The organism is Streptomyces sp. NPDC047525, from assembly GCF_040643025.1.
Taxonomy (GTDB): domain Bacteria; phylum Actinomycetota; class Actinomycetes; order Streptomycetales; family Streptomycetaceae; genus Streptomyces; species Streptomyces durmitorensis.
The window spans coordinates 114973-169638 of the sequence record NZ_JBEYTL010000001.1 but is presented as its reverse complement, the minus strand read 5'-3'; the positions used below and the strand labels follow the sequence as shown (position 1 = coordinate 169638).

The window sequence follows — 54666 nt, the reverse complement described above, 5'->3', positions numbered from 1 at the left end:
CGAGGTGCAGGTCGGACGCGGCATAGGAGGTGCCGGGCGGGCCCGTGGCGTACAGCGACTTGGCCAGGATGCCGTGGGCGGCCGCCGCGGCCAGCAGGGCTCCGCCCCGCAGTGCGAACCCTGCCCGGTGGCGCAGCGGGTCCAGGGCCAGGACGGCGAAGGCGAACAGCACGCCGGAGGCCAGCAGATGAGCGCTGACGAGTGCGTGCAGCCAGGGCCGGTGGTGGCCGGCGGCCAGGAGCGGCGTGCGGTACACCGCCCACAGCCCCGCGCTGTGCAGGAGCGCGGCCAGTGGCGGCCACACGAGCAGGGCCGCGGGCCGGGACCGAACGCAGGACAGAAGCCGCCGCCGAGGCCCCACCGGCAGGACACGCAGCGCCAGCGTCACGGGCCGGCCGAGCAGGAGGAGCAGCGGCGCGATCATGCCGATGCCCAGGTGGGTGGCCATGTGCCCGGTGAGCGGCGGCCACCCGTCCCACGGAGCGACCAGCGAGACGACGAGCACCGTGCCGCCCGCGCAGAACGCCGCGTCACGCCGGTGGGGCCAGCGGTCGCCGCGTCGGCGCAGGCGCCGGGCCGCCGCCACATGGCCGAGGCAGCCCAGGGCCACGACCAGCACCATGGCTGTCATCGGCGGGCCCGGACCAGCAGCAGTGCGCCGACGAGCAGGAACAGCACGGCGATCACGTTCCAGGTCCAGTCGTACGGTGCCAGGTCCACGCCGTAGCGGATCTGGTGCAGCTCAAGTGCCTTGTGCTGGAACGTGCCGTCGTACAGCTGAAAGCCGCCGAGGCCCAGGCACAGGCCCGACCACCAGGCGGTGAGATGCCGGGCACTCCGGCGCCACAGATCCGCGTACAGGAACAGGCCCGCCACCATCGCCAGCCAGCCGAAGGCATGGAAGATCCCGTCGGACACCAGACCGGCCTCGCTCGATGCCTTGTCGTAGAAGTGGTGCCAGTGCAGCAGCTGGTGGAACACCATCTCGTCGACGAACGCCGCGATCCCGACGCCGACCAGCGCCCCGGAGAGCAGGGACCGCCCCCTCACCGGTCCGCGCCCCAGTGCACGGCGCGCTTGATGAGGTGCTGCTCACGGGGAGGGAACGTCATGCGGGTCTCCTCGGCGTCCGGCGGGAAGGCGAGGCGCCGAGTACCCGGAAGCGGAAGGAGAGACCGTCGCATTCGCGCCGATGTGTCGCTCAGTGACGCCGGTGGGCGTTGAGCCGGGCGGCCTGACGCGTGAGGTGGTCGCGTTCGGCGAGGTTGGGCGCCTTCTGGGCCGCCTCGGCGTACAGCCGTGCCGCCGTCGCGAGGTCGCCGTCACGCTCGTGGAGGTACGCGGCCACCGCGGCGTACCGGGGCAGTGAGTCGTCCAGCGTCGCGAGCGCCGACAGACCGGCGCGTGCTCCGTCCGCCTCGCCGACGGCCACCGCGCGGTTGAGCCGGACCACCGGGCTGTCGGTGAGGCGCGCGAGCTCGTCGTACCACTCGACGATCTGCACCCAGTCGGTCTCCTCGGCGGTGGGCGCGTCGGCGTGGAGTGCCGCGATGGCGGCCTGGGCCTGGAACTCGGCAAGGCGGTCGCGCGCGAGGGCGGCCTGGAGGATGCCGATGCCCTCGGCGATCGACTCCGTGTCCCACCGGCCGCGGTCCTGCTCGGCGAGCGGCACCAGGCTGCCGTCGGGCGCGGTCCGGGCGGCGCGCCGTGCGTGGTGGAGCAGCATCAGGGCGAGCAGCCCCGCCACCTCGGGGTGGTCGATCGAGGCCGCGAGCTGCCGGGTGAGCCGGATGGCCTCGGCGGCGAGGTCGACGTCGCCGGAGTAGCCCTCGTTGAAGACCAGGTAGAGGACGCGCAGCACGGTGGCGACGTCGCCGGTCCGGCCGAACCGCACGCCGGAGACGGTGCGCTTGGCCCGGCTGATGCGCTGCGCCATCGTCGCCTCGGGCACGAGGTAGGCCTGGGCGATCTGGCGGGTGGTGAGCCCGCCGACGGCGCGCAGCGTGAGCGCGACTGCGGACGACGGGGTCAACGACGGGTGGGCGCACAGGAAGTAGAGCTGGAGCGTGTCGTCCACCGTGGGCGCGGGCCCCGGCGCCGGTTCCTCCTCCACGAGGTCCTCACGCCGACGGCGGGCGGTGTCCGCCCGCGTCGCGTCGAGGAACTTGCGCCAGGCCACGGTGACCAGCCAGCCCTTGGGGTCGCGCGGCGGGTCGGCCGGCCAGACGCGGACGGCCTCGACCAGCGCGTCCTGCACGGCGTCCTCGGCCGCCGCGAAATCGGCTCCGCGGCGGCCGAGGATTCCGAGCACGCTCGGTGTGAGACTCCGGAGCAAGGCCTCGTCCACGTCGGAGGTCACTCCGTGACGGTGGGATGCGCGCCCATGAACGGACGCAGCTCCAGCCATTCGTGGATCGGCTTCCCGCCCGCGCCGGGGGCGGCCGACAACTCCCCGGCCAGCTCGACGGCGCGCTCGTAACTGTCGACGTCGATCACCATCCACCCGGCGATGACGTCCTTGGTCTCGGCGAACGGCCCGTCGGTGACCGGCGGGCGCCCTTCACCGTCGAACCGGACGAACGTCCCTCCGGGTGCGAGCGCCTGACTGTCGACGAACTCACCGGTCCCCTCGAGCCGGGCCGCGAAGTCCCTCATGTACTGCACGTGGGCCGAGATCTCCTCAGGCGTCCACTGATCCATGGGCACGTCGTTGACCGAAGCCGGAGCGCCGCGGTAGTGCTTGAGCAGCAGGTACTTGGGCATCGTGTTTCTCCTCGGTACTGGTGCGACCCATTGTGGCCACATTCACCACGGGGACGGAGCCGACCTTGGATTCTCGACATCGGCGGCCGAACCTTTTTGGCTCACGCGGCGTGCGGCACCTCGCCGGACTCTCGTCAGACCTTCCAGGACCTGATCTGATCGGCGACCGCGTAGACGCTGATGCGGCTCTCGCGGATCTTTCGTACGAGGTCGGACAGTGCCCCGTAGGGCGGGTCTATGCCCTCGCCGGACTGGTCCATGTACTGGGCCGCGACGAACGCCGCGTACAGGCTGTTGCGGTACGGCAGTGGTTCCAGGCGCACGATGGTGTGCAGCAGGGCGGCGGCGCGCCAGGCGGCGTCCGGGTCGGCGGACTCCAGGGTCGGCAGTTTCGTCTTGTGGCGGGCGACCGCGGCGACCAGCGCGGAGTAGTCCGACACGGACATGTCCTCGGGGGAGACGGCGAACTCCTGGACGTCCAAGAGCCAGGCGACGTCTACGAACAGAACCATCAGGCGGCCGCGGACCCCTCGTGACGCGCGGAGGGTGGAATCTCCTCGGGGTTGGCCGCGTCGAACTCGGCACGCAGCCTGTCGGCCCACAGGGAGGCGCCCGCGACGAACTTCTGGCGCTCCATTTCACGGATTCCGAGGTCGTGCAGGTACTGCTTGAGGCTCTTGCCCTCGGCCGCCGCGGCCGCGCGGACACCCTTGAGCTCCTCGTCGGTGAAAGTCACGTTCAGAGACGGCATGTCTCCAAGGTACCAACTAGGTACCTGTCCGGGGAGTGTCTCCCCCGTCCGCACCCGAATCGGGCTGCGACAGCAGGGGGAAGAGCCTGGTGATGAGGGCCACCGGGCGGGCGCCGTCCGGCCGGGCCAGGGGGCGCTGTTCGCGGGCCTGGTAGGGGGCCAGTGCCCGGCGGACGGTGTCCGCGACTCGGCTCATCTCCTCGGGCGTCAGGTAGGCGATGGCGCTGAAGGCCTCGTCGCGGCGCCATTCGGCCGGCGCCTGGTCGCGCTGGGCGAGCCACCGCTGCCAGCTCTCGTCCTCGAGGCCACGCGCCAAGTCACCGAACTGCTCCTCGGCGGGTGCGCCGGCGTCGGGGTGGTGCTGCCTCAGGCGCCAGGGCCGTGCGCGTCCCCCGTGGTGAGGAGCTTCCTCGATGTGTCCGTGCCGCGCGAGCTGCCGCAGGTGAAACGAGCAGAGCCCCGAGCTGTGGCCGAGCCGGGCGGCGGCTTCGGTCGCCGTGACGGTGCCGACTTCGGCCAGCAGGCCCATCAGGGCCGTACGCACCTCGTGCTCGCGCAGTTCGTCGCCGGTGTCCCGCGTCCGGCCGGGGGTGGGGTTGAGGTCATCTTCAGTCACTTTGCAAAGTCTGGTACTTTGCAAAGCCCTTGGCAAGGGGGTCAGGCCGCGGTGCCGTCCGTCGTCCGCGGCGTGTGGCGTACGCAGAAGGGGAGGCAGCCATGTCTGTTCGTCACCATCCGTCCCGCCCCGCGGACCGGCGGGTCCGTGTGCAAGGCCGGCCGGTCGACGCGTATCCCGCCCTGGCGCCGGAGGCGGCACGGGGTTCGGTGCGCCGGGTCACGGTGGTGGGGGAGGAGGTCCTGAGCCGTCCGTGCCTGGAGGTGACCGAGTTCGGAACCGCGGAACTGTCGGCGCTCATCGACGACATGTTCCTGACGATGTACGTGGCCGACGGTGCAGGCCTCGCCGCCAACCAGGTGGGCGTCGCCCTGCGGCTGTTCGTCTACGACTGCCCGGACGACGACGGGATCCGGCACGTCGGTCACATCGTCAACCCCGTCCTTGACCTGCCCGATCCGGGCAGCCGCCGGCTCGTCGACGAGTTCGAGGGCTGTCTGTCGGTGCCCGGTGCCACCATGGCGGTTCCCCGCCCCGACCGGTCCGTTGTTCGCGGGTCGGACAAGGACGGCAACCCTCTCGTCATCGAGGGGATGGGCTACTTCGCCCGGTGCCTGCAGCACGAGGCCGACCACCTCGTCGGCCACACGTACCTTGACCGGCTCTCCAAGCGGGACCGCAAGGACGCCCTTCGGCAGATGGAGGACCGCCGCGATGACGTCTTCGCGCAACGGGCCGTCAAGGCAGGCACCTTGGGGACGTGAGGGCGTCCACCGCCCTCTCGCGTTCGGCGTCTCAGAGCCCGGCGCAGGCTTCGCCGATGGCCTGGTCCAGCATCGTCAGGCCGAGCGAAAGCTCGTCCTCGGTGGCCGTCAGCGGCGGCGCCATCCGCAAGACACCGCCCATGCCCGCGAGTTGGACGATGTTCATGTGCAGGCCCAGTTCGAGGCAGCGCCGCGTGACCCGCGCCCCCAGCTCGTTCGAGTGCTGCTTCGTCTCGCGGTCGACGACGAGCTCCAGTCCGGCCAGCAGGCCCCTGCCGCGGATGTCGCCGACGACCGCGTGCCGCTCGGCGATGTCCGTCAGGCCCTGGTGGAGGAACGCGCCCAGCGACCGGGCACGTTCGTCGAGATTCTCGCCGATCAGCACGTCTAGGACGGTGTTGCCGACCGCCGCGACCAGCGGGTCGGCGACGTGCGTGGTGAAGAACAGGTACCCGCGGTCGTACGCCTCCTGCTCGATCTCGGCGCTGGTCACCACGGCCGCCAGGGGCAGGCCCGCACCCAGCGTCTTGGAGAGCGTGAGGATGTCGGGGACGACGCCGTCGCGCTGGAACGCGTACCAGGTCCCGGTGCGGCACAGGCCGGTCTGGGCCTCGTCGAGGATCAGGAGCATGCCGCGTTCCCTGCACTTGGCGTGCAGGGCCGCGAAGTATCCGGCCGGGGGCTCGATGATTCCGCCCGAGCTGAGAATCGGTTCGACGAGGCACGCGGCCAGGCTGCCGGTCGACTGGGCGTCGATCAGGTCGAAGGCGAAGTCCAGCTGGCGGCGCCAGTCCAGCGAGCCGTCGTCCGTCGTGAAGTCGGGCCGGTACGCGTTCGGCACGGGGATGGCGAAGTTGCCCGGTGCGCCCGGTCCGTAGCCCTTGCGCCCCGCGCTGTACGTGGCGGACGCGGCTGCCTGCGTCATGCCGTGCCAGGACCGCGCGAAGGAGACGATCTCGTGCTTGCCCGTGACGAGTTTGGCCATCCGGATCGCGGCCTCGTTGGACTCGGCGCCGGTCGTCAGGAGCAGCGCCTTCTCCAGGGGCGCGGGCAACGTGTCGGCAAGGCGCCGGGCGAGGTCGACGACGGGGCGGCTGAGCATGCCGCTGAAGAGGTGGTCGAGGGATGCGACCTGCCGCTGGACGGTCGCGACGATCTCCGGGTGCGAGTGGCCGAGGATCGCGCTCATCTGGCCGGAGGTGAAGTCGAGGATCTTCCGGCCGTCCGCGGTGAACAGGAAGCTCCCGGCGGCACGTTCGATGATCTCGTGGGTGAACTCGCCGCCGTAGCGGACGAGATGCCTCTCGGCATCGGCCCAGAAGGTGTCGGTGGACGCGGGAGCGGTGGTCGAAGCGGTCATGTCGCCGACGGTAGGCGGCAGCCGAGCGACACGTCCATCTCACGATTCCGGCTTTCCTGTTCGGCAGAACCGCACAACAATGGGGGCGTGATGAACCCCTGGAGGCTGCGGCTGCTGAGCCAGCTCGACATGCTCGGAACCGTCCGAGCGGTCGCCCAAGCCGCCAACCTGAGCCCGTCGAGCGTGTCTCAGCAGCTCGCCGTGCTCGAGGCCGAGACGCGCACGCAGCTCCTCGAACGCACAGGGCGCAGGGTCCGGCTGACCCCGGCCGGACTGATCCTGGCGCGGCGGGCACGGGCGATCCTCGATCACATGGGCAGCGTGGAGGCGGAGCTGCGTGGGTTCGGCGAGGAACCGGCCGGTCTGGTGCGGCTCGGGGCGTTCCAGAGCGCGATTCACACCATGGCCGTGCCGGCGGTGAGCCGGCTGGCGCGCGAGCATCCGCACCTCGACGTCGAGCTGCTCGAGCTGGAGCCGCACGCGAGCATGCCCGCGCTGCGGGGCGGCGACGCGGACATCATCATCACGACCACGGACTTCGACGAGCTGCCCCTGGGGCCGGACCTGGACATCGTGCCGCTGGCCACGGACCCGGTCCTGCTTGTGGTGCCGCCCGAGCACCCCGCGGCAGGGCGCGGCGCCGTGGACCTCGCGGCCTACGCGGACGAGCCGTGGGCGTTCGACATCCCGCAGTCGTACATGGCCAATCTCGCGCTGCGCCTGTGCCGTCAAGCGAGCTTCGAGCCGCGCGTGGTCTGCCGGTTCAGCAACTACATGATGACCCTGCAGCACGTCGAGGCCGGCCTTTCGATCGCCCTGCTGCCCGGCCTGGCGGTCGACCGCCGCTACGACGTCGCCACCAGGGAACTCGCCACTCCGGTGACCCGCACGATCACGGCGGCGATCCGCCGGGGCTCACCGCCCCGCGCGGCGGTCAGCGCCGTGCTGGAGGCGCTGCGCCACCATCCGGAGCTGCCGTTGCCGGTGCGTCAAGCGGTGGCTGATGGAGCCGGATGAGGTGGTGACACGTAGGCCGCCTCGGGGTTCGTGCGCGTGTAGGGCAGGGAGACCCGCTCGTCCGTCCGGCGCGGCGACAAGACCCCTCAGGGCAGGCCACTTCGACGCTGCTGGGCCCCAGCTCACGCAGCAGCGCCCACACCGGCCGGGATTCCTGCATGGCGACCCAGGGGGCGGAGAACGTCTCCTCAGCAGAGCAGGACGGCCGAGCCGGAGTCGGCCAGTTCTCTGGCCGGACGAGCCTGGGCAGGGTGGATTGTCAGTGGTGGCTGGGAGTGTGGGACGTATGGACAGGGATGAGGAGCTGCTGCGCGGCCGGATCTACGGTCAGGACCACGACGACCCCCGGCAGGGCCCACAGCCGGGACGGGACTATGCCGAGCTCGTCGGCGGGCCGCTGGACGGACTGCTGCTCGACATCACCGGCTGGACGAAGGGCGAGATCGACACCGGCGTCGCCCTGCCCACGGAGCTCGGGCAGTTCGGCGCCGGTGGGCGGGCGATGTACGACCCGCGTCCGGGCGATCCGCGTCCCTGCGACCGACGCCGCTGGGACTGGTCCGGCGACACCCCCTGACGACTGCCGGGATGCGGAGTCGGTGGGCAGCGGGTGCGGGTGCGGGTGCATGCGGGCGGTTGTGGCCTCTCACCGCTTCTTACCGCTCCTGGCCGGGGGAGACGTCGATCTCGTGGTCCACCGCCCACTTCCAGTACTCCCTGACCGTTCGGCCGTCGGACGCGGCGACCGCGGTGATCGTCCGGGCCGGAGCGTTGAGGTCGGCGACAGGGGTCGGGGTGGTCTCCAGGAGGACGGCGTGGCTCTGTCCGTCCGGTACACGCCCGGTCGCGAAGACGTAGGAGGCGCCGTCCGTCAACGGCTCTTCTCCCTGGTAGTAGCTGACCGTGGTCGTGTCACGAAGGGTCCCTTTGAAGACCTGGGCGACGCGGACGGCGTACAGGTCGGAGAAGACGCCGTAGATGTCGCGCTCGCCTGTCCGGCTCACCACCGTGCCGAGGAACACGTCGTCGGCGGTGCCCGCCACCTGCCGGGCATCCTGAGGGTCGTAGAGAGCGACTGCCTCCGTGGGGCCGCTGTTCTCCCTGGGCCCGGTGAGGCTGTACAGGCTCCAGAGGGCGCCTCCCAGAACCGTCAGTGCTGCCGCGGCGACGGCCAGACGTCGGCGAACCTCGCTCATTGCTCTGCCTTTCAGCCCCACAGCGCGTGGTAGTTCCGCCGGTCTCGTGACGTCGGCGTTCCGTCGGAGGACATGTCGTAGATGTGTGGAGCCATCAACGAGCTGTAGGACGAGGGGTTCTTGTGACAGAACCCCAGGGCGTGGCCGAGCTCGTGTGCGGCGATCGTCTGCCGGGACCTGGTGTCCCCGTACTGCTTGCCGGGCCCCAGGTACGCCTTGTTCAGCCGCAGACGGTCGGTGCCCTGAAGCCCTTTCCAGAGCCCGAGGATGTTCTTCCACGGAGGCCTGGAGGTGTTGACGTCCGACCATTCCAGATCGGCGTAGCGCGTCGCGTCGTCGGCGGGGAACTTCACCCGATCGAGCCCGCTTCTCGTCCAGGCCTTCTGGGCATGCCGTCGTGCGCCGTCGAACCGCGTCGCGTCCTCCCAGGCGATCTCCCCGCCGTCTACGGACGACCGCCCCCGCGAGTCCTTCAGGCCGTTCATGCACGTGGCAGGGGCCGCGGCATGGGCGGAGGAGGGCTGCGCGGTGACCATGACCAGAGCCAGTGCTGTGGCGGACAGCAGGGCGCTTCGAGGCCCCGGGCACACGGCCGGCGGGTGCGGGTGCGGGTGCGGGTGCGGGTGCGGGTGCGGGGGTGGGTGCGGAACGCGCCTGGTGCCAGGGCTGATTGCAGGCGTACGGGCGGAGACTTGGGCGAGGTGGGCAGGCAGCAGACGGCGTGAGGGCACAGGACTCCGTTCGAAGGGCACGCTGTGGATCTTCGTAGGCGAACGGCGAAGCCGGGCGGGGACAGGCTGCACCTCACCCATATGAGAGCTGCTCCACAGCCAGTAGCCCGCCCGGGCCCGGCCGTCCGAGTGGGACGCAGCTTGATCGCGCGGGGGACCGCGCCCGCACCCGCACCCTCACCCGCCCCCGACATCAGCCCCGTACGCACACAGCTCGTAGAGTCGCAACGGTGAACGGACACAACACCTTTGACACGTCGGGCGCTCCCGACCGCGACCTGCCGATGCTGACCGCCGCCCAGGCCGTACGTCTGCGCGCACTCACCGCCCCGTACGCGCAGGACGGCCGCAGCTACCCCCTGCACAACCTGGCGCACAAGTGCCGCCAGGCGCCGGAGGAGCGCTGGCCCGAGGTCGTCGCCGCCCACTTCGCCGCTCTGCAGGCGGGCAGCCAAGGCGGCGAGAGCGCCGCGGAGCTCCTTCGTGGCGTGCACGCGCGGCTGTTGCCCACGGATTCGCTCACCCCGGAGATCGCAGGTGCCATGCGCTACGCGCGCGTGGTGGCCGAGGGGCTCGTCTTCGCCTACGCCCTGGACCTGCCCACCAGCGTGCGGATGCTCACCGACCCCGACGTGGAGCGTGCCGGGATCGAGGAGTTGGGGCAGGCGGCCTACGCGAACCTGATGCGCGTGCCCGTCGAGCACGAGGAAGTGCCCGTCCAGGGAGGGGCGTTGCTGCACTCCGTGTACGGCGACTCCCCGTTCGTCGCGAGCAAGGCGCTGTTCCTGTCCGAGGTGGCCCGTCAGGTCACCGGCGAGCCGCTCCCGGACGCCGGGGCTCTCGTCGTGGTGCCCACCCGGCATCTGCTGGCGTACCACCCGATCGTCGACGGCTCCGTGGTCGACGCCGTCAACAGCCTTGCCGCGTATGCCCTCGGTGCCCACGAGGACGGTCCGGGCGAGCTGTCTCCGCGGGTCTACTGGTGGCACCGGGGCGGCCTGACCTCGCTCACGGCCATCGACCACGACACGCGTTCCTTCTCCTTGCGGCCGCCGCCGGAACTCCTCGCCCTGATGAAGGGCCTGGTCGGTCTCGACCGTGCCGGGCGCATCGACACTCCCACGGCTGCCAAGGCGCCCGACGCTGCCGCGCTCACCCACACCGCGGCCGAGGCGACAGCCCGTCTCGCCGAGGCCCCGTCCGCACTTGACGACGCCTTCGCCTCGGCTCTCACGCTCAGCCACGCCCACTGCGCCACCGACCCCGAAGCTGCTCACGTCGACACCTGGGATGCCTGGGCCACCGCCGTGCAGCTCGGCTCGGCGCTGTTCACCGGTGCGCAGGCGCAGGAGTGCCGTCTGGGTGAGGATCGCGTGCGGCAGTTGCCCGCCACCCCCGCAGCGCCGCCCGCGGACGCGCGGGCCTGGCTCGACGCCTTCTACGTTGCCGTCACGTGCCGTCAGAAGGACCGGGCCGACCGGTTGTGCGAGGTGCCGCTGGAGGTCCTGCGGCAGGACGACTCCGTCGACGCGTACGTACTGCACTGGATCGACACGCTGCAGACCTATTGGGCCGAGCGCTCGATGGACGACGTCGTGGGCAAGCTGATCACCACCATGGAGACGTCCCAGCCCGCGTCCCTGACCCACACACCCAAGGACTTCGCGGACCTGATCGACTACCAGCCGGTCGCCCTCTTCCACCGCCTGGTCACCCGCGACCACGACGCCTTCGCCGAGGCCCTGGCCGAAGCCCTCGCGCACCACGACACCTACTGGGGCGGCTCGGCGGCGCCGCGCGCCCGGGTGGCACTGGGGCCGCTGGCCATGGCGAGCCTGGCGTACGACCACGGATTCCCCGTCGCCCTGAGGCAGCCCTACCTGCCCACGTATCTGCTCAACGGCGAACGGATCGAGGAGATGCCGGGCTGCTGAGTCCCTGCCCGGCGGCCGAGTCACCCCCGGTTCCAGGGCGCTGAAACCGTCGTGAAACCCCGCTGAATGCGCCCTGCCGCAAGCTCAGCGGCATGACCACAACGACATCGCCCTCCCTCGCCATCGCGGCCACGGGGCTGCGCAAGGCGTACGGGGACAAGACGGTCCTCGACGGCATCGACCTGGAGGTGCCGGCCGGTACCGTCTTCTCCCTGCTCGGCCCGAACGGCGCGGGCAAGACCACCGCCGTCAAGGTCCTCTCCACCCTCATCGGTGCCGATGCCGGGGAACTGCACGTCGGCGGCCACGACCTGGCCGCCGACCCGCAGGCGGTGCGGGCCGCGATCGGTGTCACCGGGCAGTTCTCGGCGGTCGACGGGCTGATCACCGGCGAGGAGAACATGCTCCTCATGGCGGACCTGCACCACCTCTCCCAGCGCGAAAGGCGGCTGGTCGCAGCCGAGTTGCTGGAACGCTTCGATCTCACCGAAGCCGCGAAGAAGCCCGCATCCACCTACTCCGGAGGTATGAGGCGGCGCCTCGACCTCGCCATGACGCTGGTCGGCAACCCGCGGATCATCTTCCTCGACGAGCCCACCACCGGACTCGACCCGCGCTCCCGCCACAACATGTGGGCCATCATCCGCGAGCTGGTCGCCGGGGGCGTCACCGCCTTTCTGACCACGCAGTACCTGGAGGAGGCCGACGAACTCGCCGACCGCATCGCGGTGTTGAACGACGGCAAGATCGCAGCCGAAGGCACGGCCGAGGAGCTCAAGCGACTCATCCCGGGCGGACATGTCCGGCTCCGCTTCACCGGCCCGGCCGCCTACAAATCCGCCGCCTCCGCGCTGCGCGAAGTCACCACGGACGACGACTCCCTCACGCTGCGGATCCCCAGCGACGGCAGCCAGCGCGAGCTGCGCGCCATCCTCGACTGGCTGGACTCCGCCGGTATCGAGGCGGACGAGCTGACCGTGCACACCCCCGACCTCGACGACGTCTTCTTCGCCCTGACCGGCGGCACCACCGTGCCGAGCCTGCCCGGCATGACCAAGGAGACCGTCCGATGAGCACCCTCTCCCTGGCCGCACAGGACTCGTCCACGATGCTGCGCCGCAACCTCCTGCACGCCCGGCGCTACCCCTCCCTCACCCTGAACATCCTGCTGACGCCGATCGTCCTCCTTCTGCTCTTCGTCTACGTCTTCGGCGACGTGATGAGCGCGGGTATCGGGGGCGGCGGCGCCGACCGCTCCGACTACGTCGCCTATCTCGTCCCGGGCATCCTGCTGATGACCATCGGCGCCACCCCGGCGGGCACCGCGGTGTCCGTCTCCATGGACATGACCGAGGGGATCATCGCCCGCTTCCGCACGATGGCCGTCCACCGCGGCTCGGTGCTCATCGGGCATGTCGTCGGCAGCGTGCTGCAGGGGATCATCAGCGTGGTCCTCGTCGGGGCCGTCGCCGTGGCCATCGGATTCCGCTCCACCGGCGCCACGGCTCTGGAGTGGCTCGCGGCGTTCGGGCTGCTGGTGCTGGTCGCCACGGCGTTCACCTGGATCGCGGTCGGGATGGGAATGGCCAGCCCGAACGCCGAGGCGGCCAGCAACAACGCGCTGCCGCTCATGATCCTGCCGCTCATCTCCAGCGCCTTCGTCCCCGTCGACGCGATGCCGGGCTGGTTCCGGCCGATCGCCGAGTACCAGCCGTTCACACCCGCCATCGAGACGCTGCGCGGCCTGCTGCTGGGCAGCGAGATCGGCAACAGCGGCTGGATCACGATCGTCTGGTGCCTGGGCCTTGCCGCACTCGGCTACCGCTGGTCGACGTCATTGTTCAACCGCGACCCGAACTAAGCGCGCGGGCCGCCTCCCACAGCTCGTCCCGCTCCAGGGCGGCGTACTCCGACACCGCGTCGGCGTACGCCGCCCGGTCCGCGTCCTCGGCCGCCCGTCGGGCACGCGCCGCCGACATCGTCGGCTGGAACTCGCGCTGCACGCGCAGCCGTTCGGCCAGCGCGATCATCCGTACGGCGGACACATCACCGGACGCGAGCCCGGCCATGCCGAGCGCGTGCAGCACCGTCCCGAACACAGGTAGCTCCATGGGCGAACGGAGCGGGCCGTCAAGGAGGGTCCGCAGCCGCTGTCGCAGCCGGTCGACCGGCTGCGCGACGAGGTGGAGACGACCGGCGTGCGCGTGCGCCGTCACCGCCGCCGCCTGGATCTGCAGCGCCCACGGGTCGAGCCAGGGGTCGCCGGCGTACATCGACCCGGCCTCGGGCATCCGCTCCACGGCGCCGCGCCACAGGCCGAGCCCGGTCTCCGTCAGCCCGCGGGCCAGCGCGATCTCGGCGCGGCCGCCGAGGTCGGGGCTGTAGAAGGTGTCCTCCTGCGGGGTGCCGTCTCCCTCCGCCTGCCGCAGCCAGTACTCGGCCTCGTCGGGGTCGCCGCGCTGCAGGCAGGCGAGGACCAGGGCCGAGCGGATGCCGATGTAGTCGTGCTCGCCGCCGAGCCGCGGCAGCACCTTCAGTGCCGCCCTGAGGTGCTCGTAGGCGGTCTCGCCCTGTCCCGTCCGCAGGCTCAGCTCGCTCAGCCGGGAATGGCCCATGAGCTGCAGGGACGGGTTGCCGGCCGGCTCCAGCGCGGCGACCATCCGGCGGGCCGAGGCCAGCGCGCGGTCGATGTCGTGCTCGTACTCCCAGACGTAGGTGGCCACGCACTCGGCGATGGCGGCGACAAGCGGCTGCTCGCTGCCGTCGTCGCCGTGGCTGTCGCAGAGCCGGTGCAGCACGGCGTAGTCGGGAGGCCGCATCTCGGGCACCGCGCGGAGCACTGCCGCGGTGGCGCGCGGCAGCGTGTCCGGCGGGGCCGCGGGCAGCCGCCGGAGGGTGACGAGCTGGCGTACGGCATGCGGGCCGTAGTTCATGAACAGGCCCGCCGTGCACAACACCGCGGCGGCACGGGCGACTTCGACGTACTCGGGCGTGGGGTGGTAGTGCGAAAGCGGCGGCCCGGTGTCCGCGGCGAGGGTGGCGAGGCGCGGGTAGTTGGAGTCGGTGGACCACAGAGCGGCCAGGACGGCGGTAAGGGCGGCGATCGTGGGGCCGTCCGCGCGGGCCAGGGCGTGCCGCAGGGCCGGTACGAGGTTGTCCTGCTCGGCCCGGATCCGCTCCCGGGCGGCGATGGAGTCCTCCGTGCTCGGATCAAGCCGAGAGTTCGGGGAGGGTTCCGGGCCGAAGAGCACGTCGTGGTACGCGACCCCGAAGTCCCGCGCCCAGGCGAGGAACCGGCCGACGGCCTCGTCCCCCTCGCCCGCCTCGGCGCGGCGCGCCGCGCTGAACTCCCGTACGGTCTCCAGCATCCGAAACCGCACGCCGACCGGCGTCTCGGCGACGGTGAGCAGCGACTGACCGGTCAACTGCTCCAGCAGGAACAGCGCATCCCCGCCCAGCACCTGCTCCGCCGCGTCGCCGCAGAAGCCGCCGGGGAAGACGGAGAGCGTGCGCAGCGCGGCCCTGGCGTCCTGCGCGAGGAGGTTCCAGCTCCACTCCACGACCGCGTGCAGCGTGCGGTGGCGCTCCGGCACGTCCCGTGCCCCGCCGCGCAGCAGCGCGAACCGGTCGCCGAGACGGCGGGCGATCTCCGGCACCGAAAGCACCCGAACCCGCGCCGCTGCCAACTCCACGGCCAGCGGCAGTCCTTCAAGGTGGCGGCACAGCTCGGCCATCGCGTCCGGCGGCAGTTCCACGCCGCTCCTGGCAGCTCGGGCCCGCTGCGTGAACAGCTCGACGGAGGTGTCGAGACCGAGCTCCGGGAGCGCGTACACCGCCTCCGACGTGAGGTCCAGCGGCGCCCGGCTCGTGGCGAGCACCCGCAGTTCCTTCGAGGAAGCGACCAGTGTCTGTACGAGACCGGCGGCGCCCCGGACGACCTGCTCGCAGTTGTCGAGCACCAGCAGCGCGGGCCCCGGTCCCAGCACGCCCAGGATGCCGGACACCGGGTCGGCGGCAGCGTGGCCGCTCACGACGCCGTGCCGCCCCTCGCCCGCGCCGAGCGCGGCGGCCACCTCCCGAGCCACCTCCAGCGTCACGTCCTGGTCCGCGGTCAGCCCGGCGAGCGGCACGAAATGCACCACGCGCTGCTCGGCCCTGCGGCTGACCGCGTGAGCGAGCCGGGTCTTGCCGAGGCCGCCGGGTCCGACGACGGTGACGGCACGCGCGTCGCGCAACAGCCCCTGCACCGCGGCGATGTCCTCGTCACGGCCGAGCAGCGGGTTCGGCTCGTGCGGCACACCGTGCCTGACCACAGGTGCCTCGCCGCGCAGCAACTCCCGCTGCACGGCCTTGAGTTTGGCGCCCGGATCCGTGCCGAGCGCCTCGCGCAGCTCACGGCGGTAGGCCTCGTAGCGCGTCAGCGCGGCGGACGGACCCGCCGTCGCCGCCTGACCGCGCAACAACTCGGCGAGCACCTCCTCGTCGCGCGGATGCTCCGAGGCGGCCACGGCCAGCGGCCCGGCCGCCTCCGCGTGCCTGCCGAGGCGGGCGAGCGCGAGCGCCTGCGCGCGTACGAGGGTGCCGCGGACGGGGGCGCGTTCGGCACGCAACGCGGCCACGGGGTCATCGGTGTCGCCCGCCCCCTCAGGGGCGCCGCCCCACAACGTGAGCCCGGCCTCGGCCGCGGCCAGCGCCCCCGCGTGATCCCCGGCCCTGGCCCGCTCCGCGCTCAGGGCGGCGTGCAGCAGCAGGGCGGAGCTGTCGACCTGATCCTCGGCGAGGGCGAGCCGGTATCCGGTAGGCGTGCTCGCGATGACATCGGCGCCCAGCTGAGCCCGCGCCCTGGACACGAGGACCTGCAGCGCCTTCCCCGGCCGCTCCGGCAACGCGTCCGGCCACAGCCCCGCCACCAGCCGCTCGGCGCTGCAACCGGTGCGCACGTCGCCCGCGAGCAGCGCGAGCAGGCCGCGGAGCCGGGGCGCGGTGACCTCCTGCCCGCGATGGGCGACACGCGGCAGCAGGGTCAGGTCGGTGGTCACCCGTGCAGGTTAGCCAAGGCGTCGACAGGACCGACCCTGCGAGGGCTCACGCGGCCAGAGGCAGCGCGGAATTCCGCGACATCCGCGGGAACGTATCCCGCGTTCGCCTCCTCTGTCGGGTGTCGATTCCCAACGCAGGAGGCATCATGTCCGACCGAACGGCACAGCGAGCCGCCGCAGCCATCGCCTCGGTGCTCACCGTGGACGCCCTGTTCCACCTCTCCTGGGCCACCGGGTCCACCTGGCCGGCCGACGACGCGGAGAGCCTGTCGTACGCGGTCCTGGGCACCGACGCCCCCTTCACCCCGCCCGTCGTCCTGCCGTTGGCCGTGCTCCTGTTGACGGCCGGTGGCATCGTCGTCGCTCAGTCCAGGCGCCCGCACCGACTGCTCCGGCTCGGGACCCTCGCGGTGGCGGGCGGGTTGTGCCTGCGCACGCTGGCGGGTATCTACTGGCTCTTCGCGCAGGACACCGGGTCCGCCTTCTACTGGCTCAACCTCGGGCTCTACACCCCGTTGTGCGCTCTGCTGTGTGCGGCCGCGCTGCGGGTCGCCCGTCACGCGGCACCCAACGTCCGCGAGGACGCTGCCCGTTGGGAAGATGCCGTACGTGTCCGATGACGAAACGGCGCGCCGGGTGCGCGCGGCGCAGCGCGGCGACACGCTGGCCATGGCCGAGCTGCTGGACGAACTCGCCCCCTACGTAGGCCGAATCTGCGGCCCCATCGCCCTGGACCAGGGGCCTGACGCCGCGCAGGAGGCCCTGGTGGCGGTGTTCCGCTCGCTGCGCACGCTCAAGGACCCGGCCGCACTGCGCGGCTGGGCCCGTGCCATCGCGGTGCGCGAGGCGGTCCGCCTGGCCCGGCGCGCCGCCCGCGCGGTGCCCGCCGACCTGAGCACCCTGCCCGCGCGCGGCGATCCCCAACTCGCCGCCGACATCAGGGACGTACTGGAGCGGCTGTCCCCCGAGCACCGGGCGGTGCTCGTCCTGCGTGACGTGGAGGGCCTGGACGAGCGGACCGCGGCCGAACTGCTCGACATCCGCGTCGGCACCGTCAAGTCCCGGCTGCACCGGGCGCGCGACACCTTCCGGAAGGCGTGGACCTCATGAGCGCACATGACACGGCCGGCGAGTGGCCCGCCGCCGACCTGGACCCGGTGCGGCGATTGCATGTGCTAGCCGCCGCCATTCCCGGCGCACATGTCACCGAGGGCTTCGTGGCGGCCCCATGCGATCGCGTCACGGCCCTGCTGGGCGACCTGGAGGGCGCGTTCGGGCAGATCGCGCCCGACATGCGAGGCCTCAGGGTCGTACGGCGGGATGGTGCGCGGGTGGAAGCGCTGGCCCGCAGCAAGTACGGGATGCGGGCCCGGCTGCGCGGAGAGCAGCGGCCCGGCTGGTGCTGGCTGCAGAGCCGGTTCCTGCTGATCGGCGCCGCCGCGGCGCCGGACGGCGACGGCACCCGGGTGGCGTTCACCGGCGGTGTGCGCGTGCCGGGGCGTGCGGCGTTGGTGCCGTTGGGCGTACGACGGGAGGGGGAGCGGAGCCTGCAGCGGCTGAAGGGCCTGCTGTGAATTGGCGGCGACGGCTGGGACGCGCCCCTTGGCATGTGGCGGTTTCTACGGAGTAGCGCTCGATGGGGGAAGTGGAAAGATGGCACGTGTCGATGAGAGGAGACGGTGTGACGTCGGGCGACAAGGACGGGGAAGGCTTGCTGGACGGCTTGTCGGTGGACGAGGCCCGGCCCGAGCGTCCGGTGCTTCTCGACGGGCAGGGGGAGCCGCTGCGGACCTGGCGGGAGAACTATCCCTACGCGGAGAAGCTGAAGCGGAAGGCCTATGAGCGCCAGAAGCGGATCCTGCAGATCGAGCTCCTGAAACTGCAGAGGTCGGTGCGCGAGCAGGGCCAGCGGGTCGTGGTCGTGTGCGAGGGGCGGGACGCCGCGGGCAAGGGCGGCACGATCAAACGCTTCACCGAGCGGCTCAACCCCCGAGGGGCCCGTGTCGTGGCGCTGGACAAGCCCACCGAACGGGAAGCGGGGGAGTGGTACTTCCAGCGCTACGTCGCACAACTGCCGGCCGCGGGGGAGATCGTCTTCTTCGACCGTTCCTGGTACAACCGTGCGGGCGTCGAGCCCGTCATGGGTTTCTGCACCCCGCGGCAGCACGAGGACTTTCTCCGGCAGGTCCCCCTGTTCGAGAAAATGATCACCGATGACGGCATCGTGCTGGTCAAGTTCTGGTTCTCCGTCTCCCGCGCGGAGCAGCGCACCCGCTTCGCGATCCGCCAGGTGGACCCCGTACGTCAGTGGAAGCTCTCGCCCACGGACCTCGCGTCGCTGGATCTGTGGGACGCCTACACCCACGCCAAGGTGGAGATGTTCCGTGCCACGGACACCGTCCACGCACCGTGGTCGGTCATCAAGTTCAACGACAAGCGCCGCGGACGCCTGGAGGCCATCCGGCACCTGCTGCTGCGTGTCGACTACGCGTCCATGGACAAGGACGCGGTGGGGGAGGCGGACCCGCTCATCATCGGCCCGGCCGACACGCTCCTGGAGGCGGACGAGGATCCGACGGACCTCTCACCCAGCAGACTCGCCGGGCATCACCTGGGGCCCGGTCAGCATCCGTGACGACGGCAGGCCAGCCATGTTCCGCCAGCCCGTACCGAGCCTGCTCGCCGTCTTCGCCCACCCGGACGACGAGTCGCTTTCGGCTGGCGGAGTGCTCGCCCGTCACGCAACTGCCGGAGCGCGCACCGCGGTTGTCACGGCGACCTGGGCCACAGGCACCACTCGCGCCACCGAGCTGGCCCGGGCGCTCCAGATCCTTGGCGCCGGCGAACCGAGGATGCTCGGTCATGCCGACGCGCGCGTACCGCATTCGGCTCCGGGCAAGGCGAGGTTCTGCGATGCGCCGATCGACGAGACGGTCCGCGAACTGGTGGGGCACCTAAGGGAGTTCCGACCGGAGGCCGTGATCACCCATGACGCCTACGGCGGGCTGACCGGTCACCCGGACCACGTCCACACACACCGGGTGACCCTGCTCGCGTTCCACGCGGCGGGACTTGAGCGCCTCTACCCGGATGCCGGTCCGCCCTGGCAGCCGAGTGCCTTGTATCTGGCCACGCACCCGCACTCGGCCGTGCGCGTGTGGGGCGCCTACCTGGCCGCGACAGGCAAAGCGATGCACAGCGTTCCGGACGAGTGGATCGCGGCGGCCGTCGATGTCAGGCCCTGGCTGGGCCAGAAGGTCGCCGCGGTGCTGGCCCACCGCACCGAGGTGGAGCGGGGAGCTGTCCCGGCGCTGATTGCCCGCCTCCCGGCAGCCGATCGGGAACGGCTGCTCGGCACCGAGTGGTACATCCGTCACGACCCCGTCTCCAGCGGGACGGCGGGGGATGAGCTGACGGCCTGAGGAACAAGGAAGAACGAGAGAGGGAGATCGCACGATGACCGCGATACACGTGACGATGTGGGACGAGACCGGTGGCGACGGACAAGCTCCCGCAGTCTTCGCCCACAATATTTTCACGTGGGGCAGCGACGAGGCGTACGGGTTCGCGGCCCAGCGGCCCCTGGCCGACCGCCACCGGCTGCTCCTGGTGGACCGCCGTGGCTACGGCCGCAGCCCCGACACCGACCGCAGTGACTTCGACACCGACGCCGACGACATGGTGGAACTCCTTGAACGGCAGGACACCGGCGCGCACTTGGTCGGTCACGGCAACGGTGGCCTGGCAGCCATGCTCGCTGCCGGGCGCCGCCCCGACCTCGTACGGTCCCTGACGCTGATTCAGCCCGCGGCGTTCTCCGCCGCCGCCGGTCACCCGGTGGTCGAGGCCATGCTGGAACGGGTGCGGGGCAGCGCCGGGCTGCCGGATTCGGTGACACCGGAGCAGTACTTGCGCGCCTCCACGGAAGGCCTGGGCATGGCCATGCCCGACCCCACCCCGCAGCGCCTGCGTGCCGTGGCCACCTCGATGCGCGAACGTCCGGTATGGGAAGCGACCGTGCCCCTGAAGCCGTTGCAGGCCGCGCCGTGGCCCACGCTGGTGATCTGCGGGACCTGGCAGGACGCCCCGGAGATGTACCGCACGTATGCCGGTGAACCGCTGATCGCCTGCGCCGAAGCCGTGGCCGACGCCGTCGGGGCGCGGCTGCTGCGCGTGGACGGCTACTACCCGCACACCCAGCAACCCGCCGCCGTCAACGCCGCCTTGCGCGAACTGTGGGGTCAGGGGATGCGATGCGGCCCGGCACAGTGACTGTGCCGGGCCGCATCGCATCACGTACCGCGACAGCCAGATGCCCAGAAGTGAACCGTCAGCGCGCCGCGAGGTCCGCGAGCAGCTTGGCCGCCGGCTTGGGGTGGACGAGCCAGCTCAGGTGGCTCGACTCGACGGTCCCGACATCGAAGGGGTTGTCGGGGGTGAGCGCGTCGGCCTCGCGGATCATGCGGTCCTGCATGGCGAGCGGGATGCTGGCGTCGTCGCTCAGGCGTACGTACGACTTGGGAATGCGACCCCACGTCGCGCCCTGCGCCCGGTCGGCCGACGTGCCGACATCGAGGTTCTCATCGGGCTGGAAGGTGTTCAGGAACGTACGGAACTCGTCATCGGTGAGGTCGGCGGCGAAGGCCTGCTTCATCGCGGCGAGCGGCTCCGGCGCCGCGGTGCGGAAGTTGACCCTCAGCACACCGAGCTCGGCCGGGTTCCCGACGAGGGCGGATGCGAAGGCACCCGGGTCGACGTCGGCCATCTCCGGCTCGGCGTAGTAGTCGCCGACGGTCAGGTCGACGGGGCACCAGGCAGCGACGTAGACGATCCGGTCGATCAGATCGGGCCGGGCGTTGCCGACCGCGGTGATCGTGGCGCCGCCCCTGCTGTGGCCGACGAGGATGGTCGGCCCGTTCTGCTTCGCCCGCTCGAGGACCTCGATCACGCGGGCGACATTGTCGGCAAGCGTGACCCCCTTGATTCTCCCTGGTTCCGCTGCGAGCGCGTCCAGATCCTGGGGAGCTTGGTAGGACGAGGCGAAGGTCGCGTCGAAGCCGTGCCCCGGAAGGTCGAGCGCAACGGACCGGTGCCCGAGCAGGCCGAGTTCGGCCTGCAGCGGCGCGAACGAGAAGGAGTTGGCGAAGGCACCATGGACAAGTACGAATGTCGGCTGATTTTGCATCCCCGTAGCCTCTAACGAAGCGATCTTCGGAACAAGTCCAAAGGCATGGCCCGGCCGGAGAGCGGCGGAAGCCGGTCATTAATCTGTGCCCATGAGTGACGACACCTGGGAAGCCCTGAAGGCGACCCCGATCGCGGAGATGCGGCGACGTGCCGCGATCATCCACACCATTGTTGATGTCTCGCCGACGGCGGTCGAGGGCGCGGAGAGGTTCGCCTGGAACGACAGCGGTGGGCAGTCGGCCGTGTGGTACTTCGCGCCGGACGGCCGCGCGATGCTGCTCACCTTCGATCACGAGTCGGACCTGAACCTCTACGCCGAAGGCACCTACGCCCTCCAGGAGTCGCTCTACGGCGGAGTCCCCGCGGACCTCGTCCAGCTGGTGCGCAACCGTCCGGAGAACTACGAATCCCTGAACCTCACGGAGCCGGGGACGGACGAGACGATCCACTACGCCGGCGGCGTGTTCTGGTTCGACGGCAAGCAGTGGCGGGCCGCCGAGGGATTCCTGGACCACTGCGAGCAGGAGGGTCTGGACGCCATGGCCGAGTCTGGATTCGGCTACTGCCTCGACGACTACCTGCTCGGCCAGGAGTTCACTCCCGAGGCGTTCGTGGCGTACCGGGACGCCGACAACTGGTACGACAGCGCCGAGGAGAAGGACCAGGCACTGGCCGAGGCCCGGGAGATCTTCATCCGGCACGGATGACGTGGGGATCCCCTCCCCAGGCACACGGCGTGCTTAGCATGGCCGCATGACCGTAGACCTGTTCGCGGGAATTCCTGTCAGCGACTACACCGTGGCGGTGGCCTGGTACGAGCGACTCCTCGGCAAGCCACCGTCCTTCCTGCCCAACGACACCGAGGCGGTGTGGGAGCTCGCCGAGCACCGGTACGTGTTCATCGAGGTGCGGCCCGAGCACGCGGGGCACGCCCTGCACACCGTCTTCGTCGAGGATTTCGACACCCGCATCTCGCACATCGCCGAGCGCGGTCTGAAGCCGGACACGCGCGAGACGTACGCCAACGGCGTCCGCAAGGCCACCTTCCGCGATCCGGACGGCAACGAGATCGGATTCGGCGGCGGCGCGGAGGACTGAGCGGAGGACTGAAGGGACTTACGGACGGTGGACGCGGATCGATCGGAGAAGCCTGCCGCGCGGATGCGGGAGGCGGTGCGTGCGTTGCTGTCCGTCCTCGAGCCGGAGCAGGTGCGCGAGCTGCGCGCGGGGCCCGCCCGGCTGGACGCGCCCGAGCTGCGGGAGTGGACGTATCTGCCGGGCTCGCGCCCTGGGTTGTCCACCGAGGGTCTGGGCGGCGAGCAGCGCGAGGCCGTCGACGCGCTGCTGGCGGCGGCGCACAGCGCGGCGGGCGCGGAGCTGGCGCGCGGGGCGATCGAGGTGGAGCGGCACCGCCGCGCCATGGTCGGCGCCACGGGGGCCGACCGCTACTGGGTGCGGCTGCTGGGCGACCCGGACGGCGACGGCCCCTGGGGCTGGCGGATGAACGGACACCATCTCGCCGTACACGTACTGATCACGGCGGCCGGGATGCGGGTGACGCCGCACTTCATCGGTGCGGAGCCGGCGCGCATCGCGGACGGCCCGCAGGCCGGCCGCCGGTTGCTGGGCCCGGAGGAGGACCTGGCCCGGGAGCTGGTCACGGACCTGGACGTGGGTCGGCGGGCGGCGGCCGTCTTCTCCGCCGCGCCGCCGGACGACATCCTGACCCGCGCCGACCCGTTCGCCGATCCGGACCTGCTGCCGGCCGGTCTGCCTTACGGCGAGATGACCCCCGGTCAGCAGCGGCTGCTCGAACGCCTGGTGCGCCGCTACCTCGACCGCGCGCCCGCGGCGTACGCGCAGGAGTGCTGGGCCGAGACCGTGGCACGTGGGCTGGACGCCCTCTCCTTCGCCTGGGCCGGTGGCCGCGCACCCGGGGACCGGCACTATTACTGCGTTCGGGCCCCGGACTCGCTCATCGAGTACGACAACACCCAGGACGGCGGCAATCACGCCCACTCGGTCTGGCGGCACGTGCGCCACGACTGGGGCGCCGACTTGCTGCGCGCGCACTACACGGAGCAGCACCGGTAGACGAGCGCCTTGGCCTGGGCCGACGTTGACCTGTCAGCTCTCGGTGAGCGTGACTTCCTGCTGCTGCGCGGCGTGGAAGCGCGGCAGCGGGAGGCCGCCTTGGGCGGTCAGCTCCATCACGGTGGCCTCGACGTGGGCGGTGCCGGGCTTGAGGCCGGCGGGAGAGGGGCGCCCCGAGTTGGTCCAGGCGTGCTCCATGCCGTCACAGACCGCGCGGGTACCGCCGATGCCGTGACGGACACGGCGGTCGTTCTGTGCGAGGGACGAGGACACGAAGACGCCGCCGGTCCCGCCGGTGCATCGATAGGTGCCCGAGAGGGTGACGGTGCCGTCCGGGGCGAGGCGGCCGGTGGGGTTGACGGTCACCGTCTCGCCCGGTGCGGCGAACGCGTCGGCAGTCGCGGCAGCAGGTGCGGTGAGCAGGAACAGCGAGGCGGCGATGGCCGTGGTGGCCTGGCGCAGTGACATGGGGCCTCTTGGGGCAGGAGGAACACGGAGTTCCATCTATAGCGGGCCTCGTGCACGGGGCCGGGCCGACACGGCGCGAGGCCCCTCATCTTGATCCTGCCGGTGCCTTGGCGCGGAGGTGAGGGGGCGGACGCGGCCGTGGTCGAGGGTGAGGATCTGGTCGGCGCTGGTGAGGCCGGAGGTGTCGTGGGTGATCAGGAGGGTCGTGCGGCCGTCGGTGGCTCGGAGGACGTCGGCGAGTACGGCAGTGGAGGTCTCGGGGTCCAGGCCCTCCGTCGGTTCGTCCAGGACCAGGACCGGCGGGTCGGCGAGCAGGGCTCGGGCCAGGAGCAGGCGCGTGCGCTGACCGCCGGACATGGTGGAGCCGTTCTCGCCGATGAGGGTGTTCCAGCGGTCGGGAAGGGATTCGATCCAGTCCAGGAGCTGGGCTCTGCGGGCTGCTTCGTGCAGGTCGCTGTCCGTGGCATCGGGGCGCGCCAGGAGGAGGTTGGCCCGGATGGTCGTGTGGAAGACATGGGCGTCCTGGGTCATGCCGGTGATCGCGCGGCGTGCGTCGGTGCCCGCACAGTCGCGCAGCTCGCGTCCGCCGATACGGATGCTTCCGGCCTCGTAGGGGACGAATCGCATGAGCGCGGCGATCAGCGTCGACTTGCCGGAGCCGCTGGCGCCCAGGAGCACGGTCAGGCGGCCGGGTGGCAGGCGCAGGCTCACTCTGTCCAGGGCCGGGGGGCCGTCGGGGCGGTGGCGTACGCGCAGGTCGGTGATGTCCACGCCGAGTGGTCCGTGGGTGGGGAGCGGGTTTGGTGCGGGCGGGTCGGTGACGGGGGGTGGGGTGTCGAGCAGATCAGCCAACCTGCGTGCGCTGACCCGTACTTGGGCGAGGTGGCGGGCGGCAGCGGGCAGCGGTGTCAGGGCCTCGAAGGAGACCAGCGCGAGGACCGCGAGGACGGTGAGGTGCACGGCGGGCAGCTCCCCCGCCGCGTGGGAGCGCAGCGCGAACCAGGTGACGCCGACCGTCGCCGCGGCCTGGAGGAGCAGGACCGAGGTCGAGGCGAGCGAGGTGGTCCAGGCCGCCCGGCGCTCCAGCGCGGCGATCTGGGCCGAGGCGCGGCTGGTGCGTTCGTGAGCGCGGCCCCGGGCGCCACAGGCGGCGAGGTCCGCTGCGCCCTGCGTCAAGTCAAGGGTGAGCGCGGCGAGTTCGGCACGCGCTGTGCTTTCCGCGCGGCTTGTGCGGCGGGACAGCGTCAGCACCAGTGCGGGTACGAGGAGTCCCGCCACGGCCAGAAGCAGCCCCAGCAGTACGCCCGCCTGCGGCAGCAGCGCCGCGGTCAAGGTGGTGGCCGAGGCGGCGACCGTGCAGGCTGCCGCGGCCGGGATCAGGACCCGCAGCAGGAGGTTCTGCGCGGCGTCGACGTCGTCGACCAGACGGGTGAGCAGGTCGCCGCTGCGGAAGGCGGTGGTGCCCGCGGGGGCGAGGGGCACGAGCGCCTCGTACACCTGGGTGCGGAAGCCCGCGACGGCCCGCAGCACGCCGTCGTGGCCAAGGAGCCGGTCGGCGTAGCGCAGTGCTCCGCGCCCCAGCGCAAGAGCGCGGACGGCGACGATGGCCAGGCTCACCGAGGCGAGCGGGGGCTGTTCGGCGGCACGGGTGATCAGCCAGGCGGCGGTGGCCATCAGTGCGGCGGCGGCCAGCTCGCTGCCTGCCGAGGCGAGCGCGCCGGGCAGCAGTCGGCGCCAGTACGGCAGGAGATGGCGCAGGAGGCGGAGGGTGGGACGTGGAGTCCGCGCCGGAGCGGAGGCGGTGACGTCGGCGTCGGCGTGGCGGGTCATGGGGTCATCAGCCCTTCTACGAGGGCCGGTTGGGCCGGATGGGCAGGGTGGTGGCCCGGTTGGGCCGGTCGGGCCTGGGCGATGCTGCCCGCCTCCACCGTGACGATCCGGTCCACGTGCGGCAGCAGGCTCGTGCGGTGGGCGACCACGATCGAGGTCTTGCCGCGCATGAGGCGGACCGTGGCGCGCGTGACGGTGGCCTCGCTCTGCGGGTCGAGATGGGCGGTCGGTTCGTCCAGGAGCAGTACGGGGGCGTCCTTGAGGAAGGCGCGGGCCAGGGCGATCCGTTGGCGTTGCCCCGCGGAGAGTCCGGCGCCGTGCTCGCCGAGCACCGTGTCGTACGCCTGGGGCAGTTCCTCGATGAAGAGGTCGGCGAAGGCGGCGCGGGCCGCCCTGCGGACCTCGGTGTCGCTCGCGTCGGGGCGTGCGAGGCGGATGTTGTCCGCGACGCTGGTGGCGAACAGGTGCGGGCGCTGGGGCACCCACGCCACTTGGGTGCGCCATGGGTCGGGGGCGAGGTCGGCGAGGTCCGTGCCGTCGACCGTGACCCGGCCCGAGGCGGGGGCCGTGAAGCCGAGGAGCAGTGCAAGGAGCGTGGACTTGCCCGCGCCGCTCGGGCCGACGAGGGCCACGTGTTCGCCAGGGCGCAGCGAGAGGGAGACGTCGCGCAGAGCGGGCACGGAGCGGCCCGGGTAGTGGACCGTGACCTCCTCCAGGCGCAGGTGCGCCGCACCGGCATCGGGCACCGGGGAGCGGTTGTCGGCGGCGCGCTCAGCGGGTGAGTCCTGGTCGTCCCGGTCGTCGAGGATGGTGAAGACACGTTCGGCCACGGCGATGCCCTCGGCGCTGTCGTGGAAGGCCGCGCCCGCAGCTCGCAGCGGCAGATAGGCCTCGGGGGCCAGGAACAGGACGATCAAGGCCGTACGAAGGTCCAACTCGCCGTCGAGCAGCCTTAGTCCGACCGGCACGGCGACCAGTGCCACGGAGAGAGTGGCGACCGTCTCCAGGACGAAGGAGGAGAGGAACGCCACGCGCAGCGTGCGCATGGTGGCTCGCCGGTGAGCGTCGGCCATCTCGTGCACCACCCGGGCCTGGTGCCGCTCGCGGCCGAACGCGCGCAGCGTCGGCAGCCCGGCCACCACGTCGAGGAAGTGACCGCCGAGCCGGGACAGGAGCTGCCATTGCCGGGCGGTGCGCCTGGCGGTGTGGGCGCCGACCAGCGCACCGAACACGGGGATCAGCGGCAGTGTCACGACGATGATCAGTGCCGATGTCCAGTCCGTCCACGCCAGCCACGCGACGACCGTGAGGGGCACCACCGCGGTGGCCGTCATCGTGGGGAGGTAGCCGACGACGTACGCGTCCAGGGCATCGAGGCCCCGGGTGAGCAGGGTGGCCGTCTCGCCGTGGCGCCGGGCGGCCAACTGCAGAGGGTTGGTGTGCCGCAGCCGGCCGGTGACGCTCTCGCGCAGGGTGCGTTTGGCTTCGGCCGCGGTGCGCTGCGCGAGCACTCCGCGGGCCCAGGTCAGCAGGGCGCGCAGCACCATGACGGCGGCCAGTGTGGCCAGCGGCATGATCCGGAACGGCTGTCCGTCAAAGCCGTCCGCGAGGACCGTGGCCAGCAGGACCGCCTGGGCGACGATGAGCCCGGCGCCAAGGAGCGCCAGCGCCGATGAGTACGTCATGTGGCGCCGCAGCAAAGGGAGTTCCCGCATCAGGCGGCGTTCGACGGGCTTCATCCGGGGGTCCCTCTCTCGTCGCGTTCCGGGGCTCAGAAGTAGCTGGGGTGACGGAGGCCGGTCCGTCCTCGGAAGGCCCACCAGCTCCATGTCTGGTACGCGAGGATCACCGGGATCACCAGGACCCCGAACGCGCTGAGGATCTTCAACGTGGCGCCGTCGGTGACGGCGTGGCCGACGGTCAGCCCCGCGCCCGCCGAGCTGATCAGGAGGTAGGGGTAGTGCCCGGCTCCCACGAGCAGTACGGGCAGTGCCGTGGCGCAGCAAGTGGCCGCGAACGCACGGGTGTTGTGTCCCTGGGAGAAGTGCCACCAGGCGCTGGCGAGTGCCGCCGCGAACAGGGCGGCGATGACGGCCGATGTGGCGCGGTTCGTCATCGAGGCGCCCACTCCGAAGAGCGTGAGGAGCAGCGCGAGGGAGCCCACGGCGGCGGCCCCACGGAGCAGCGAGGCGCCCAAGGTCCTTGCTTTGGCGGCGAGTTCCGGAACTGAGCGCAGTGCCACGAAGGCCGCTCCGTGCGCCGCGAAGAGCAGCGCGGTCGTGACACCGCAGGCCAACGCGAACGGCGAGAACACGTCGCCGAATCCGACGTGGAAGCTCCCGTCGGCCCGGCGGGGCACGCCGTGGAGCAACAGGCCCACGACGATTCCCCAGCACACGGCGGGCAGTGCCCCTCCGAACACGATCAGGACGTCCCACCGCCGGCGCCCGCGAGGACTGTGGGCGCGGCGGCGCAGTTGGATCGCGGCGTTGCCGAGGACCAGGCCGACGAGAATCGCCACGATCAGGGGGTACAGGCCGGACAGGAGGGTGCCTTCCAGGTGCGGGAAGGCACCGAACAGGACACCTGCGAAGGCGACCAGCCAGACCTCGTTGCCCAGGAAGAAGGGTGCGATGGCATCGAGGGCGGCGCTCCGGGAGGCACGAGTGTCCTCCTGGCCATGTCCGTCGCCCCGGTCACCTCGGTCACCTCGGTCACCGAGGAAGGGGTGCAGCATCTGTACGCCGTAGTCGTAGCCGCCGAGCACAAAGTACCCGGCGAGGAGCAGGCCGAGGAGGGCCAGCCAGGCGGTCTCCAGACTCATCTCGCTCAACTTTCCGTTGTGGCAGGGGAGGTCATGCCGGTGCCGGTGCCGGTCGTCGTCGGCCTGCATCAGTAGGCCGGAAGCGGCTGTTTCTCCTCGGCATCGCCCCCTGGCCCGTCGGGCAGGTCGTCGGGGAGCGGTTCGGTGGAGCCGAGCTGGGTGGCGTCCGGGCCGCGGAGGGCGAAGCGCGTGATCAGCGTCCAGTTCGTCACCGCCAAGGCGAGGAAGATGGCGACGAACACGGTGCAGGACACGGCCAGCGCGGCCGTACTGACGTGGGAGAGCGCGTCCTCGACCGTCAACTCGCCGTAGACGAGCCAGGGTTGGCGCCCGACCTCACGCACGACCCAGCCGCCCACGGAGGCGATGAAGGGGAACGGCACTGTCACCACCAGCACCCACAGCACCGGGCGCCAGCGCATCAGCCGGTTCTTCCACAGCAGGATGACGGCGATGAACGTGATGGTGGAGACGGTGTTGCCGATGATCGTCATCACGTCCATGGAGATCCGCATCGTGTCCTGCCAGGGCACGTAGTCGCCCGGCCCGTGCTCCTTGACGAGCTGTGCCTGCACTTCGGCGACGCCGCTGTTCTCCAGGACCGCGTCCTTCATGGGCTGGGTCCGCTCGATCACGGGCCGCTGCATCTCGCCGACGATGACGACGAAGAAGGAGGTGACCATGGCGACCCACAGCCCAAGGCGCATGGAGCCGCGGAAGAGTTCGGTCTCCGTGGTGCGCCGGAGGAAGTGATAGGCGCTGACCCCGGCGACGAAGACGCCGCCCGTCGTCAGCGCCGCCAGCGCGATGTGGAGGAGCGCCACCAGCGCGCTGGAGTTGGTGAGCAGCGCCCCGAAGTCGGTCAAGTAGGCGGCGCCGTCGCGCACTTCGTAACCCACGGGGTGCTGCATGAAGCCGTTGGCGATCATGATCCAGTACCCGGAGGCGTACGCGGTCAGGGCGACCAGCCAGATGAGCGTGACGTGCACGCCCCTGCGCATACGCCCCCAGCCGAAGATCCACATGCCGAGGAAGGTGGATTCGGCGAAGAAGGCGATGAGGGTCTCGAGCGCCAGCGGGGCGCCGAAGACATTGCCCGCGAACTTGCTCAGGCCGCTCCAACTGAGCCCGAACTGGAACTCCATGACGAGGCCGGTGACGATGCCGACCGCGTAGTTGATGACGTAGAGCTGGCCCCAGAACCGGGTCATGCGCTCCCGGACGGCTCTCTTGGCGGGATCTCGCGTGTACGCGGCCCGGGTGTGCATGATCGCCACGAGGGGGACGAGCCCCATGGTGAGGATCACGAACAGCCAGTGGATGCCGGTCGTGGCCGCGAACTGGAGTCGGGCCAGATCCGCAGCGCTCATGGAGGGGGGACCTTCCTACGGGATGGGCGGCCGGTCGGGCGGCCGTTCGCGGGAGCTTCATCAGGGCCCTCACGGGGCCCTGATGAAGACCGTAGGGAGGATCGCTTATGCATTCCAAGACCTGTTTTGCCATGTAAAGATGGCCCGGAAGGCATAAGTGAAGGTGGACCATGGATCTTCTGCAGTTGCGCTACTTCCAGGCCGTCGCCCGTTACGAGCACATCAGCCGCGCCGCGCAGGAACTGCGCGTCGCCCAGCCCTCGCTCAGCCGCACCATCGCGCGCCTGGAGTCGGAGCTCGGCTCCCCGCTCTTCGACCGGCAGGGCCGCCGCATCCGGCTCAATCCGTACGGCGCGATGTTCCTGCGGCACGTCGAGCGCGCCCTGAGCGAGCTCGACGACGGCCGCAGGGCCGTGCGTGAGGCCCGTGACACCGGTCTCGGCCGCGTCAGCGTGGCCTCCGAGACGCTCCTGACGGTCACTCATCTCATGGGCAGTTTCCGGGCCGATCACCCCCGGGCCGACGTGCGGCTCTTCCAGTCGACCGCGCAGGAGATGGACCGTCGGCTGCGCACCAGAGAGGTCGACTTCTGTGTGGCGTCGCAGCCGCTGACCGGCACGAACCTCGAGTCGGTCGAGCTCGCCCGCGAGGAGGTGCTGCTCGCGGTGCCGCCAGGCCACTGGCTCGACGGGCGGGAGAGCGTGACGATCCCTGAGATCGCCGACGAACCCTTCGTCACCACGCGTCCGGGCCACTGGCAACGCGCTCTCCTGGAACGGCTGTTCGCGGCCGAGGGGCTCACGCCACTGCTGTCCTGCGAGGGCGACGAGCCGGGCGCCAGCCAGGACATGATCAGTGCGGGACTGGGCATCGGCCTCATCCCGGCGATGTCCCGCGAGGCCGGAACGGAGACGCGCGTCCCGGTGGCCTGGGTCGAGGTGGAGGCGCCCGACTGTGAACGGGCGCTGACCCTGGTGTGGAGCCGCGACAGCTACCTGTCCGAAGCCGCCCTGAAGTTCCGGGAGTTCATCACCGGCACCCCCTTCATGGCCCACCGCCTGCGCCTGCCCGACGCGCGCCGCGAGGGGGACGAGGCGGTCGCCACGTGACCGGCCAGAGCACTCCCGGCGCGCGTAAGGGGGCAGCCGTCGGCCCGTGAGCGCTCAGCCGATGGGCTGGGGCAGGGGTGCCACCTCGTAGGCGAGCCGGATCGTGTTGCCGGTGGCGGGGTCGCCCAGCTCCACGCGCCACCCGTCGGCGAACTGGTCCACGTCGTCGGCCATGGGGATGGTTCCTGAGATCAGGACGGTGCCGGGCGTCAGGGCGCCGCGTTCGCGCAGTACGCCGGCCCAGTAGCCGGGGGTGAGCAGTTCGGCGAGTGTGCCGTCCTGGATCCCGGTCTCCCCGCCGCCGTGGGTGACCCAGGCGCGCAGGGTCAGCTCGTCGATGCGCGACTCGACGTCGGCCAGGAGCCAGGCCTGCCGGGCCAGGACGTCAGGTGCCGCGTTCTTGCTCCAGGCGACGCCGTGGACCTCGAGGTCGCGGTCGGTGTGGTCGCAGGCGGCCGTGAGGAGCAGCTCGCCGCCGTCCGCGACGACCAGCGCCCATTCGGCCTCGCCCGATGTACGGGCGTGCGGGGCGGCGACCCGGTCGGTCTGCTGGGCCAGGTAGGGGGAGACGGGGTAGAGCGCCGGGGTCACCGACGGCGCGGGCACCCCGAGCTGGGCGAGCTCCGCGACGTGCGCGGCGACGTCGGCCTGCTCGCGTCCGGCGTATCCGGCGTTGAGCAGCTGCACGACGTCGACGGTGCGGGTGGAGCCGTCGGGGAGTTCGAAGGTCAGCACAGTCATGGGGCACTCCAAAAGACGGGCGGGTCTCGACACGGTCAACTTCCGGCGAGGGGGTTGCGCATACGACCTGTATACAAGAAGTATGCCGGAAGGTCGATGTCCAGGTCGATGTCCCTCGACGCAAGGATCGGGAAGCATGCAGCACACCCCACAGGGCCCACCGGCGGTCTCGCCGGACCGCTCCGGCATCCGCCGGGCCTTCTTCGCCAGCCTCACCGGGACCGCTCTGGAGTGGTACGACTTCGCGGTCTACTCCGCCGCCGCGGCGCTCGTCTTCGGTGATCTCTTCTTCCCCTCGGAGGACCCCCTCACCGGCACCCTCCTGGCGTTCTCCACCTATGCCGTCGGCTACGTCTCGCGCCCGCTCGGCGGGTTCGTCTTCGGGCGCCTGGGTGACGTGATCGGCCGCAAGAAGGTCCTCATCGCCACCCTGGTCCTCATCGGCGCGGCCACGTTCCTCATCGGGGTCCTGCCCACGCACGCCACCGCGGGCGCCGCCGCCCCCATCGCCCTGGTCGTGCTGCGGTTCGCGCAGGGTGTCGGGGTCGGCGGCGAATGGGGCGGCGCGGTCCTGCTGTCCAGCGAGTTCGGCGATCCGCGCCGCCGCGGCTTCTACGCCTCGGCCGCACAGATCGGACCACCCGCCGGAAACCTCCTGGCCAACGGAGTGCTGGCGGCCCTGGGTGTGCTGCTCACCGAGGAGCAGTTCCTCTCCTGGGGCTGGCGCGTGGCCTTCCTGCTCTCGGGCGTTCTGGTCGCCTTCGGGCTGTGGATCAGGGCGAAGCTGGAGGAGACCCCCGTCTTCAAGGCCATGGAAGCCGAGGAATCCCGGCCCGAGGCGCCCATCCGCGAGGTCTTCACCACCCAGCCCCGCGCCCTGTGCGCCGCGATCCTCAGCCGGGTGGCCCCCGATGTGCTCTATGCGATGTTCACGGTGTTCGTCCTCACCTACGCCACCGACGAACTGGGCATGAGCCGCGGCTCCGCACTGACGGCCGTCCTGCTCGGCTCCTTCCTCCAGATCTTCCTCATCCCTCTGGCCGGCGCCCTGTCCGACCGGGTCAACCGCCGTCTTCTGTACGGCTGTTCCGCCCTCGCCGCGGGGGCGTGGCCCTTCGTGTTCTTCCTCGTGGTCGACGGCAGCAGCTGGATCCTGCTGGTGTGCGGCGTCGTGGTGGCCCTGGCCATCCACTCCTTCATGTACGGCCCGCAGGCGGCCTTCGTCGCCGAGCAGTTCTCGCCCCGCCTGCGCTACACCGGCTCCTCGCTCGCCTACACCCTCGCGGGCCTCATCGGCGGAGCGGTCGCCCCGCTGCTGTTCACCGCCCTGCTCAGCTCGTACGACAGCTGGGTCCCGCTGGCGCTCTACCTCGCCGCCGCGGCAGCCGTGACCCTCATCGGTCTCTGCCTGGGCAGGGACTCCGCCCACGCCGAGAAGGAGGACGCGCTGCTCGCAGGCGCAGGCTCAGGCGCGACGGAGGCGGCCGTGCCAGCCACCCGCGTGCCGTGACGGGCTGCACCGCCCCCCTGGCTTCCACCTCACCTCACTTCACCCACCCGTCCCGACTCCGAAAGGCGGTCCACCGTGCGCATCGCACTGAGCCAGCTCACCACCGGCCCCGAGCCCAGCAAGAACCTCGCCCTCATCGAGGAATGGACCGCACGCGCGGCGGACGCGGGCGCGGACGTCGTCGTCTTCCCCGAGGCGTCGATGGCCTGCTTCGGCACGCCCCTGGCGCCGCTCGCCGAACCCCTGGACGGCCCCTGGGCCACCGGGGTCCGCGCCGTCGCGGAGGCGGCGGGCATCACCGTCGTGGCGGGCATGTTCACCCCCGCGCCCGGCGGCCGGGTGGCCAACACCCTGCTGGCCACGGGCCGCGGCGCCGAAGCGTCGTACGACAAGATCCATCTCTACGACGCATTCGGCTATGCGGAGTCCGACACCGTGGCCGCCGGAACGCGGGTCGTCACGATCGACGTGGACGGCGTCCGCCTGGGCCTGGCCACGTGCTACGACGTGCGCTTCCCTGAGCTGTTCCGGGCCCATGCCGACGCGGGGGCCACCGCGACCCTGCTGGCGGCCTCCTGGGGTGCGGGACCCGGCAAGGTCGATCAGTGGGAGCTGCTGGTGCGGGCCCGGGCCCTGGACGCCACGCTGTGGGTCGCGGCCGTCGGCCAGGCCGATCCGGCCGCCGGGGGAGTCGCGGCCCAGGGAACGGCGCCCACCGGAGTGGGGCACAGCATGGTCGTCGGCCCGGACGGGACCGTGCGCGACCGCCTGGGGGCCGGGCCGGAGCTCGTGGTGACCGAGGTGGACACCGACGAGGTCGAGGCTGTCCGCAAGAAGATCCCGGTACTGGCCAACCGCCGCCTGGGGGAGCACGTCTGACCAGACCGACCCCACAACTCCCTCTGCCCACCGGGCCGGAGGGCTCCCGCCGGAGCCCTCCGGCCCGAAGGCATGCCGAGGGGCCCGGCAACTCCACTCACCTACCCGGCGAGCAACACCTTCAGCGTCGACTCCAGATGGCTGTCGATCGCGGAGCACGCGGCCTGCGCGTCACCGGCCGCGAGGGCGTCCACGATCGCCTGGTGCTCGTCGAGCACCGCTTCCTGACGGCCCTGCTGGTTGTACAGGGCCACGACACCGGCCCGCACCTGGCGGCTGCGCAGCCCCTCGTAATGCCGGTCGAGCAGGGCGTTGCCCACGGCCGACACGAGTGTCGAGTGGAACAGGTGGTCCACGTCGATGAACTCCTTGGCCTGGTCGGGCCCGCTCAGCACGCGCTGGCGCTGAAGGAGTTCCCCCAACTCCTGGGCCGGAGCCCGGCCCGTGCCGATGACGTGCTGCGCCGCGTACCGCTCGACGATCCCGCGCAGCTGCATCAGCTCGGTGATCTCACGCCCCGACAAGGGCGCGACCCGCGCACCGCGCTTGGGCACCAACTCCACGAGATCCTCGGCGGCCAGGAGGAGCAGCGCCTCGCGGATCGGGGTGCGCGAGACACCGATCCGATCGGCGATGTCCTGCTCCGAGAGGTACTCACCCTGCATCGCCGGGTCCGTCAGCACCGTGTCCTTGAGATACGCGTACGCCTTCTCCCGACCGGACGCCACCACTACCCCCAGAGATCGCATACACCTTGTATACGGAAGTTACCACGCGGTCCCGAGCAGCGCGGGGCCTTGCGTCAAGGCGAGGGGTGTCTACCGTGCAGGCATGGACGACGGCGTCATCCCAGACGATCTGATCGACCGCATTCGCGCAGCCGCCCGTGAGTGGGCCCGGCCTTGGGGCGAGGACGCACCGCGGAACATTCGGGCTGTGGCGACGACTCAGGACGCTGCGATGAAGCACCTTCACGAGAGTGACCGAGTGAGCGCTCCCCAAGTGCCGGTCTACCTCGTCACGATGGACGGTTCCTTCACGAGAAGGCCTGGCGTGCCCGGGGCCTGGGGCGTCTGGGCCGCCGTCTGCGTGTTCCGCTCGCCCTTTCGCGTCGGGCCCTACACGGTGAGGCCGCCCGGGTACGTTCCGCGCGGCCCGCTGGAACGGTTGGGGCGCGTGTACGAAGTCGGGGACGGCGGCAGCCGCTACGCCTCTGACCGGTAGCGAACCTCCTCGAACGGCCAGTCGGATGCCAGCCAGGTCGCCACTGCTCGGTGCAGTGGGCCGTCCGAGGTGCCGTGGTCCGCGCTCACCCATGAGCGGACATCCGTCACGTGCTCGTCCGTGCGCGACGGGTAGATGTAGACGCAGCCGATCACCTTTCCGGTGTCGTCGAGAACCGTGTAGGTGAAGCCGGTTCGTTTCTCGAAGTCGCTCGCATGGCTTTGCAGGTCACGGAGGTTCTCGGCCAGGCTCATCCCTGCCGGAGGCGGCCAGCTCCGTTCTTGGAAACCGGGGGTGGCGCGGATGTGCTCGATGCTCGACGTCCAGGCGACATGATCGGCGTCGTTGTGCTGCGGCCCGAGCGGCTCCAGGCGGAATCCGTCGGCAGCAAGACTCAGGGGAACGACGAAGTCGTCGGGGACAAATGGCTTCTCAGTCATGTGGGGAGGCTATCGAGCATGTGGGGAGGTTATCGAGGGCCGGGCTCGCCGCCCAGGACGTACAGCTCCGGCAGGTTCACCACGATCGCCTCCTGCGTGCTGCGGGCGATGACCACGACGGCCTCGTCGTCGGGGCTCGGGTTCTCCTCGCGATGCGGGACGTACGGGGGGACGAAGATGTAGTCACCCGGCGCCGTCCGGATCCGGATCTCCTCGGGCGTTCCGCCGGAGTCGTCCAGGAAGACGAACTCCGGGTGTCCCTTGACGACGTGGATGGCCGTCTCGGATGCCCCGTGGTGGTGGTTGGAGGACGCGGTGTCCGGCGCGACGTGGGTCTGGCCCATCCAGATGCGCTCCGAACCGACGCTCCCGCCGCTGATCGCGGCGAAGCGCCGCATGCCGCCCGTCTGCGCGGTGTCGCCGTCGAGGGCGTCGGCGCGGATGTGGTGAAGGCGGGCGTTCAGGGGCGGTGAACCGGCGTCATGGCCGGGAAGGTCCGGGTGGAACGCGTCGCGACGGGCGGCGGCGGCCGACTCGTCGTCGGAAGGCGTGGGCGCGGTGTTCGGGGCCATGGGAATCCTGCTCGTCGGGGCGGGCGCTCGGCGGTGTGGGTCACCGGCAACGGCGGCGAGCCGTGACGGGTGCTCGGCCGACGGATGGCGTACCCAAGATCATTGGCGACGTTAGAGAGCCGGACGAATGGTCGTCAAGGTGTGCGCCCGCCCGAATTATCCGCCGTAGGTGTGCGCGATGTGCCGGGCCCGTGGCGGCGATGACTGCTCCGCCGGGCCCGGCACATGGCGTGGCCGCTCGTCGTACGGCGGCCTGATCCGGCCCGTCGGCGCGACTGAGGACGGACCGGACATCGAGGGTGCGCCGGGGCGCGGGGAGCAGGTCAGGCGCCGAGTGCGTCGATCAGGGCCTTGGTCACGTCCTCGGTGGAAGCGGTGCCCGCGACGTCACGGGTGAGGACACCGGCCGCGGTGGTGGCCTCGATCGCCCTGTGCAGGCGGGCCGCCTCGTCGGCCAGGCCGAAGTGCTCCAGCATCAGCGCGGCGCTGCCGACCGCCCCGACCGGGTTGGCCAGACCCTGCCCGGCGATGTCGGGAGCCGAGCCGTGCACGGGCTCGAACATGCTCGGGAAGCGGCGCTCGGGGTTGAGGTTGGCGCTGGCCGCGAGGCCCAGGCTGCCGGCCAGGGCGCTGCCGAGGTCGGAGAGGATGTCGGCGTTGAGGTTGGAGGCGACGACGACGGAGAGCTCCTCGGGGCGCAGGACAAACTTCGCGGCCATGGCGTCGACCAGGACGCTCTCGGTCTCCACGTCCGGGTAGTCGGCGGCGACCCGCTTGAACACGTCGTCCCACAGCACCATGCCGTACTGCTGGGCGTTGCTCTTGGTGACGGACGAGACCTTGCGGTGCGTACGGGTGCGGGCCAGGTCGAAGGCGTAGCGCATGATCCGCTCGCAGCCCACCTCGGTGAACAGGGCCGACTGGAGGGCCACTTCACCGCCCGGTCCGCGGCCGGAGAGATTGCGTCCGCCCAGGCCCGCGTACTCGCCCTCACTGTTCTCGCGGACGACGACCCAGTCCAGGTCGGTGTCGTCCGCCTTGCGCAGCGGGCTCGTGATGCCGGGCAGGAAGTGCACGGGGCGGACGTTGGCCCACTGGTCGAAGCTCTGGCAGATCTTCAGGCGCAGGCCCCAGAGGCTGACGTGGTCCGGGACGCTGGGCCAGCCGACGGCACCGAAGTAGATCGCGTCGAAGTCCTTGAGCTGGTCGAGGCCGTCGTCGTCCATCATCTTCCCGGTGCGCTCGTAGTGGCCGCAGCCCCAGGGGAACTCCTGCCACTCGAAAGCGAAGGCGCCCTGCGAGTCGGCCGCGAGGGCGTCGAGGACGGCGCGGCCCGCGGCGACGACCTCGGTGCCGACACCGTCGGCGGGGATGGCGGCGATGCGGAAGGTGCGGGGTGCGGTCACGGGAGCCTCCGGTCATGCGGGTCCCCCGGCGCGGAGCGAGGCGGGGGACCGACGAGTGGATCGACGTCTTCGGTCGACACACTTGAGTCAACCCAGTGGGGCCGTGCCCCGTCCAAGACGAGGTTCCGATACAACCCATAGGCCCGGCCGATCAGTTCGCCGGTCGCGGCCACGGCGGTCAGGGCGCGGGAACCTGCTTGTGCCGCGCGTACGAGCGGGTCAGCTCCAGGAAGGCGCGGGCGCCCGGGGTGAGATGGGCGGGCAAGCTGATCATCGCGACGTGCAGGTGCGCGGTCGGCTCGATGGCGGCGACCGACGCACCGCAGCGGCGGGCGAGCCGCGTCCAGGAAGCGGGCAGGACCGCGATGCCCACCCCGGCCAGGACCAGGGGCAGGACGGAGGTGCGGTGGTCGACGACCGCGACGATCTCGGTGCCGTCCGTCTGCGCGGTGATGTCGTCGACGATGGAGCGCATCAGACTGCCGCCCCGGGCGGCGATCAGCTTGCGCCCGCCGAGGTCATCGGGGCGCAGGGTGGCGCCGTCCGGCACGTCACCGTCGGGACCGGCCACCACGACGAACGGCTGCTCCTCCAGGGGCAGGACATCGACACCGGAGAGCGCCACGGGCTTGGCCGCGCCGAGCAGGCCGAGCTCGCACGCACCGCTGCGTACGAGGCCGACGACGTCTTCGGGGGTGAACGCGGCGCGGCTGCTGATCGTGACGGAGGGGTGCAGTTCGGTGAAGCGGTGGGTCAGCGTGGTCAGCGGCTCGATGCCGGGCGAGGGCATGGCGGCGATCTCGACGGTGCCGCCGTGCAGACCGGAAAGCGCCTCCGCCTTGTCGCGCACGGCGGTCAGGTCGCGCAGGACGCGGCGGCTGGGTTCGAGGAGCTCGGCACCGGCCTCGCTGAGGACCACGCCGCGGCCCATGCGGTGGAAGAGCGAGACGCCCAGGTCGGATTCGAGGTTGGCCATCGCCTGCGACAACGACGGCTGCGCCACGTGGAGCGCGGCGGCCGCCTTGCTGAATCCGCCGTGCTCCACGATGGCGAGGAAGTATTCGAGTTGCCGCGCGTCCACTGTGCCTCCCACTGCCACGCCCTGTGGGCAATAGGCGGATCCTATCGGCGGGCGTGCACCGCCTCGTCGCCCGGCGCAGCCGCCTTCTCCGCCCCGCCCGTGTCCTGCTGCGGCACGGTGTCGGCCTCGCCCTCACCGGGTGGCAGGGCGTCCTCCCTGATCTGCCCGGCAAGCACAAGCCGGGCCCGTTCCAGATCGAGTCCCCCCTCCCAGCGGGCGACGACCAGGGTGGCGACCGCGTTGCCGTAGAAGTTGACCAGGGCACGGCACTCCGACATGAACTTGTCGATGCCGAAGATCAGCATGATGCCGGCCGCGGGCACATGACCGACGGTCGACAACGTCGCGGTCAGGGCGATGAAGCCGCCGCCCGCGACCCCGGCCGCGCCCTTCGACGTCAGCAACATCACAGCCAGCAGGCCCAGTTGGGCGCCCAGGGACAGCGCTGTGTCGGTGGCCTGGGCGATGTAGAGCGTGGCCAGGGACAGATAGATCGCCGCCCCGTCGAGATTGAAGCTGTAGCCGGTCGGCACGACCAGTCCCACCGTGGAGCGCTCGGCGCCCATGAACTGGAGCCCCCGCATCAGACCCGGCAGGGCGGGCTCGGCCGTGGAGGTGCCGAGGACCAGGTAGAACTCCTCCTTGAAGTAGCGGAAGAGCTGAAAGATGTTCAGCCGCACGTACGCCGCGAGCACCCCGCCGAGCACCACCACGACGAACAGGATCGACGTCACGTAGAAGAGCAGGATCAGCGAGCCGAGGCTGGTCAGCGTGGAGAGGCCGAACTTCCCGATGGCGTACGACATCGCGCCGAACGCGCCGAGCGGCGCCGCCTTCATCACGAACGCCAGGACCTTGAACACCACCTGGGTCAGCCGGTTGACCCCGGCGATGACCGGCTCGCCCACCGCGCCCACCGACTTCAGCGCGACTCCGAAGATCACCGCGAGGAAGATGACCTGGAGGATGTCGCCCTCGACGAACGCGCCGAAGAAGCTGTCCGGGACGATGCCCGTCAGGAACTCCCACCAGTGCTGGTGCTCACCTGCCTTGATGTACTGCCCGGCGTCGCCGGAGACCTCCAGCGCGGAGGGGTTGGCGTGCACGCCGTCGCCGAGCCGGAAGAGATTGATCGCGATCAGGCCGGTCACCAGGGCGATGATCGTGCCCACCTGGAAGTAGGTCAGCGCCTTCAGCCCTGTCCGGCCGACCTTCTTCAGGTCGGAGACCCCGGAGATGCCGCCGATGATCGTCAGGAACACGATCGGCCCGATGAGCATCTTCATCGCGGTGATGAACGTGGTGCCGATCGGCTCCATCGACGTGGCGAGATCCGGCCAGCGCCAGCCCAGCACGATTCCGACGACGATCGCCGCAAGCACCTGCACGTACAACTGCCGGTACCACGGCTTGCTCTTCACCACGGCGCTCCCTGCGGCGCCGCTCGCGGCACGGTTCGGGGCATGCGTCATTGCAACCTCCATCCAGGCACGGGCGGGGTTCACCGGCGCGCTCCACGCAGAGCAGAGGCGGCACTCCCGGGGGCAGGAGCGGCGTCGCGTACCGAGAGCCGACTGTGAAACCCCGTGCGACACCGGGTCCCGACCGGTCGCCGCACCAACTACCGGGTCAGTGAAGCCGGTCACAGAGGAGGAGGTCCACGACCAAAAACCGATGCCCCGTATAGGGCGTGCCTATACGGGGCTCGGTCACGGTGAACGGGCCTGTCGTCGCGACAGGGGCCCCACCGCTCAGCTGGTGGTGGGGACGGCGTAGGGGGTGACTTCGCAGTGATCGACCGAGTCGACCAGGCCCTCGCCACCGATCTCGATCCGGGTGGTCTTCTTGCCCTTCCCGGGCACCTTGACCTCTTCGCTCTCCTCGATGATGGTGATGCCGTCGGCGTCCAGGAAGGTGACCGACACCCAGAAGCGGCCTGTCTTCTCGTTGCCGTTCGTGACCTTGACCGTCGCGTACGGAGCAGTCTTGGTCGCGCAGCTCACCAACTTGGCCTTCGCGTCCTCCATCCGCTCGCCGCCCGGGGAGCTGGAGGAGGTGGAGCCGTGGGTCGGCCGCCGGTTGTAGGCGCCGCCGCTGGTACTGCTGCTCCCGTCGCCGCTGCTGCCGTACGCATCGTCATCGTCGTCGTAATCCGAACCCGATGTCGTCGACCCGGACGACCCGTAGCTGTCGGAGCTGTTCGACGACGAACTGTCGTGGTTCTGGCTCGAACTGCTGCAGCCGCCTCCGCCGCCTCCGCTGCTGTGGCGACTGCCACCGCCGTGACCCCGGCCTGTCGTGAAGCCGGTCAGGGCAAGCGCCGACAGCACCAGTGTCGCCGTGACCTTGAGTGTGCGCCCCCGATTTCTCATTGGATCATCCTAGCCACCGCTGCCGGTGCGACGGGCCGGGCGGTGCGCCGTCGGTGGGATGCCAACTCCAGGTGCAGCGGCAGGGGTTCAGGGCATCCGCCGGGGAGGGGCGACGCGCGTCTCCCCGGGCCGTCGGACCGCCGGGCCAGGAGCCGACGACTGATCGGCATCGCGTAAATGAAATCCATGGTCAACGGCCCGTCGGCGGAGTACGTGCCGACGTGCGGCTCCTCCAGTGGCGGGTGGAAAGAAGCGTGCATAAAACGGGAGACACGTACACACGTGGGACGAGGACGTCCCGCTGAAATGGAGAAGTGAAAATGGCCGCTGAGTCATTCTCTGCCGCGGGGGAAACTTCCGGGACCGGCGAACCTCTGGTTTCGACGTCGGTTCACTGGGGCACCGCGCAGCTCGGCGCCCCGACGCGCGATCAGCCCGCCCCGTGGCCGCAGGAAGCCGACCACGACACCGACGGCGTTCCCTCGGAAGCGACCGCGTACGACGCCGACGGTGGCCCCTCGGAACAAGCACCGCCCGACACCGGCGACGGAGCCTCGGAAGAGGCGCCGTCCGACACCGACGACGATGCGGTGGAAGAGCTCATACGCGTCGCCGTGGTGTCCCGGCCCCTGGACGACGTCGTCGACCTCGTCACCCTCCTGGAGCAGTCACCTGACGGTGTGACCACCGCAGCCTCGGTACTGCGTCTGGCGGCCGTGGCCCGCTCCGTCGACGACGTCACCCGGCTGGTGGAACTCCTGGGCCCGCCGGAACACCCCGCCGAGCACATGGACGAGGCCATCCGGCACGCCGCCGAGGAGCGGCCCATCCCGGAGGTGAGCCGTCTCGTCCACCTGCTGTCCCGCCCTCCGCACGATCCGCACAGCGGCGCCGAGGCGGTGCACGCCGCAGGGACGACCAGGTCTGTCGAGGATCTGATGCAGCTGATCGGCAGCCTGAGAGAGCAGAAGGGCGCCGACAGCACCGAGGCCGAAGCTCCGGACAGCACTCCGGACAGCACTCGGGGCAACTCCGGGGCCAAGGCCCCGGAAGCGCCGAGCGCGGCGTCCGCCGAGGCCGTCCGCCCCGTACCCGTCCCGGCGGCCGCGGTCACGCCCGCACAGGGCGCGACACCCCTGGTCTGGCTGCGTCGCGTGGCAGGCGTACTTCTTCTGCTCTGTGCGGCGGCTCATTTCCCGGTGAACTGGTCGGACGCCTCCACCCTCGGCCTCTCCGTCGCGCTCGGCGTCTCCATCCTCTGCGCTCTGGCGGGTGTGGCGCTGATCCTGAGCGGGTCACCGGTCGTGGCCGTGGCGAGCACCCTGGTGGCCGGTGCGCTGGCCGTCAGCCACCTCGTGGACGACCGGGTCGACTCCAAGACGCTCGCCTACGTGCTGCGGCCCGACGGGGTGGCAGCTCCCCTTCCGGCCCTGTCCGCGATGGTGGCTGCGCTGGCCGCACTGCTGGTCGTGGCGTTCACGGTCGCCGGCCTCAGGGCCGCGGCCAACCGCGCCCCCGCCGCGCGTAGTTAGGCGTACGCGAAGAGACACTCGCGCCCATCGGCGACGACATCGCCGATGGGCGCGAGCGCGTGTCCGTCAGCCGTCGGAACCGTTCGCCGCGTCGAGCCACGTACCGATGCTCGGCAGAGCCTCGGGCCCGCTGTCCTGCTCCACCGAGCCGACCAGATCCGCGATGGAGACCGCCTGCAGCGACGCGCGCCAGGCGGCATCGGCCGCACTCATCGCGCGGGCGATGGGGCACTGCTTGGTGCAGTCCTGGGGCGGTGTGCCGAAGGGGCCCCGCTGGCGGATCTCGGTGCACGTGAAGGCAGGGCTCGCCCCGTCGACGGCCAGGACGACGTCCAGGACCGCGATGTCGGCGGCCGGCTTGGTCAGGACGTATCCGCCCGTCTTGCCCTGGATGGACTTCACGAGGTCCGCCCGGGACAGGGCCTGCATCTGTTTGGCCAGGTAGCTGGGTGAGACGTCGTGCAGCTGCGCCAGTCGCGCGGCCGGGACCGGCTCGGTTGCCGCGGTCAGCACCACACAGCAGTGCAGTGCCCACTCCACGCCGCCGGACAGTTTCATGCGTCCTCCCAGTTGACTCGGACACAGGCTATCCGAGTATTATCTCGGACATCAGGTATCCGAGTTTGCGACAGCAGTGGGACTCGGTTCACAGAAGGGCACGATCATGAACATCACGGTCATCGGCGGCACCGGGCTGATCGGTTCCCAACTCGTCTCCCGGCTCCGTGAGGCAGGCCACGAGGTGGTCGCCTCCTCCCTGTCGACCGGAGTCGACCTGCTCACCGGCGCGGGCCTCGACCAGGCGCTCAAGGGCGCGGACACGGTCGTCAACGTGTCGAACTCGCCGACGTTCGACGAAGCGTCCCCGGACTTCTTCCGCACCACCACGGGGCAGCTGCTCGCCGCGGGGGAGCGCGCGGGCGTCCGTCATCAGGTCATCCTCTCCATCGTCGGAGTCGACCAGGTACCGCAGCTTGACTACTACCGAGCGAAGACGCTCCAGGAGGACCTGCTGCGGCAGGGGCCCACCCCGTACTCGATCGTGCGCGCCACCCAGTTCTTCGAGTTCATGGACGCGGTCATGTCCTGGACCGCCGACGAAGAGACCGTCCGGCTGCCCGCCACGCGCGTCCAGCCCATCTCGACGGCCGACGTGGTCCAGGCCCTCGCCGACGTCGCCACCGCCCCGCCGCTCAACGGCACGCTCGACGTCGCGGGCCCCGATGTCTTCCCGCTCGACGAGCTCGGCCGCCGCACGCTGTCGGCCCGCAAGGACCCCCGCAGCGTCGTCACCGACGAGACGGCGGGCATGTTCGCCGCCGTCGAAGGCGACGTTCTTGTCGCGGGCCCGGACGCGCGCGTGGCCGCCACCCGCTACGAGGACTGGCTCGGCGCCACCCGCTAGCCGACGCGCCTTGTGCTTGCTCTCGCTCCCCGGCACGAACCGTGTCAGGTGTCGGGGAGCAACCGCGTCAGGCCAAGAGCAGCATCGCCACCGCCACCATGCCGAGCAGCCCGATGTAGGCCCAGGCGTGAACGCGGTCGGGGATGCGCGGCGGGCGGCGTCTCAGCAGCGCGATGACCGGCAGAGCTCCCAGAAGCAGTGCGCCGGCGGCCCGGACGTCGATGAGACCCACCAGGTGCACCTGCGCGTCGGTCGCCGCGGGGACCGCCGCCACGCACAGGGACACCGCGGTGGCGGGGAGCGCGATGGCCAGGGTGAGGGGGTTGGCCAGCGCGGTCGCCACCCGCATCGTGTGCCCGGCCCGCCGCATCGCGGGGACGGTCATGACACTGCCTCCCACGCCGAGAAAGGCGGCCACCGCACCGATCGGTGCGCCGAGAGAGGGCGGCAGTGGACGTGGAGCGTCATCCGATGCCGCCTCGACCGGGGTGTAGGGGCGGAGGAAGCCGGGGCGCAGGAGCAGGTCCGTGATGGTGAGGCCGACGTACGCGATGAAGGCCCAGCTCGCCACATCGGCGGGAGCAAGGCGCGTGGCGAGCGCCCCGACCGAGGCCCCTGCCGCCAGCAGGACCAGCAGCCCGCCGCTGCCGCGGAGCGCGAGAAGCACCCGCCGCGGTGTGACGGCCGTCGCGAACGCCGCGTTCACCACCATCACCAGGGCCGACGTGGCCGTCGCCACCCGCATCGCGTCGCCGCCGAGCGCGGCGTCCGCCCACGCCACGACCGGCACCGCGACGAACCCTCCACCGAAGCCGAACAACACGGTCGTCACTCCGGTGAGGAGCCCCACCCCGGTCAACATCACGAAGTCCATGGGCCCCACCCCACCAGTCGCGACGGCCGTCCCGCATGCGATGGTCAGCCCTCTTCTTTCGCGTGTCAGCCACTAGCATGGGCGGGTGAAGAACGTCCCGCTGGCCGATGTCGACCACGTCGACCGGGCCGTCCTGCCGATCGGCACCGACTACCCGCCCGGCCACGTACTGGACTGGCACGAACACCGGCGCGCGCAGTTCCTCTACGGCGCCACCGGCGTCATGGTCGTCGACACCGCCGAGGGGACCTGGACCGTTCCACCCGAGCGCGCCGTGCTGATCCCGCCCGCCACGCGGCACCACGTCCGCATGCTGGGGGTGAGCACCCGGAGCCTCTACATCGAGCCGCGTGCAGTCCCCTGGTGGCCGGCCACCTGCACGGTCGTGGACGTTCCGCCGCTGCTGCGCGAGCTGCTCCTGGCCGCTGTCGAATTCGACGCCGACTACAGCCTCGCCGGGCGTGAGGGAAGCATCGCGGCGCTACTCCTGTACGAGATCGCCGAGCGCGCCCCGCTCCCGTTCCACGTGGGGATCCCGGCCTCCGCCGACCTCGCGCGCCTCTGCCGCGCGTACCTGTCCGCCCCGGACGCCGACGCCACCAACGCCGCCTGGGCCGCGAGCACGGCCATGAGCGAACGGGCCTTCACCCGGCGCTTCCGCTCCGAGACCGGTGACAGTCCCGCCGCCTGGAGGGGCCGCGCACGCCTGCTCGCGGCCGTCCCGCTGCTGCGCACCGCGTCGGTCAGCGAGGTCGGCGCCCGCATCGGCTACGCATCTCCCGCAGCGTTCACCGCCGCCTTCACCCGCGCCTTCGGTATGCCCCCTTCGCGCTTCACCGCGAGGCCGACGGCCACCTGACCTGCACATTTGCAGCGAAATCAGGCTGGATCGGCCTTGAGCGGGGCCGCGTACCCCGCCGAAGCCGTTTTCAAGCCCCGCAGACCCGTAAAAAGTCGCCGTGGCTGTGAGCCCACCCATAGGAGCCACGTCACATGCTAACGACGGTAGTAGAACCGCCGAGGCGCCCGCGGGCGGCCGCGAGTCCCCTGTGAGGCCTCTGACCAGGGCGTCCTGCGTACCGGGGTAGTACGTCACATCATTGCGTCCTGCTCCGGCCACCGCTAACCCTTGCTGAAGTTCCGGGGAGCCGGGATCGCACCGGGCGAATCCGCTCGGGTCGACCGAGCCCCCCACACAGACTTCGCATTGGAGAGTTACCCCCGCATGGCCATTACCGAGACGCAGACCCGCACCGGCCGCATCACCCGACTGCGCAAGATCTCCGTCGCCGGCATCGCCACCGCCGGTGCCGCGGCCGCGGCCCTCACGCTGGTCCCCTCGCCCGCCCAGGCCGCCGAGCCGACCGCGGCGACCACCAAGGCAGCCCAGGCCGCCAAGGCCGACAAGCCCTACGCTGACAACCTCGACGGCTGGATCAAGGAGTCCCTGGGCATCATGAAGGCCAAGGGCATCCCCGGCTCCTACGAGGGCCTGCACCGCAACATCATGCGCGAGTCCGCCGGTGACCCGAACGCCCAGAACGGCTGGGACGTGAACGCGCAGAACGGCACCCCGTCCAAGGGCCTGCTGCAGGTCATCCAGCCGACCTTCGACGCGTACCACGTCGCGGGCACCCCCAATAACCTGACCGACCCGGTCGCCAACATCACCGCGGCCGCGAACTACGCCGCCGACAAGTACGGCTCGATCGACAACGTCGACTCCGCCTACTGAGCAACCGGTCAACGAAAAGGGGCAGCGCATGCCGCACGAGAGCGGTGACGAGCAGCAGGCGCACATGGCCGACGGCCCCGCAGCGCCCGCCTACGGGCCCGCGCGTGTAAGGCGCTCCCGGCGCAAGCCGCGGAAGAAGACTCTGCGCTACGTCGCATGGGGCGCCCTGGGAGTGGTCCTGATCGGCGGAGGCGGTGTGGCCTACGCCTGGCAGCACCTCAACGGCAACATCCAGGGCACGGACGTGAACGCCGCCCTCGGGCACGACCGGCCGAGCCAGCAGAAGAACGGCTCGATGAACATCCTCCTGCTCGGGTCCGACTCCCGGGCGGGAACCCACGGCAAGTTCGGCAGCGGCGTCAGTGGAGCGCGCGCCGACACGGCGATGGTCCTGCACGTCGACAAGACCCACAAGAAGGCTTCGGTCGTCAGCATCCCGCGCGACACGATGGTCGAGCGGCCCCAGTGCGCGAAGCCGCACGGCGGCAAGGCGGCCGGCGCGCAGCAGGCCATGTTCAACTCGTCCTACCAAGTGGGCGGACCGGCGTGCACCGTGAAGACGGTCGAGAAGATGTCGGGCGTCCGCATGGACCACTACCTCGAAGTCGACTTCAAGGGATTCCAGAAGCTCATCGACGAGCTCGGCGGCGTGGACATCACCACCCGCAAGGCGATACACGACCCCAACAGCGGCCTCGCCCTGAGCGCGGGCAAGCACACGCTCAAGGGCAAGCAGGCACTTGAGCTCGTGCGCACCCGGCACGGCGTGGGCGACGGCAGCGACCTGGGCCGCATCCAGCTCCAGCAGGCGTTCATCAAGGCGCTGATCCACCGCGCCGACACCGTGGACCCGCTGGGCAGCCCCGCCAAGTCCTACGACCTGGCGGACACCGCGACCAAGACCATCAGCGCGGACTCCGAACTGGCCTCCGCGGACAAGCTCCTCGGTCTGGCCAAGGAGCTGAAGGGCATCAGCCCCGACCGCACCAACATGGTCACCATGCCGGTCACCTACGACGCCCAGGACTCGGGACGGGTCCTGCCACTGGACAAGGCATCGCACAAGGTGTGGTCCGCGCTGCGCCATGACCGGCCCATCCCGAAGTCCGCGACGCAGGACTCGGTGGGCGACAGGACCGACTCGCCGGTGACGGCGGGCACCTGACCCGCGTGCGGCCTGCCCCGGTTCCTCAGCCGGCCGCTGACTGCCCCGGCTTCGGGGAGTCGGGGCCGCGGCTGAGGACACCCGGCCACCATGCCGCCGGGCCGATGTCGCGCACGAGGGCCGGTACCAGAAGCGACCGGACGACCAGGGTGTCCAGCAGGACGCCGAAGGCGACGATGAACGCGATCTGGACGAGGAAGGCCAGCGGGATGATGCCGAGCGCCGCGAAGGTCGCCGCGAGGACGACCCCGGCCGAGGTGATGACGCCTCCGGTCGCGGTCAGCCCGCGCAACACCCCTTCGCGCGCCCCGTGGCGCAGTGATTCCTCGCGGACCCGGGACATCAGGAAGATGTTGTAGTCCACGCCGAGGGCCACCAGGAAGACGAATCCGTAGAGCGGTACGGAGGAGTCCGTGCCGCTGAATCCCAGCACGTGCTGGAAGACGAGGGCGGAAACTCCCAGAGTGGCAAGGAAGTTGAGCGCGACCGTCGCGACCAGCAGGACCGGCATGAGCAGCGACCTGAGCAGTCCGATCAGGATGACCAGGATGATCGCGAGGACCACCGGGACGATGAGCAGGCGGTCGTCCTCGGCGGTCCGCTGCGTGTCGTACTGCTGCGCGGTGTAGCCGCCGACCAGTCCGTCGGCCCCGTTCACCGCGTGGACGGCGTCGCGCAGCCGCGCCACGGTGTCCTTCGCCGCGTCGCTGTCGGCGGCGTCCCGCAGAGTGGCGTCGATGCGTACGCGGCCGTCGACGACGAGCAGTTCATCCGCGCCCGCCCCGCCCGCAACCGGCCGGCCGGACGCGCTCACGGCCGCGGCGGAGGACACCCCGTCGGTGCGTTCGACGGCGGCCGTGACCTGCTCGGCGCGGTCCGCATCCGCGATCACGACGGCAGGATTGCCCGAGCCTCCGGGGAAGTGCGCGCCGAGCGTCTGCTGTGCGGCCACCGAGGGCGCGTCGTTGACGAAGATCTCGTCCAGGGGCACGCCCTTGGAGCTGAGCGTGGGGGCGAAGGCGGTGCAGATGAGCAGGCCCACGAGAGTGCTCGCCCAGACCTTGCGCGGCGCCCGGTCGACGAGCGAGGCGATCTTGGTCCACACGCCCTGCCCCGCGGACTTCTCCGTGGCCGCCTTGGGCTTGGCGGGCCAGTACGCCGTACGCCCCAGGAGGATCAGGACCGCGGGCAGGAAGGTCAGCGTGCTCAGGACGGCGCAGGCGATGCCGATGGCGCCGACGGGCCCGAGCGCGCGGTTGTTGGTGAGGTCGCTCAGGAGCAGGGCGAGCAGGCCGAGCGCGACCGTGGCGCCGCTGGCGACGATGGGGCCGAGTGACCGGCGCAGGGCCGCCCGCATGGCGGTGACCCGGTCGCGGCCGACGGCCAGTTCCTCACGGAAGCGCGCGGTGAGCAGCAGCGCGTAGTCGGTCGCGGCGCCGATGACCAGGATGGAGAGGATGCCCTGGACCTGGCCGTCGACCCGGACGATGTCGTGGTCGGCCAGTACGTAGACGATTCCGCAGGCGAGGCCGAGGGCGAAGACGGCTCCGAGGATGATGACCAGCGGAAGCAGCAGGCTGCGGTAGACGAGCAGCAGAATCACCAGGACGGTGATCAGGGCCACCCCGAGCAGGAGGCCGTCGATGCCGCCGAAGGCGTCCGACAGGTCGGCCTGACTGGCGGCGGGACCGGCCACCTGGGCATCGGTCCCGGGCACCCGGGCCGCGGCGTCCCTGACCTTCTCCAGGGTGCCTTCCAGTTCCTCGCCGAGGTCGGGCCGCAGTTGGACGACACCTTGCAATGCCTGGCCGTCCTTGGACAGCACGGCCGGGGATGCCGGGCTGGTGACCCCTGACATGTCACTCAGGGAAGCCAGCGCCCGGGTGGCGGCGCTCTTCTGGGCCTGATCGATTCCGTCGGCCCGCGTGTCGCCGTCCGCGGTCCAGACGACGATCGCGGGGAGGGTCTCCTCCTGACGGAACTTCCGCTGTGCGTCGATGACTTGCGTGGACTCGGCGTTCTGCGGCAGGAAGGCGGACTGATCGTTGGTGGCGACCTCGCCGAGCTTCCCGGCGTACGGCCCGAGCGTGCCGCCGATGCCGAGCCAGGCGACGAGCAGGACGACGGGGGCAAGCCAGCGTGCCACGCGCGTACCTGTGGACATGGATCTCCTTGCGGACTCGATACCTCAATGGATAAGAATCTCAATGATTGAAGCATCTTGTTCGTCACGGGTACTCGGCGGGTGCCCGAACCTAGCGCTGACGCCCTCGCAGCTCGGAGAGCTCCTCGTTCATGGCGGCCAGGAAGCGCACCACCACGGCCAGTTCGTCCTCGCTGAACCGCACGCGAGCGTTCTCCGTCGCGGCGGCCAGCGGCTGGAAGAAGGTGCGTGCCGCCGACTTGGCTCCGGGTGCGTAGTGCAGATGCACCACCCGGCGGTCCTCGCTGTCCCGCGACCGGCGGATGTGTCCGGCCCGTTCAAGGCGGTCCAGGCAGGCGGTGACGGCGCCCGAGGTCAGCCCCAGATGGTCGCGCAGCCGTCCGGGAGTGAGCGGGCTGTCCGAGTCCAGAATGGCCGCCAGCGCCTGGACGTCGGTCGCGTGCAGGTCGTGACCGGCGGCGAAGCCGTGGATCAGCCGGTTGATCTCGCCGTTCATGCGCCGCAGCTGCACCGCGAACGACTGCAGATCTGTCGGCTCCGGCGCCGATGCCGCACTGCCGCTGGACGCTGAATCCTCTGTACTGGCCACACGCGCAGCTTATAGATCGCGCACCGGCGCACTCCCGCCACCCGTCACCCGCCATCCGTCACCCGCCATCCTTCACCCGCAGGTCGCAGTGGCTCCGGCGTCATGAGGAGGCGGCTCATAGCTCACCCCGTACACGCGGGCGAACCGGTTGGCGGGCGCCGCCGACCCGCCGAGCCGCTCCAGGAAGAACGCGCGCGCCATCGACTCCATCTGCTCACCGCTCACGTACACGACCCACCGGTTGGACGCCGCGTTGAAGCGGGCCGCGTCCACAGCCGACTCCAGACCCGACGCGGGGGCGTGCCGGAGTCGCCCGCGCAGCGCGAGGAACCGCCTCAGGGTGTCCAGCTCCGAGCGGCGCAGACCCACTTGCTGCAGTCCGGGCGAGGGGGCCTCGGCGGTCGACGGAGCGGCCCGCACCTCTGCGTAGAGGAGCGCATCCCACCCGTCGTCCGTCAATTGCACCGCCCACGGGGCCGGCGGACCGGCCCGCGCGGGCAGCTCGGCCTGATCCTCGCGGGTCTCGCGGGGTGCCGCCCGAAGCAGCCCGAGCCTCAGCAGGGGGCCCGTGGTGCGTTCATCAAGTCCGGGCCCTGCCGTGGCCCATCCATCAGTTGTGCGCTGCATGTCAGCCACGTGCCGCAGCAGCGCGTAATGCCCGGCCGAGCGCCGCATCCCTGCCCCTCCCGCCAAACAGTGCGTTGCCGCGACGCTAGCGTGCACCCCCGGCCGTAGGGGTGCTGTTGAGGTGGTCTACGCCCGAAATCGGTGTGGCACCAGGGGTGGTCGAACACGCGAACAAGCGAACAAGCAGTGCCCGTTCGAGCCGCCAGTGGGCACTGCACCTGTTTGAGATCAATGGAGATGGCTACTCGATCACAGCGAAGGCACAGCGCTGTGCGACGTAGGCGCCGGTCGGTTGGGACAGACAGCCACCGGCGCTGCCGCATGCACGGAAACAACAAACTCTGGCCATGAATGTGTGGGATCTGCGATGCTCACCTCATCAGCGGTCCTGCCGGCCCGACAGAGGCGGCGTGAGCAGACGAGAGGCAGAGCGGGTGGCTTCCTCATCGGACTCCCTCAACACACCGGCACTGAAACGCCATCGCGACCCCGTGCGACAGGCTCCCGAAGATGACTGCGCGGAAGAGGCTGCCGAGATCAAGGCGCTGCGCACCGAGGTGAACGACCTTCATCGCGCCCTGGAGTCCCATCCCGCCATAGACCAGGCGCGGGGCATGCTGATGTCGCTCGGCCCGTGTACCGCGGATGAGGCGTGGGGGATTCTGGTCGAGGTGTCGCAGAACTCCAACACCAAACTGCGGGCAGTGGCCGAAGAGCTGATCGCCACGACGGAGGGCGAGCCGCTGCCCAGCGCGATCCGCGCGGCGCTCGCCGAGGCGCTGAGAAAGCGGCACGAAGCTGCGGGATGATTCGCCCGTCCTTCACAAGCGCGAGCCGGTGACCTTGCCGTGAGTCGACAGGCCACCGGCCGCGGCAGCGCTCCGTGACAGTTCAGGCCATCAGGCGGTCAGCCGGGGTCAGCCGGTCAGTTCGGCGAGGTCGGCGGCGTCCAGGCGCAGTCCGGCCGCGGCGAGGTTCTCGGCGAGGTGGTCGGGTGAGCCGGTGCCCGGGATGGCCAGCATGTTCGGTGAGTTCGCGAGCAACCAGGCGAGGGCAACCTGCGCGGTGGTCGCCTCGTGCCTCTTGGCGACCTGCGTGAGGCGGCCGTGCTCGATCGGGTCGAAGCCGCCACCGAGAGGAAAGAACGGCACGTAGGCGATGCCGTGCTCCTCGCAGCGCGCCAGCACGGCGGCGTCATCGGGGTGGTGCACGTGGTACTGGTTCTGCACCGCGACGACCGGTGCGACGCCCCGCGCCTCGTCGAGCTGCGCCGCATCGACGTTGCTGACCCCCAGATGCCGGATCAGACCCTCGTCGCGCAGTTCCGCCAGGGCCGCGAACCGGTCGGCCAAGCTCTCGCCGCCCGGCTCGCTCATGCCCCCGACCCGCAGGTAGACGAGGTCGAGGCGGTCGAGACCGAGAGCGCGCAGATCCTCGGTCACAAGACCGCGCAGCTGCTCGGGCCCGGCCTGGCCGGTGGGCATGCCGTCCGCGCCACGCAGCGGGCCGACCTTGGTGGCGATCAACAGCTCGGCCGGGTAGGGCGCGAGAGCCGTGCGGATCAGGTGGTTGGCGCTCACCTCGCCCCGGGCGTAGAAACCGGCCGTGTCGATGTGGTCGACACCTGCCTCGACCGCCTGCCGCAGGACCGCGACACCGGTCTGCGGGTCGCGTGCCGGCCCGGTGAACGTGCCTGCCGCCAGGCGCATCGCGCCGAAGCCCAGGCGGTTGACGCGGCGGTCGCCGCCCAGCATGAACTGGCCGCTCGCAGCGGCCGTGATCTGTGTGGTCATGTCCCCACCCTCGCCCCGCGAGGCCCGATCGAGGACCGGATGGCAACGTTTTGCCACGAGCGTGCGTAAGACTGGGAGGGTGACCGACCACACCACGCAGACAGTGCACGGCGAGAGGCAGTTGGCCGCGCTGACCGCCCAGCTCTTCGGCGAGACGACGCGGGAGTTCTTCTGCGCCGCCAACGACCTGCACACCTGGACGCGGCCCGAGGCCAGAGAGTCGGTCGTGCGTCGCCTGCGCCCCCGGACCGCCGACGGCATGGTCGTACGCAAGCTCTACACACCTGCCGTACTGGCCGACGAGGGACAGCGGTTGCACCTGTTCGACATCGAGGCCGCCGGCGGCCAGGTGCGCGTCCGGGCCGCGGCACTGCCGCACGAGACGATCATCATCGACCGCCGGGTGATGATCCTCGCCGGCCGCGGTGGCGCACGCGGCCGCGAGTTCACGATCACGACCGCACCGGCCCTCGTCGGTGGCGTCCACGCCCTGATGTGCGCCACGTGGGACGCGGGCACGCCTCTCGCGGACTACCTGCGGCGCGAGACCGAGGGCCTGGACGCCGACTCGCTCGCCGTGCTGCGGGCGCTCGCTGCCGGACTCACCGACGCCGTGGGCGCGCGCAGCGTCGGCATGTCCGTGCGGACCTACCGCAGGCGGGTCGCCGATCTGATGACGGCTCTGGCGGCCGACTCGCGATTCCAGGCCGGCGTCAACGCAGGCCGGCTGGGCCTCGCCGGAAGCTGAGCCGCTGCCCGTGCGCCGCCTCTGCGGGCCGTCGGCCTCGCGGCACGGCTCGGCGCGCGACCGGCGGCGTCCGGTCGCGACCGGGACCGTCCCCCCGCCGCCCGGCTCCTCTGTGAGCATCGAGCTCCCAGCGGTGGCGCGCGGCTCAGGAGGCCGGAATGCGTACGTGGCAGGAATGGACGGCAGCAGTGCGGCTGCTGTGGCGAGCCGGGCCCCGGCACACCGTCGCACTCGCCGTGACCGTGGTCTGCGGGGCGCTCACCGGCCCGCTCATCGTGGTCGCGACCGGGCGGCTCGTGGGCGAGCTGCCCGGCGCCGTCGATGCGGGCGCCGGGTCGGCCGCCGCCCGGCGCGCACTGGCCGCCCTGATCGCCTTCGGCGCGCTGACCCTCGTACGCACGGGACTGCGCGCCCTGGACAGCGGGCTCGCGGCGGTACTGCGGCTGCGTGCGGCCAGCGTGGTGGAGGACCGGGCCATCGCGGCCGGGACCGGTCCGGACGGCATCGGACACCTCGAAGAGCCGGGCTACGCCGACACCCTGCGCCTGGCCACCGAACAGGGCACCCGGCCGGACCAACTCGCCTCCCTGCTGCCCGAGATCGTGCGCCCGAGGCTCGAAGGAATCGGTCTCCTCGTCCTGTTGGCGCCGCTCGCCTGGTGGGCGCCTGTCCTGCTCGGGCTCGCGGCGGTGCTGACCTACCGCTCCTACCTGCGGCTGTCGCGCCAGGTGCACGGCAGCATGGAGTCGGCGAGCG

Annotated in this window: 58 protein-coding genes (2 of these 58 cut by a window edge); 26 read left to right on the top strand and 32 right to left on the bottom strand. The window is 71.0% G+C overall.

The genetic code is table 11. The features are described 5' to 3' along the window. From ABZ833_RS00780 to ABZ833_RS00745, 8 genes are all read right to left on the bottom strand, one after another. Window positions 1-631 carry the 5' portion of a cytochrome c oxidase assembly protein gene (locus ABZ833_RS00780; protein ID WP_361039164.1) on the bottom strand. Its footprint begins 152 nt before the window's first position, so 631 of the gene's 783 nt are visible here — the first part of the coding sequence; the start codon lies at window positions 629-631; the stop codon falls past the left edge of the window. Beyond that, the gene (locus tag ABZ833_RS00775) at window positions 628-1050 is read right to left on the bottom strand and encodes a DUF2243 domain-containing protein (RefSeq protein WP_361039162.1); all 423 of its coding nucleotides are present in this window, start codon (window positions 1048-1050) and stop codon (window positions 628-630) included. The genes ABZ833_RS00780 and ABZ833_RS00775 overlap by 4 nt, the downstream gene beginning before the upstream one ends. Then, window positions 1047-1184: a hypothetical protein gene (locus ABZ833_RS00770; protein ID WP_361039160.1), complete on the bottom strand. Its 138-nt coding sequence runs from the start codon at window positions 1182-1184 to the stop codon at window positions 1047-1049. The genes ABZ833_RS00775 and ABZ833_RS00770 overlap by 4 nt, the downstream gene beginning before the upstream one ends. A gap of 17 nt (window positions 1185-1201) precedes the next feature. Then, window positions 1202-2347, bottom strand: a complete 1146-nt coding sequence (locus ABZ833_RS00765) for a DUF6596 domain-containing protein (protein ID WP_361041262.1) — start codon at window positions 2345-2347, stop codon at window positions 1202-1204. Between the two features lie 8 nt (window positions 2348-2355). Next, complete coding sequence (locus ABZ833_RS00760) at window positions 2356-2763, bottom strand: YciI family protein (RefSeq protein ID WP_361039158.1); 408 nt, start codon at window positions 2761-2763, stop codon at window positions 2356-2358. 134 nt (window positions 2764-2897) lie between these two features. Then, window positions 2898-3275, bottom strand: coding sequence for a toxin Doc (locus ABZ833_RS00755; protein WP_361039155.1), 378 nt, complete (start codon window positions 3273-3275; stop codon window positions 2898-2900). Next, window positions 3275-3514: a hypothetical protein gene (locus ABZ833_RS00750; RefSeq protein WP_249585344.1), complete on the bottom strand. Its 240-nt coding sequence runs from the start codon at window positions 3512-3514 to the stop codon at window positions 3275-3277. Before ABZ833_RS00750 ends, ABZ833_RS00755 begins: the two co-directional genes overlap by 1 nt. A 16-nt stretch (window positions 3515-3530) precedes the next feature. Next, window positions 3531-4043, bottom strand: a complete 513-nt coding sequence (locus ABZ833_RS00745; protein ID WP_361041259.1) for an ArsR family transcriptional regulator — start codon at window positions 4041-4043, stop codon at window positions 3531-3533. A gap of 188 nt (window positions 4044-4231) precedes the next feature. Between ABZ833_RS00745 and def the strand changes: the two genes are divergently transcribed. Continuing rightward, on the top strand, window positions 4232-4894 hold the full coding sequence (def, locus tag ABZ833_RS00740; RefSeq protein WP_361039152.1) for a peptide deformylase: 663 nt from the start codon (window positions 4232-4234) through the stop codon (window positions 4892-4894). Between the two features lie 31 nt (window positions 4895-4925). Here the strand turns inward: def and ABZ833_RS00735 are convergent, their stop codons facing one another. Next, window positions 4926-6254 (bottom strand): aspartate aminotransferase family protein, encoded by a 1329-nt coding sequence (locus ABZ833_RS00735; protein ID WP_361039150.1) that lies wholly within the window; start codon window positions 6252-6254, stop codon window positions 4926-4928. An 87-nt stretch (window positions 6255-6341) separates the two neighbouring features. Here ABZ833_RS00735 and ABZ833_RS00730 point away from each other — a divergent pair, with 87 nt between their 5' ends. Beyond that, window positions 6342-7271 carry a LysR family transcriptional regulator gene (locus ABZ833_RS00730; RefSeq protein ID WP_361039147.1) on the top strand — a complete coding sequence of 310 codons (930 nt, stop codon included), beginning with the start codon at window positions 6342-6344 and terminating at the stop codon, window positions 7269-7271. 286 nt (window positions 7272-7557) lie between these two features. After that, the gene (locus tag ABZ833_RS00725; RefSeq protein WP_249585334.1) at window positions 7558-7848 is read left to right on the top strand and encodes a hypothetical protein; all 291 of its coding nucleotides are present in this window, start codon (window positions 7558-7560) and stop codon (window positions 7846-7848) included. 79 nt (window positions 7849-7927) lie between these two features. Here ABZ833_RS00725 and ABZ833_RS00720 read toward each other — a convergent pair whose 3' ends face one another. Together ABZ833_RS00720 and ABZ833_RS00715 are read right to left on the bottom strand one after the other, a co-directional pair. Then, the gene (locus ABZ833_RS00720) at window positions 7928-8467 is read right to left on the bottom strand and encodes a hypothetical protein (protein ID WP_361039144.1); all 540 of its coding nucleotides are present in this window, start codon (window positions 8465-8467) and stop codon (window positions 7928-7930) included. An 11-nt stretch (window positions 8468-8478) separates the two neighbouring features. Then, complete coding sequence (locus tag ABZ833_RS00715; RefSeq protein WP_361039142.1) at window positions 8479-9003, bottom strand: matrixin family metalloprotease; 525 nt, start codon at window positions 9001-9003, stop codon at window positions 8479-8481. A gap of 425 nt (window positions 9004-9428) precedes the next feature. Between ABZ833_RS00715 and ABZ833_RS00710 the strand changes: the two genes are divergently transcribed. The 3 genes from ABZ833_RS00710 (at window position 9429) to ABZ833_RS00700 (ending at window position 12993) form a co-directional block, all read left to right on the top strand. Continuing rightward, entirely contained in the window at window positions 9429-11132 is a 1704-nt protein-coding gene (locus ABZ833_RS00710) for an immunity 49 family protein (protein WP_361039140.1), read from the top strand. 92 nt (window positions 11133-11224) lie between these two features. After that, entirely contained in the window at window positions 11225-12205 is a 981-nt protein-coding gene (locus ABZ833_RS00705) for an ATP-binding cassette domain-containing protein (protein WP_361039138.1), read from the top strand. After that, a complete protein-coding gene (locus ABZ833_RS00700) occupies window positions 12202-12993 on the top strand; it encodes an ABC transporter permease (RefSeq protein ID WP_361039135.1) in 792 nt (263 codons plus the stop codon). The genes ABZ833_RS00705 and ABZ833_RS00700 overlap by 4 nt, the downstream gene beginning before the upstream one ends. On the opposite strand, the gene ABZ833_RS00695 is transcribed toward ABZ833_RS00700, so the two are convergent. Beyond that, window positions 12974-16171, bottom strand: coding sequence for a BTAD domain-containing putative transcriptional regulator (locus tag ABZ833_RS00695; protein ID WP_361039133.1), 3198 nt, complete (start codon window positions 16169-16171; stop codon window positions 12974-12976). The two genes, ABZ833_RS00700 and ABZ833_RS00695, sit on opposite strands and share 20 nt — an antisense overlap. Before the next feature lie 146 nt (window positions 16172-16317). On the opposite strand from ABZ833_RS00695, the gene ABZ833_RS00690 reads away from it, so the two are divergent. The 6 genes from ABZ833_RS00690 (at window position 16318) to ABZ833_RS00665 (ending at window position 20443) form a co-directional block, all read left to right on the top strand. Beyond that, entirely contained in the window at window positions 16318-16791 is a 474-nt protein-coding gene (locus tag ABZ833_RS00690) for a DUF3995 domain-containing protein (protein WP_361039130.1), read from the top strand. 49 nt (window positions 16792-16840) lie between these two features. Beyond that, window positions 16841-17281 carry an RNA polymerase sigma factor gene (locus tag ABZ833_RS00685; RefSeq protein WP_361041256.1) on the top strand — a complete coding sequence of 147 codons (441 nt, stop codon included), beginning with the start codon at window positions 16841-16843 and terminating at the stop codon, window positions 17279-17281. Beyond that, window positions 17278-17745: a hypothetical protein gene (locus tag ABZ833_RS00680; protein ID WP_361039128.1), complete on the top strand. Its 468-nt coding sequence runs from the start codon at window positions 17278-17280 to the stop codon at window positions 17743-17745. The genes ABZ833_RS00685 and ABZ833_RS00680 overlap by 4 nt, the downstream gene beginning before the upstream one ends. 92 nt (window positions 17746-17837) lie before the next feature. Beyond that, window positions 17838-18806: a polyphosphate kinase 2 gene (ppk2, locus tag ABZ833_RS00675; RefSeq protein WP_361039125.1), complete on the top strand. Its 969-nt coding sequence runs from the start codon at window positions 17838-17840 to the stop codon at window positions 18804-18806. A 16-nt stretch (window positions 18807-18822) separates the two neighbouring features. Further along, window positions 18823-19593, top strand: coding sequence for a PIG-L family deacetylase (locus ABZ833_RS00670; RefSeq protein WP_361039122.1), 771 nt, complete (start codon window positions 18823-18825; stop codon window positions 19591-19593). 34 nt (window positions 19594-19627) lie between these two features. Further along, entirely contained in the window at window positions 19628-20443 is an 816-nt protein-coding gene (locus ABZ833_RS00665) for an alpha/beta hydrolase (RefSeq protein WP_361039119.1), read from the top strand. Window positions 20444-20501: 58 nt separating this feature from the next. On the opposite strand, the gene ABZ833_RS00660 is transcribed toward ABZ833_RS00665, so the two are convergent. Beyond that, complete coding sequence (locus tag ABZ833_RS00660; protein WP_361039117.1) at window positions 20502-21356, bottom strand: alpha/beta fold hydrolase; 855 nt, start codon at window positions 21354-21356, stop codon at window positions 20502-20504. Between the two features lie 91 nt (window positions 21357-21447). On the opposite strand from ABZ833_RS00660, the gene ABZ833_RS00655 reads away from it, so the two are divergent. Genes ABZ833_RS00655 through ABZ833_RS00645 form a run of 3 tightly spaced genes read left to right on the top strand, consistent with a single transcriptional unit; the run spans window position 21448 to window position 23452 of the window. Beyond that, window positions 21448-22065, top strand: coding sequence for a hypothetical protein (locus ABZ833_RS00655; protein WP_361039115.1), 618 nt, complete (start codon window positions 21448-21450; stop codon window positions 22063-22065). Window positions 22066-22111: 46 nt separating this feature from the next. Next, window positions 22112-22456, top strand: a complete 345-nt coding sequence (locus ABZ833_RS00650) for a VOC family protein (RefSeq protein WP_361039113.1) — start codon at window positions 22112-22114, stop codon at window positions 22454-22456. 27 nt (window positions 22457-22483) lie between these two features. Further along, a complete protein-coding gene (locus ABZ833_RS00645) occupies window positions 22484-23452 on the top strand; it encodes a DUF3500 domain-containing protein (RefSeq protein ID WP_361039110.1) in 969 nt (322 codons plus the stop codon). Window positions 23453-23485: 33 nt separating this feature from the next. On the opposite strand, the gene ABZ833_RS00640 is transcribed toward ABZ833_RS00645, so the two are convergent. The 5 genes from ABZ833_RS00640 to ABZ833_RS00620 form a co-directional block, all read right to left on the bottom strand. After that, window positions 23486-23920, bottom strand: a complete 435-nt coding sequence (locus tag ABZ833_RS00640) for a DUF6299 family protein (RefSeq protein WP_361039107.1) — start codon at window positions 23918-23920, stop codon at window positions 23486-23488. 36 nt (window positions 23921-23956) lie between these two features. Beyond that, the gene (gene cydC, locus ABZ833_RS00635) at window positions 23957-25750 is read right to left on the bottom strand and encodes a thiol reductant ABC exporter subunit CydC (protein WP_361039105.1); all 1794 of its coding nucleotides are present in this window, start codon (window positions 25748-25750) and stop codon (window positions 23957-23959) included. Then, complete coding sequence (cydD, locus tag ABZ833_RS00630; protein ID WP_361039103.1) at window positions 25747-27489, bottom strand: thiol reductant ABC exporter subunit CydD; 1743 nt, start codon at window positions 27487-27489, stop codon at window positions 25747-25749. The genes cydC and cydD overlap by 4 nt, the downstream gene beginning before the upstream one ends. 32 nt (window positions 27490-27521) lie before the next feature. Continuing rightward, on the bottom strand, window positions 27522-28574 hold the full coding sequence (cydB, locus tag ABZ833_RS00625; protein ID WP_361039100.1) for a cytochrome d ubiquinol oxidase subunit II: 1053 nt from the start codon (window positions 28572-28574) through the stop codon (window positions 27522-27524). A 68-nt stretch (window positions 28575-28642) separates the two neighbouring features. After that, window positions 28643-29944, bottom strand: a complete 1302-nt coding sequence (locus tag ABZ833_RS00620) for a cytochrome ubiquinol oxidase subunit I (protein ID WP_361039098.1) — start codon at window positions 29942-29944, stop codon at window positions 28643-28645. Window positions 29945-30114: 170 nt separating this feature from the next. Between ABZ833_RS00620 and ABZ833_RS00615 the strand changes: the two genes are divergently transcribed. Continuing rightward, window positions 30115-31053 (top strand): LysR family transcriptional regulator, encoded by a 939-nt coding sequence (locus tag ABZ833_RS00615; RefSeq protein ID WP_361039096.1) that lies wholly within the window; start codon window positions 30115-30117, stop codon window positions 31051-31053. Window positions 31054-31107: 54 nt separating this feature from the next. Here ABZ833_RS00615 and ABZ833_RS00610 read toward each other — a convergent pair whose 3' ends face one another. Next, on the bottom strand, window positions 31108-31794 hold the full coding sequence (locus ABZ833_RS00610) for a DUF2848 domain-containing protein (protein WP_361039095.1): 687 nt from the start codon (window positions 31792-31794) through the stop codon (window positions 31108-31110). A 136-nt stretch (window positions 31795-31930) separates the two neighbouring features. Here ABZ833_RS00610 and ABZ833_RS00605 point away from each other — a divergent pair, with 136 nt between their 5' ends. Further along, on the top strand, window positions 31931-33304 hold the full coding sequence (locus ABZ833_RS00605; protein ID WP_361039093.1) for an MFS transporter: 1374 nt from the start codon (window positions 31931-31933) through the stop codon (window positions 33302-33304). A 75-nt stretch (window positions 33305-33379) separates the two neighbouring features. Continuing rightward, window positions 33380-34183, top strand: a complete 804-nt coding sequence (locus ABZ833_RS00600) for a carbon-nitrogen hydrolase family protein (protein WP_361039090.1) — start codon at window positions 33380-33382, stop codon at window positions 34181-34183. A gap of 101 nt (window positions 34184-34284) precedes the next feature. Here ABZ833_RS00600 and ABZ833_RS00595 read toward each other — a convergent pair whose 3' ends face one another. From ABZ833_RS00595 to ABZ833_RS00565, 7 genes are all read right to left on the bottom strand, one after another. Further along, window positions 34285-34932 (bottom strand): GntR family transcriptional regulator, encoded by a 648-nt coding sequence (locus tag ABZ833_RS00595; protein WP_361039088.1) that lies wholly within the window; start codon window positions 34930-34932, stop codon window positions 34285-34287. A gap of 456 nt (window positions 34933-35388) precedes the next feature. Then, on the bottom strand, window positions 35389-35847 hold the full coding sequence (locus ABZ833_RS00590; RefSeq protein ID WP_361039086.1) for an N-acetyltransferase: 459 nt from the start codon (window positions 35845-35847) through the stop codon (window positions 35389-35391). Window positions 35848-35876: 29 nt separating this feature from the next. Beyond that, window positions 35877-36419: a cupin domain-containing protein gene (locus tag ABZ833_RS00585; RefSeq protein ID WP_361039083.1), complete on the bottom strand. Its 543-nt coding sequence runs from the start codon at window positions 36417-36419 to the stop codon at window positions 35877-35879. A 323-nt stretch (window positions 36420-36742) separates the two neighbouring features. Then, window positions 36743-37825: a tartrate dehydrogenase gene (locus tag ABZ833_RS00580; RefSeq protein ID WP_361039080.1), complete on the bottom strand. Its 1083-nt coding sequence runs from the start codon at window positions 37823-37825 to the stop codon at window positions 36743-36745. Window positions 37826-38003: 178 nt separating this feature from the next. Then, window positions 38004-38906 carry a LysR family transcriptional regulator gene (locus ABZ833_RS00575; protein ID WP_361039078.1) on the bottom strand — a complete coding sequence of 301 codons (903 nt, stop codon included), beginning with the start codon at window positions 38904-38906 and terminating at the stop codon, window positions 38004-38006. A gap of 41 nt (window positions 38907-38947) precedes the next feature. Next, on the bottom strand, window positions 38948-40378 hold the full coding sequence (dctA, locus tag ABZ833_RS00570; protein ID WP_361039075.1) for a C4-dicarboxylate transporter DctA: 1431 nt from the start codon (window positions 40376-40378) through the stop codon (window positions 38948-38950). A 279-nt stretch (window positions 40379-40657) separates the two neighbouring features. Next, a complete protein-coding gene (locus ABZ833_RS00565; RefSeq protein ID WP_361039072.1) occupies window positions 40658-41278 on the bottom strand; it encodes a hypothetical protein in 621 nt (206 codons plus the stop codon). Between the two features lie 320 nt (window positions 41279-41598). Between ABZ833_RS00565 and ABZ833_RS00560 the strand changes: the two genes are divergently transcribed. Beyond that, window positions 41599-42810 carry a hypothetical protein gene (locus ABZ833_RS00560; protein ID WP_361039069.1) on the top strand — a complete coding sequence of 404 codons (1212 nt, stop codon included), beginning with the start codon at window positions 41599-41601 and terminating at the stop codon, window positions 42808-42810. 66 nt (window positions 42811-42876) lie between these two features. On the opposite strand, the gene ABZ833_RS00555 is transcribed toward ABZ833_RS00560, so the two are convergent. Further along, window positions 42877-43368: an Rrf2 family transcriptional regulator gene (locus tag ABZ833_RS00555; protein ID WP_361039066.1), complete on the bottom strand. Its 492-nt coding sequence runs from the start codon at window positions 43366-43368 to the stop codon at window positions 42877-42879. Window positions 43369-43474: 106 nt separating this feature from the next. On the opposite strand from ABZ833_RS00555, the gene ABZ833_RS00550 reads away from it, so the two are divergent. Next, window positions 43475-44215 carry an NAD(P)H-binding protein gene (locus ABZ833_RS00550; protein ID WP_361039063.1) on the top strand — a complete coding sequence of 247 codons (741 nt, stop codon included), beginning with the start codon at window positions 43475-43477 and terminating at the stop codon, window positions 44213-44215. A gap of 67 nt (window positions 44216-44282) precedes the next feature. Here ABZ833_RS00550 and ABZ833_RS00545 read toward each other — a convergent pair whose 3' ends face one another. Continuing rightward, complete coding sequence (locus ABZ833_RS00545) at window positions 44283-45089, bottom strand: sulfite exporter TauE/SafE family protein (RefSeq protein ID WP_361039060.1); 807 nt, start codon at window positions 45087-45089, stop codon at window positions 44283-44285. 85 nt (window positions 45090-45174) lie between these two features. Here ABZ833_RS00545 and ABZ833_RS00540 point away from each other — a divergent pair, with 85 nt between their 5' ends. The 3 genes from ABZ833_RS00540 to ABZ833_RS00530 all read left to right on the top strand — a co-directional run bounded on the left by ABZ833_RS00540 (window position 45175) and on the right by ABZ833_RS00530 (window position 47989). Further along, window positions 45175-45948 carry a helix-turn-helix transcriptional regulator gene (locus ABZ833_RS00540; RefSeq protein ID WP_361039057.1) on the top strand — a complete coding sequence of 258 codons (774 nt, stop codon included), beginning with the start codon at window positions 45175-45177 and terminating at the stop codon, window positions 45946-45948. A gap of 366 nt (window positions 45949-46314) precedes the next feature. Beyond that, window positions 46315-46824: a transglycosylase SLT domain-containing protein gene (locus tag ABZ833_RS00535; protein WP_361039055.1), complete on the top strand. Its 510-nt coding sequence runs from the start codon at window positions 46315-46317 to the stop codon at window positions 46822-46824. Window positions 46825-46852: 28 nt separating this feature from the next. Further along, window positions 46853-47989, top strand: a complete 1137-nt coding sequence (locus tag ABZ833_RS00530) for an LCP family protein (RefSeq protein ID WP_361039052.1) — start codon at window positions 46853-46855, stop codon at window positions 47987-47989. A gap of 25 nt (window positions 47990-48014) precedes the next feature. Here ABZ833_RS00530 and ABZ833_RS00525 read toward each other — a convergent pair whose 3' ends face one another. From ABZ833_RS00525 to ABZ833_RS00515, 3 genes are all read right to left on the bottom strand, one after another. After that, window positions 48015-50153, bottom strand: coding sequence for an efflux RND transporter permease subunit (locus ABZ833_RS00525; RefSeq protein WP_361039049.1), 2139 nt, complete (start codon window positions 50151-50153; stop codon window positions 48015-48017). 91 nt (window positions 50154-50244) lie between these two features. After that, window positions 50245-50742, bottom strand: a complete 498-nt coding sequence (locus tag ABZ833_RS00520) for a MarR family transcriptional regulator (RefSeq protein WP_361039046.1) — start codon at window positions 50740-50742, stop codon at window positions 50245-50247. A gap of 72 nt (window positions 50743-50814) precedes the next feature. Beyond that, window positions 50815-51417, bottom strand: coding sequence for a DUF6417 family protein (locus ABZ833_RS00515; RefSeq protein WP_361039043.1), 603 nt, complete (start codon window positions 51415-51417; stop codon window positions 50815-50817). Window positions 51418-51779: 362 nt separating this feature from the next. Between ABZ833_RS00515 and ABZ833_RS00510 the strand changes: the two genes are divergently transcribed. Next, entirely contained in the window at window positions 51780-52178 is a 399-nt protein-coding gene (locus ABZ833_RS00510; RefSeq protein ID WP_361039041.1) for an ANTAR domain-containing protein, read from the top strand. A 108-nt stretch (window positions 52179-52286) separates the two neighbouring features. Here ABZ833_RS00510 and ABZ833_RS00505 read toward each other — a convergent pair whose 3' ends face one another. Continuing rightward, the gene (locus ABZ833_RS00505; protein WP_361039039.1) at window positions 52287-53162 is read right to left on the bottom strand and encodes an oxidoreductase; all 876 of its coding nucleotides are present in this window, start codon (window positions 53160-53162) and stop codon (window positions 52287-52289) included. A gap of 79 nt (window positions 53163-53241) precedes the next feature. Between ABZ833_RS00505 and ABZ833_RS00500 the strand changes: the two genes are divergently transcribed. Both ABZ833_RS00500 and ABZ833_RS00495 read left to right on the top strand, forming a co-directional pair. After that, on the top strand, window positions 53242-53910 hold the full coding sequence (locus tag ABZ833_RS00500) for a DNA-binding response regulator (RefSeq protein WP_361039036.1): 669 nt from the start codon (window positions 53242-53244) through the stop codon (window positions 53908-53910). Between the two features lie 158 nt (window positions 53911-54068). Then, window positions 54069-54666, top strand: partial view of an ATP-binding cassette domain-containing protein gene (locus tag ABZ833_RS00495; protein ID WP_361039034.1) — the beginning only. 3278 nt of this gene lie beyond the right edge of the window; only the first 598 of its 3876 coding nucleotides appear in the window; it begins with the start codon at window positions 54069-54071; its stop codon lies beyond the right edge, outside the window.

Excerpts from the sequence above, each read along its gene's own strand:
- ABZ833_RS00770 (WP_361039160.1), bottom strand. The coding sequence starts at position 1,184 with ATGCGACGGTCTCTCCTTCCGCTTCCGGGTACTCGGCGCCTCGCCTTC.
- ABZ833_RS00760 (WP_361039158.1), bottom strand. The coding sequence starts at position 2,763 with ATGCCCAAGTACCTGCTGCTCAAGCACTACCGCGGCGCTCCGGCTTCG.
- ABZ833_RS00755 (WP_361039155.1), bottom strand. The coding sequence starts at position 3,275 with ATGGTTCTGTTCGTAGACGTCGCCTGGCTCTTGGACGTCCAGGAGTTC.
- ABZ833_RS00750 (WP_249585344.1), bottom strand. The coding sequence starts at position 3,514 with ATGCCGTCTCTGAACGTGACTTTCACCGACGAGGAGCTCAAGGGTGTC.
- ABZ833_RS00745 (WP_361041259.1), bottom strand. The coding sequence starts at position 4,043 with ATGGGCCTGCTGGCCGAAGTCGGCACCGTCACGGCGACCGAAGCCGCC.
- def (WP_361039152.1), top strand. The coding sequence starts at position 4,232 with ATGTCTGTTCGTCACCATCCGTCCCGCCCCGCGGACCGGCGGGTCCGT.
- ABZ833_RS00735 (WP_361039150.1), bottom strand. The coding sequence starts at position 6,254 with ATGACCGCTTCGACCACCGCTCCCGCGTCCACCGACACCTTCTGGGCC.
- ABZ833_RS00725 (WP_249585334.1), top strand. The coding sequence starts at position 7,558 with ATGGACAGGGATGAGGAGCTGCTGCGCGGCCGGATCTACGGTCAGGAC.
- ABZ833_RS00720 (WP_361039144.1), bottom strand. The coding sequence starts at position 8,467 with ATGAGCGAGGTTCGCCGACGTCTGGCCGTCGCCGCGGCAGCACTGACG.
- ABZ833_RS00715 (WP_361039142.1), bottom strand. The coding sequence starts at position 9,003 with ATGGTCACCGCGCAGCCCTCCTCCGCCCATGCCGCGGCCCCTGCCACG.
- ABZ833_RS00705 (WP_361039138.1), top strand. The coding sequence starts at position 11,225 with ATGACCACAACGACATCGCCCTCCCTCGCCATCGCGGCCACGGGGCTG.
- ABZ833_RS00700 (WP_361039135.1), top strand. The coding sequence starts at position 12,202 with ATGAGCACCCTCTCCCTGGCCGCACAGGACTCGTCCACGATGCTGCGC.
- ABZ833_RS00690 (WP_361039130.1), top strand. The coding sequence starts at position 16,318 with ATGTCCGACCGAACGGCACAGCGAGCCGCCGCAGCCATCGCCTCGGTG.
- ABZ833_RS00685 (WP_361041256.1), top strand. The coding sequence starts at position 16,841 with ATGGCCGAGCTGCTGGACGAACTCGCCCCCTACGTAGGCCGAATCTGC.
- ABZ833_RS00680 (WP_361039128.1), top strand. The coding sequence starts at position 17,278 with ATGAGCGCACATGACACGGCCGGCGAGTGGCCCGCCGCCGACCTGGAC.
- ppk2 (WP_361039125.1), top strand. The coding sequence starts at position 17,838 with ATGAGAGGAGACGGTGTGACGTCGGGCGACAAGGACGGGGAAGGCTTG.
- ABZ833_RS00670 (WP_361039122.1), top strand. The coding sequence starts at position 18,823 with ATGTTCCGCCAGCCCGTACCGAGCCTGCTCGCCGTCTTCGCCCACCCG.
- ABZ833_RS00665 (WP_361039119.1), top strand. The coding sequence starts at position 19,628 with ATGACCGCGATACACGTGACGATGTGGGACGAGACCGGTGGCGACGGA.
- ABZ833_RS00660 (WP_361039117.1), bottom strand. The coding sequence starts at position 21,356 with ATGCAAAATCAGCCGACATTCGTACTTGTCCATGGTGCCTTCGCCAAC.
- ABZ833_RS00655 (WP_361039115.1), top strand. The coding sequence starts at position 21,448 with ATGAGTGACGACACCTGGGAAGCCCTGAAGGCGACCCCGATCGCGGAG.
- ABZ833_RS00650 (WP_361039113.1), top strand. The coding sequence starts at position 22,112 with ATGACCGTAGACCTGTTCGCGGGAATTCCTGTCAGCGACTACACCGTG.
- ABZ833_RS00640 (WP_361039107.1), bottom strand. The coding sequence starts at position 23,920 with ATGTCACTGCGCCAGGCCACCACGGCCATCGCCGCCTCGCTGTTCCTG.
- cydC (WP_361039105.1), bottom strand. The coding sequence starts at position 25,750 with ATGACCCGCCACGCCGACGCCGACGTCACCGCCTCCGCTCCGGCGCGG.
- cydD (WP_361039103.1), bottom strand. The coding sequence starts at position 27,489 with ATGAAGCCCGTCGAACGCCGCCTGATGCGGGAACTCCCTTTGCTGCGG.
- cydB (WP_361039100.1), bottom strand. The coding sequence starts at position 28,574 with ATGAGTCTGGAGACCGCCTGGCTGGCCCTCCTCGGCCTGCTCCTCGCC.
- ABZ833_RS00620 (WP_361039098.1), bottom strand. The coding sequence starts at position 29,944 with ATGAGCGCTGCGGATCTGGCCCGACTCCAGTTCGCGGCCACGACCGGC.
- ABZ833_RS00615 (WP_361039096.1), top strand. The coding sequence starts at position 30,115 with ATGGATCTTCTGCAGTTGCGCTACTTCCAGGCCGTCGCCCGTTACGAG.
- ABZ833_RS00610 (WP_361039095.1), bottom strand. The coding sequence starts at position 31,794 with ATGACTGTGCTGACCTTCGAACTCCCCGACGGCTCCACCCGCACCGTC.
- ABZ833_RS00605 (WP_361039093.1), top strand. The coding sequence starts at position 31,931 with ATGCAGCACACCCCACAGGGCCCACCGGCGGTCTCGCCGGACCGCTCC.
- ABZ833_RS00595 (WP_361039088.1), bottom strand. The coding sequence starts at position 34,932 with ATGCGATCTCTGGGGGTAGTGGTGGCGTCCGGTCGGGAGAAGGCGTAC.
- ABZ833_RS00590 (WP_361039086.1), bottom strand. The coding sequence starts at position 35,847 with ATGACTGAGAAGCCATTTGTCCCCGACGACTTCGTCGTTCCCCTGAGT.
- ABZ833_RS00585 (WP_361039083.1), bottom strand. The coding sequence starts at position 36,419 with ATGGCCCCGAACACCGCGCCCACGCCTTCCGACGACGAGTCGGCCGCC.
- dctA (WP_361039075.1), bottom strand. The coding sequence starts at position 40,378 with ATGACGCATGCCCCGAACCGTGCCGCGAGCGGCGCCGCAGGGAGCGCC.
- ABZ833_RS00565 (WP_361039072.1), bottom strand. The coding sequence starts at position 41,278 with ATGAGAAATCGGGGGCGCACACTCAAGGTCACGGCGACACTGGTGCTG.
- ABZ833_RS00560 (WP_361039069.1), top strand. The coding sequence starts at position 41,599 with ATGGCCGCTGAGTCATTCTCTGCCGCGGGGGAAACTTCCGGGACCGGC.
- ABZ833_RS00555 (WP_361039066.1), bottom strand. The coding sequence starts at position 43,368 with ATGAAACTGTCCGGCGGCGTGGAGTGGGCACTGCACTGCTGTGTGGTG.
- ABZ833_RS00550 (WP_361039063.1), top strand. The coding sequence starts at position 43,475 with ATGAACATCACGGTCATCGGCGGCACCGGGCTGATCGGTTCCCAACTC.
- ABZ833_RS00545 (WP_361039060.1), bottom strand. The coding sequence starts at position 45,089 with ATGGACTTCGTGATGTTGACCGGGGTGGGGCTCCTCACCGGAGTGACG.
- ABZ833_RS00535 (WP_361039055.1), top strand. The coding sequence starts at position 46,315 with ATGGCCATTACCGAGACGCAGACCCGCACCGGCCGCATCACCCGACTG.
- ABZ833_RS00530 (WP_361039052.1), top strand. The coding sequence starts at position 46,853 with ATGCCGCACGAGAGCGGTGACGAGCAGCAGGCGCACATGGCCGACGGC.
- ABZ833_RS00525 (WP_361039049.1), bottom strand. The coding sequence starts at position 50,153 with ATGTCCACAGGTACGCGCGTGGCACGCTGGCTTGCCCCCGTCGTCCTG.
- ABZ833_RS00515 (WP_361039043.1), bottom strand. The coding sequence starts at position 51,417 with ATGCGGCGCTCGGCCGGGCATTACGCGCTGCTGCGGCACGTGGCTGAC.
- ABZ833_RS00505 (WP_361039039.1), bottom strand. The coding sequence starts at position 53,162 with ATGACCACACAGATCACGGCCGCTGCGAGCGGCCAGTTCATGCTGGGC.